Below are 56,753 nucleotides of genomic sequence, written 5' to 3' on the forward strand. Positions count from 1 at the left end.
TGCCCGGGCCATTGAGCGCCACGACGAGGCCACGACCGGGGCCAAGCCTACCGTGGTTGAAATTCCGGTAAGCACTAACCTGGCTGCTCTCGGGGCGGAGCTGCAGCGTACCAGCCAGCGCCTGGAGCAGCTGCGGCAACTGACTGACCTGCTGGCCGAGCGAGCGGCGGCGTCAGCGGCCGGCACTACCCCTACCCCCGCTTCCGAGCAAAAGCTTCAGGCTCTGAGTCAGCAACTCAAGCCCTGACCCATAATTCTGCGCTACCCCTGCCCCGGAAACCGAAGTTCTTCTTAACTTAAGAGAGCTTCGGTTTTCTGCTGTTATGGGGGCACTCAATCAGTTGTGGCATACTTATCCATACCTAATTCCAGATATTATATATTTTGGTTTCGAATTAGTTATAAAAAATTTTGGCTTCAAGCTGTATCGGGCATTGTGTTTGGGCTGGCGGTTTTCTACATTTGATTTCACTGGGTTCTTCACCTCCCCTTCACCTTCTAGGTTTTCACCGGCAACTGCACTCTATGGCCTAAAGCTCTACGTCCCCTAACTCTCGTAGTCTTTATGGAAACCATGCAGCCGAGCGACTCCGCTCTTATTTCGCTCTACATTGCCGGCCAGGAAGAGGCCTTTGCTCAGTTGCTTGAGCGGCATAAAGCCCGTGTATTCACCACTATCATGCTGATTGTGCGCGACGAAGACGTGGCCGAAGACCTTTTACAGGACACGTTCATCAAGGCCATTCACACCATGAAGAGTGGCCGCTATAATGAAGAAGGCAAATTCTCGTCCTGGATTTGCCGGATTGCGCATAATCTGGCCATTGACTGCTTCCGCCGCGAAAAACGCAGTCCTTTATTGAACCTTGATACAACAAGTCATGCGTTCAACTCGTTGTCGTTGGCAGAAGAAGGTGCTGAAGCTGCGCTAACGCGGGAAGAAACCCACGCGCGGCTTCGGGAGCTGATTCAGGAGCTGCCCGCGGCGCAGAAAGAAGTCCTGATCATGCGCCACTACGGCGACATGAGCTTTCAGGAAATTGCCGATGCAACGGGGGTCAGCATTAATACAGCGCTAGGGCGGATGCGCTACGCGTTGATTAACCTGCGGAAAAAGATGGCCGCGCAACCCGTTTTCTATGATCAAAACCTTTACCCACGAGAAACTGCTCCGGTACGTGTACAACGAGTTGCCGGCTGATGAACAGCAGGAAATAGAGCAGGCTCTGGTGCACGACGCCGACCTGGCCGCTACCTGCGCCGATTTGCTCCTGGCCCAGCGGGCCCTCGATGGAGCCCGGCGCACACCCGGTAAGCGTACCACCGATGCTATTCTGCAGTACTCCCGCACCTTTCTCAAGGCCGGGTAAGTAGTTTCCCAGGGGAAAGAAATACGTCCTTGTGCGGGCCAGCTGATAACAGCTTACCCGCGCAAGGACATTTTTTTGCCTGTACTTTGCAGCGCACTTCACCTTTGCCGTATGCGTAAGCCCGAGCGGTTCCGCCTCTTTCTTGACTATTTCACCACCAACTTCCCTGAGCCGAAGACGGAGCTGGTGTATTCCAACCCCTACGAGCTGATTGTGGCCGTGGTGCTCAGCGCCCAGTGCACCGATAAGCGCGTCAACCAGATTATGCCGGCCCTGCTGGAGCAGTTCCCAACTCCCGCGCACTTGGCCGCCGCGTCCGCCGAGGAGATATTCCCCTTCATCCGCAGCGTTTCCTACCCCAACAACAAAGCCAAGCACCTTGCAGGCCTGGGCCGCCTGCTGGTGCAGGAGTTTGGGGGCGAAGTGCCCAGCACCATTGAGGAGTTGCAGCGCCTGCCGGGGGTAGGCCGCAAAACAGCTAACGTGTTAGTATCCGTGATTTATAACCAGCCCGCCATGGCCGTGGATACCCACGTCTTTCGGGTATCGCACCGGCTCGGGCTGGTGCCGCGCACGGCTACTACCCCCCTGGCCGTGGAAAAGGAGCTGGTCCGCTATATCCCGCAGGAACTGGTGCCCAAGGCCCACCACTGGCTGATTTTGCATGGGCGTTACATCTGTGTAGCGCGCCAGCCCAAATGCAGCATTTGCCCCCTGAAAAGCTGGTGCAAGTACTACACTGATGTAGTGGCTAAACAGGCACTTACGCCCGATAAAAAGCCCGTAAAACGCGCAGTACGCCCCAAATCATTCGGCGAAGGCACAACTTAGTATATAAGTGGTACTAGGTAGTTTATAGTAAGACAGAGCTCAGGGCTTTTGCGCGGCCTGCTCCAGAACCTGCAGGATTGTGGCTCCAATTTGCTGCCGGTCGAACTGAGTTCTGGCTACCTGCTGGCCGGCCGCTCCGGCAGCGCGTAGCTGCTCCGGGTTGCTTAGTACATTGGCCAGCAGCTCTGCTAGAGCTTTGGGCTCACCAGCCGGGGTAACCCAGCCACAACGGTGCCTTTCCACTAGCTCTTTGGTCCAGCCTTGGTTGGTAACAATCACCGGGGTTCCTACGGCCAGGCTGTCGTAGAGCTTGGCCGGTGAGTTGGCATCCAGCACCGGCAGCCCCAGAAAGGAAACTACCGCTACGTCGGCCAGCCGGAACCACGCAAACACCGCGTGGCGCGGCTGGGGCGGCACCAGCCGGATGGCCGGACAACGGGCCGCGGCGGCTTGCAGCAGAGGCTCATCGTAGCCGTGGCCCATAAACAGCCAGGTAACGGCGGGGTGCCGCGCAGCCAGCAGCTCGGCGGCAGCTACCAGGGTAGGCATATCATTGGCCCGCCCGAAGGTACCGGCATACAGAATTACCTGGCGGCCTGCCAGGCCCTGCTGCTGGCGGAGGGCCGCCACGGCCGCATCGGTAGCGGCGGCGGCTAAGTCCAGGTCGGTGCCGTTGAGGGAGGTAGTCAGCTTTTCGGGCGGTATGCCCAGGCCCTGTACATAGGCCGTCATATCCGGTGAGAGGGGCAGAATATGGCGGGCCGACTGGTAAAGGTTCTTTTCCAGGGCATACAGCCTGCGTTGCGCCAGTTTGTTGGGCACCGCACCCATGGCAACAGGAAAAGCCGGCCACAAATCCTGCACCTCAAACACCCACGGCACCCGCCGCAGGCGGGCTACCTGGGCCGCTGCCCAGGCGGCCGTGAGGGGCGTGCTGATTCCCCAGATAACATCGGGCTTTTCTATGCGCAAGCCTTCGCGCAGGGCGTAGGCGGCGTATTGCCCAAAGGCGAGGGCCCGGCGGGCTACCCCCATTTTGTTTTCGTAAGGCACTGCCGCCGCGCGCATTTCTACCCCTTCGGGCAGCCACGGAAACGCCTGGGTCAGGCGTTGCGGCTCCCAGGTGCGGGTAGTAAGCAGAGTAACGCGGTGCCGGCGGGCCATCTGCGCCAGCAACGAGTAGTGCCGACTAGTGGCGGGGCAGTCGGGGTTGGTGTGGTACTGGCTGAAGACGGCAATGTGCATGGATGGCTAACTGAGGCGGCCCCGGTTCTGCTTGGGCCGATAGCGCGACTCGTTGAGAATGCGCTGGGCATTTTTCTCGGCCATCAGCTGCTTAAGCGTTACGTTGGGGTGCTCGGCCATGTACTTGCGCACAATCTGCCAGCCAATCCAGGCCCCTACCCTGCCGGGACAGGTCTTGTCAATTTCCGGGATGTTGGGCCGCTCCCCGATGTACTTCTGAATCGTGAAAGGAGCCGTGTTATACAGCAGATTCTTATCGAGGAAGTGGGCCCAGATCTTGCCTTCATTAAAGTTTACTCCGGCCATTTCTTTACTGGTGTAGCCCATTATCAGCGAGTCAGCGGTGCAGGGCAGCACTTTCTCGGCGAAGTACAGCGCCTTGCCAAACTGCACCATCTCGCCCAGCATGGTTTGGTTGGCAAGCTGCTTCTGGTTGTACTTGCTGCTGATGGCCAGCGCCAGGGCGGGCAGCAGATGCTCTTTGGTGTAGCGGCGCTGAATATAGGAGGGCACGTTGGGCAGATAGGCCGCCTTAGGACCCACGAAGAAATCGGTGCTGATGACCAGCAGGCTGTCATTTACGAACAAATCCTGGCTGAGCCCGCTCACGAAAGTTTTTACCGGCGGCACCCGAAAATCGGGGAAGTAGTAGCGGATGTGCTGGAACAGGGGCTGCAGCTGTTGCTTCAGCTGCTCGGCCCGGAAAGTGGTATCGGCCTGGGCACCCAGTTTTTGCAGGCCGGGGTTGGTGGCCAGGCGCGCCAGCGTAGTGCTCAGCACCTCACCCGGATACTGACCGCTCTGTAAAAACTGCCGCGCAAATAAACCGTGCGCCTTTATGAACTGAGCGGCATCAGCGGGGCTCTTGATTTGAAAAAACGGCTTTTCCAGGCGTTCCAGCGCCACCGGCGCCGACACCTTGGCTACCGCCGGGTCTAGTTCACAGCTTTCTTGGCCGCGACTACAGGCGACCAGACCCAGCCCGGCCACCACTACGGCCGCCAGCCAGGCCCGCATACGGGTAGGAATGTGCATCACGCTTCTATCTTTAAGGCGAAATTAGCCAAAACGGAACGGCCAACCGCCGTGGCTTCGTGTTTCCCCTACCTGTTATTCCGTCCTTGCCATGAAAAAAGTTCTGCTTTCCCTGCTGCTCAGCGGCGCTACCCTGGGCGTAGCCTCCGCTCAGGTTGAAATTGGGCTAAAGGTTTCGCCCTCTATTACCCACCTGCGGGCTGGCTCCCTGGAAAACGGGCTGCAAAATGAGAAGGCCAAGCTGGGCATTGGCGGCGGCATCATCGTCGATTACTTCTTCGGTGAAAACTATGCCTTCGGCACGGGCCTGGAGCTTACGGGCAAGGGTGGCACCATCAGCTACTTCGACCCCGCCCTGAATCGGCGTGAGCAGCAGAAAATCGGGTTGCAGTACCTACAGGTTCCCGTCACGGTGAAGCTGTTCACCAACGACATTGCCACCGATACCAAGCTGTACTTCCAGCTGGGCGGCTCGCTGAACGCGGCCATTGCCGGGCGCCTCGGCGGCGAGAAATACTATACGGACCCCGCCACACAGGAAAAAACCAAAGCTGCCAAGCACGTCATCATCCCCGATGTAGGGCTGCGGGCTGGTTTCGGTGTGGAGCGCCAGCTGGGCAAGAGCACCCGCGTGCTGGCCGGCCTGAGCTACCACCGCGGCCTGCTCAACATCGACAATTACTTCGAAGACGAGCGGGGTTTCAGGGAGGTAGAGCTGAAGAACAGTGAGTTTGCTCTCGATTTGGGCATGAAGTTCTAACCCAGTTATTCTGTTAAGCAACAGGGCCCGCGCACCTATGGTGCGCGGGCCCTGTTGCTTAGCTTAACCCCGAATCGGAGGGTAGCTCTCGGGGGAGTTCGTGCAGGGCCTGCCGGAGCTTTGCTGCTACCTGCGCTACGGCAGCCTGGGCCGTAGCACTAGCCGACTCACTGGCTGGCAGTGGCTGCTCCAGTGCCTGCACGGCCGCCCCTACCCCCCGTATGCCCAGCGACTCTACCCCTGGCCTGATATGATGGATGATGGCCGCCACCTGAGCCCAATTCTGGGTAGCTGCGGCCGTTTCCAGCTGAGCCAGACTAGTGGGCATGCTCCCCAAAAACGACCGGATGATCTTGGCTACGAAAGCGTCGCGGCCGTGCGCCAGTCCCCGTAGGCGGGTCAGGTCGTAGCTGGCTTGGGCCGCCGGGGTAGGGGTAGCATCAGGCTGCAGCAAGGCTTCCAGGTTTCGGTACAGGTCAGCCTCCTCAAAGGGCTTGGTCAGGCAGGCATTCATGCCGGCGGCCAGGTAGCGGGCATTATCCGAGCGGAAAGCGTTGGCCGTCAGAGCCAGAATGGGCACGTTGGCGCGGACCGGGTCGGGCAGCTGCCGGATAACTGCCGTAGCTTCCAGCCCACTCATACCAGGCATCTGAATGTCCATCAGTACCGCATCGTAAAGACGGTGCCGGACCATTTCCAGCCCTACCTGCCCGTTTTCGGCCTCATCTACCTCCACGCCCCATTCTTCCAGCAGCATGCGGGCTACGTCGCGGTTTACCTCGTTGTCTTCTACCAGCAACACCCGGCGGCCGCGCAGCAAGCCGGTATCAAAGGCAGAAGGCGTTGGCTCAGGCGCCACGGCCGGAGTGCGCGGCAGCGTCAGGACAAACCGGAACGTGCTACCCTTGCCGACCTCACTTTCTACCGTCAGCACGCCGCCCAGCTGCTCTACGATGGCCCGCGAAATACTCAGGCCCAGCCCAGTACCGCCAAACCGCCGCGTGGTGTCGGCGTAGGCCTGCGTAAAACCCTCGAAAATGCGCTCCTGCTGCTCCGCCGGAACCCCTATGCCCGTATCCGCTACCACAAACTCCACCGTAAGCGTGTCGGCGTCAGAGCTTAGCTGGCGGCTGGCAACGGTAACGTGGCCACCGGGCTCGGTAAACTTGATGGCATTGGCCACCAGATTAATCATCACCTGATTGATGCGGTGCGGGTCGCCGATAACCCAAGGCAGCGGGCAGGAGTCGCGGAGTGGGGTGCCGGCCACGGTCAGGCCCTTCTCTACGGCCTGCAGCACCAGGGGCTGCAGGGCCTCGCTCAGCGAGGTACAGAGGTTAAAGGAAGTTTGCTCGAACTCCAGTTTGCCGGAGGTAATCTTGGCCATGTCCAGCACATCGTTGATGATGCTGAGCAGGTGCTGCCCAGAGCTGCGAATGATGCCCACCAACTCCTGTTGCCGGGCATCGAGGCGGGTTTTGGCGAGCTGCCCGGCCATGCCCAGCACCCCGTTCATGGGCGTCCGGATTTCGTGACTCATATTGGCCAAGAAATTTTCCCGGGCCCGCAGAGCCGCCTCGGCCTCATCCTTCGCCTGGTTCAACTCCTGCTCTACCAGAATGCGCTTGGTGATGTTGATCAGGTAAAGGTTCGCGTATCCCTCCGTGGCAAAGGGCGCCACAAAAGCCGCGTAGAAATTGTCGCCTACCGGAATATCTACCTGCCAGGGCTGGCTATGGGTCAGGGCGGTAGCGGCCAGCCGCTGGGTTTTAGTCAGTAGCCGGCTCTGGTCGGCCTCGGCTAGGGACTGAAACAGGGCGTTAGCGGCCGGGTTGGTATACAGCAGCTGTCCGCTTGCATCCAGCCGGAAAATAGGGTTGGGATTCTGGCCCGGAATACTAGCCACGGCCCTCAGTTGCACTGTGGCCCGGTGGTACTCCGTTATGTCGCGCAGCCGGATCAAAACGTTTACCGCGGTATCATCGTCGCCCTGAATCGGCATAAAATCCCGTTCCAGTACCCGGCCATCCAGCAGTTCCACTGGGTCGTTAAACACTGGCGTCCCCTTCTGGCGCTTGCTACGCACCTGCTGCTCAAAAGCAGCCGGGTCAACAGTCAGCTGCATCAACACGGCCGCCAGCTCCTGCCACGCCCGGCCTACCCAGTATGCGGCCGGCTCCTCTATGTCCCACAGCGCACAGAACCGCTCATTCACCAGGGCGATGCGGCCGGCTGCATCCGTGAGCAGAATTCCTTCCTGCAAATGACTCAACAGCTGATCCAGCCGGCTGGCAACACTACTCGCTCGGCTGCTAACCTCCTGCAGCGCTGCTTCCAGCTCCTGAATGCGCAGGTGGGCCTGCTCCAGACTCAGGGGGGTAGCAGCTGATGCGGAGGGGGAGCTATTCATAGTTGAGGAAACAGGACACTCCCGAAAGTACTAGCATCCTCGCCCAACGGTTCCAAAGTCTGGCTGAATAAAAGGTTTCTCCCAGCCAACCGGGCGTTCGGGCAAGCGAATAGCCAAGCTGCCCCGGCCGCCGCGCTACGCCCGGGCCTACAAAAAAGCCCGTGCTACCAGGGGCAGCACGGGCTTTCCTTCTATCAGGAGGAGTTTTCTCGCAGAAAAAATCCGTTAATCAGTTATTTCCAATTCCCGGTCCTGCAACCGGCTCATGGCCGCCGCGGCCGAGTGCAGCTCGATTTCCTCGCCGTTCTCGTCCTCGATGCGGTACTCGGTGAGGCCCAGACTAGTGTCCTTCATCACCTTTACCCACTTGTAATACTTCAGGTACCACTTCATTTGCCGGCTTACCAACCCTTTGGTATAGTAGGCATGCAGGAAGGGATGCACCGAAAGCGTGATACCCGACTGGTTTTGAGCTACCAGCAGATCGTCAATGCTGTTGTCGATTTCGTCCGTCACGAGGATGGAAGCCGAAATCTTGCCCGTGCCACCGCAGGTAGGGCACACCTCGCCGGTAACAATGGCTTCGGCCGGCCGCACGCGCTGCCGGGTAATCTGAAGCAGGCCAAACTTGGTAATGGGCAGAATGGTGTAGCGGGCCTTGTCCTGCTTCATGATGCTGTGCACCGCGTCTTCCACCTTTTTCCGGCTCTCGCCCGACTTCATATCAATGAAATCGACAACGATGATGCCGCCCATGTCGCGCAGCCGCAGCTGGCGGGCTACCTCTTTGGCGGCCGCGAGGTTCACGTGCAGGGCCGTGGCCTCTTGGTCGCCCTCCTGGTTGCTCTTGTTGCCGGAGTTCACGTCGATGACGTGCAGGGCCTCCGTGTGCTCAATGACGAGGTAGCCGCCCCCGGGCACCGTCACGGTTTTGCCAAACAGCGTTTTCAGCTGCTTTTCAATGCCGTGCTGCTCAAAGATTTTCACTTTGCCGGTGTGCAGCTTCAGCAGGCCCAGCTTATCGGGCGCAATCTGCTGCAGGTAGCTGCGCATCTCCTCGTACATGGTCGGCGAGTCCACGGTAATGGCATCGAACGACTCATTGAGCATGTCGCGCAGCATGGAAGAAGTGCGGCCCAGTTCGCCCAGTACCTTGTCGTTGGGCTTGCCCGTGCGCAGGTTCTGGAAGAGGGTTTCCCACTTGCTTACCATACTTTGCATATCCTTGTCGAGCTCAGCCACCTCGCGGCCTTCGGCTACGGTGCGGATAATCACGCCAAAGTTGTCGGGCTTGATGGATGCAATGAGCCGCTTGAGCCGCTCCCGCTCCGTCTTGCTGACAATCTTCTTGGATACGCTGATGGTATTCGAAAACGGAACCAGCACCAGGTAGCGGCCGGCCATGGAAATATCCGTGGACAGACGCGGGCCTTTGGTGGAAATCGGCTCCTTCACAATCTGAACCAGCAGTTGCTGGCCCTTCTTGAGCGTGTTGTCGATTTTACCGACTTTGTCGAGCGTCCCGTCAAACTGAAAGGTTTTCAGGGGCCCAACGGTAATTTTCTGCGATTGTACGCCTTTGCCCCACTTCACCAAGGAAGGAAAATTCTCCCCTAGGTCGCCGTAGTGCAGAAAAGCGTCTTTTTGGTACCCGATGTCAATGAACGCGGCGTTCAGACCGGGCATAACTTTCTTGACCGTGCCCAGGAAAATGTCACCTACTGAATAAGCGGTGTCGTTGCGGTCGAAATGATATTCGATGAGCCGCTTGTCCTGTAGCAGGGCAATCCGTTCTCCGTCCTGAGTAGAATTAATGATTAATTCGTTACTCAATGGATTAAGCGGTTAGGAAAGGCACTCCGAAACAGGCCTTTGGTGAAGCTGCTACCCCCGAAACCCGCAAAGGGAAGCCAGCGCACGAGGCGCCAGCTTCCCTTTCAAGCCACGGGGAAAGCAAACTTCTGGCCACTCTCAGAGAACCTAAGTGAGAGATAGACGAACGTTATCCGGGCAGGAAAACGCCGCCAGCAAACCCCGGGAGGGCTTACTTCTTCTTGTGACGGTTCTTGCGCAGACGCTTCTTCCGCTTGTGAGTGGCAATCTTATGACGCTTTCTCTTTTTACCGCAGGGCATGAGTTGAAGTGGTTAAGGGTGTAAAAAATACTTAGTTCAGCTTCTGGAGTTGCTCATCTACTGAAGCGGCCAGGGCCGGATCAGTGCTGAGGCTTTTAGCCTTTTCAAAGGCCTTCCGGGCTTCTGCCTTAGCTCCGGTCTGAGCTAAAGCGACGCCAAGATAAAACTGTCCGTTGACGTTTTCGGCGTTGACCTTGATCAATTCCTGGAAACGCTCCACAGCCCGATCGAACTGGCTGCTCTGAATAGCCAGAAAACCAAGGTTATAGAGAGCTTTTTCGTTGCGTGGGTCGGCAGCTAAAACTTCCCGGATCAGCGTGATGCCTTTCACCGGATCGGCGCTGGCCATGTAGGCCATGCCGAGGTTGGTTTTGGCGTCGAGGTTGTCGGGGTTGTTTTTCAACACCTTCTCGTACAGTTCCTGGCACTTAGCGCCCAACAGCTTCTGCCGCTCTTCGGTGGCCGCAAAGCTGTAGGCCTCAAAGTACTCGTCGGCGGCCCGTTTCCAGGCTTGTTCGCCAGGCCGAGCCAGGGCAACCTGCTCGAAATAGTAACCCGCGCTGTCGAACTTCTCAACGGCTTTGTACTTGGCAGCCAGCTCCTGAGCCAGCCGGAGGCGGCCCGTCAGGTCGGCGGAGTTAGTGGCCTTGTACTTCGCCAGCAGACCATTGATTTCGCTGCGCTGGGCAGCTGGAATCGTCATGTGCGGCTGCTCAGCGGTTGCGCCTTCCGGTTTGCCCATGGCATCCATGCCCCCCACCGATGGAGCGGCCGCGCCATTATCGCGGTTAGCGGTGCGGGCACCATCCTGGGCCAGCGTAGCCTTGGCCTCCTTGGGCTTGACGATTACCTTCGGCAGCAAAAACAGCCCGGCTACCAGCGCAACGGCCAGAGCCAGAATCAGAAGTTGGTGCTTGGAAGTAGTAGCCATCAGGACGAGAAAAAAGCAGGCCGCCGGGCCTCCCAAACGGGAATTCCCAGCGGCTCAGCCGGCAATATTACAACAACAGGTGATTAGGCAGCCAGTTCTTTGATCTTCTTGCTGTTCTTGATCTTGCCAATGAAGGTTTTGGACGGCTTGAAGCTCGGGATGAAGTGCTCGTCGATGATAATCGACGTGTTTTTCGAGATGTTGCGGGCTACTTTCTTCGCGCGCTTTTTGTTCACGAAGGAGCCAAAACCACGCACATAGATGTTGTTGCCTTCGGCCATGGAGTCCTTCACCACTTTGAAGAAGGCTTCTACGGTAGCCGAAACGTCTGCTTTCTCGATGCCGGTTTTGTCGGCAATTTCGGCAATTACTTCTGCTTTAGTCACGCTGGTAAGTGTACTAGGGAGTGAAAAATGTTCTGCTGGCAACTTATGCCGTTCCCCAAAACGTAAGCACTTGCCCGGTAAGAGTTTGCCTACGTTTTGAGGGGCACAAAGGTAGCCTGCTTTTTTGGTTTTACAAACGGTTTCGCCGCATTCCACCGGGCTTCCCTGGTTGCATCCAACTTATTCTTTCTCAAAGCCTTGACTTTTCCTCAAACTCCTTCTTCTTACCCTTGGTTTGCAGCAGCGCTGCTGGATTGGTACCCGCGCCACCGCCGCGACCTGCCTTGGCGCCACACGCGCGACCCGTATGCCATCTGGCTGTCGGAGGTAATTCTGCAGCAAACCCGTGTGAAGCAAGGCCTGCCTTATTACCTCGATTTCATTAGCAGCTACCCCACCGTTCATGACTTGGCCGCCGCCCCGCAGGATGAGGTGCTGCGCCATTGGCAGGGCCTGGGCTATTACTCACGGGCCCGCAACATGCACCATACGGCCCAGCAGGTGGTGCAGGAGTTTGGCGGTACGTTCCCTGACTCTTACGATGGGTTGCTGAAGCTGAGGGGGGTAGGACAGTACACGGCCGCCGCCATTGCTTCCTTTGCTTACGATGAGCAGGTGGCTGTGCTCGATGGCAACGTGTACCGGGTGCTGGCGCGCGTGTTCGGCCTGACCCAGGACATTGCCGCCCCGGCCAGCCGCAAAGTGTTTCAGCAGTTGGCCGACACCTTGATTCCGGCGGAGCATCCAGCGGAGTTTAATCAGGCCATTATGGAGTTCGGGGCCATTCAGTGCACGCCCGTAAAACCCGACTGCCTGTTCTGTCCGCTGCAAAGCCAGTGTTATGCGTTTCAGCATGGCTTGGTGCAGGAGCTACCAGTGAAAAGCAAAGCCAAGGCCGCCCGCACGCGCTACTTCCACTACCTCGTGTTGCGCCACGAGGACACCCTATATATGCGTAAGCGTGGCCCCAAGGACATTTGGGAGGGTCTCTACGATTTTGCCCTGCACGAAGCGGAAACCGCTGAGCTGCCGGCCCAGCAGGTGGTTGACGCGGTGGAGCTACTTGGCGGCCGTTTTGCCACCAATCAAGCAGAGGAGCCGGTGCACAGCCTGCGCCACGTACTGAGCCACCAGAAAGTGGAAGCGCGCTTTCACCCGGTGCGGCTGGCTGCCCCCCTACCCCCCGCCGCACTGGCGAAGGCTGGCCTAGTTGCTTACCATGCGGCAGCTATTGAGGAGCTGCCGAAACCCATGCTTATAACTAACTACATTAGCAAAATAAAGATTTAGCCGCCTAATATATTTGGCAACATAAATCTTATTTTGTATATTTATACCAGTAATCAACTCCCTATTTTACATCCTCAAGCAACTAAGAAGCAAGCATATGGCAGGCGTAAACAAAGTCATTCTGGTGGGCAATCTGGGTAAAGATCCGGAAGTACGTCACCTGGAAGGTGGGGCCAGTGTAGCTCATTTCACCCTGGCTACCAACGAATATTACAAAGACAAGCAGGGCAACCGCGTAGAGCGTACTGAGTGGCACAACATTGCGGCTTGGCGTGGCTTGGCGGAGTTGGCTGAGAAGTATCTGCGTAAGGGCCAGCAGGTGTACGTGGAAGGGAAAATCCGGACCCGGCAGTACCAGGACAAGGACAACCAGACCCGCTACATCACTGAAATCATAGCCGACGAAATTTCCATGCTCGGCGGCCGGCCCCAGGGCGCCGAAGGGGCTGCTACTCCCGCAGCGGCCACCGAAGCCCCTACTACCTTCCGGCAGGAACCAGAGCTGGACCAACTGCCGTTTTAAGCAGGTCTGGCACCTGCGCGCAAAAGCCCCGGCAAAACCGGGGCTTTTTGCATTAGTTTGGCTTTTCACAAAGGGTAGCAAGCCACGAATGCGCACCTATTCTTACCTACCTTTGATAGTTCATTTGCTTTTGCATCGCATGGCTGTTTCCCGAATGCTGCGCGCCGGAGGCGCGGTTTTTACTTTATTGGCTTTAGCGGTGGGTTGTACCTCGGCCCCCGATTTTACGCCTAAGCCTAAAGGATACAACCGCATCGATCTGCCGCCCCACGCCTACCAGACGCTGGCACCGGGGCATCCGTACCGGTTTGAGTACTCGCGCTACGCCAAGGTGCTGCGCGACTCTTCCTACCTGGCCCAGCCTCACTGGATCAATATTTACTACCCCACGCTGCAGGCCAATGTACAGATTACGTACGCTGACCTGGCCAAAAAGCCGCAGCTCTACGGCAAGCTGCTGGAAGATGCGCGCAAGCTCACCAGCAAACACGAAATCAAGGCGACGGCCATTGACGAGAACGTGCTGAAAACCCCGAATGGCATGCGCGTTTCGGTTTTTGAGCTACAGGGTGAAGTACCCAGCCAGTTTCAGTTTTATACCACCGACAGCACCAAGCACTTTTTCCGGGGTGCTCTGTATTTCCGCACGGCCACGGCCAACGACTCGCTGGCGCCGGTTATCGAGTACGTGAAGCAGGACATCGTGCGGATGTTGAACACGTTGCAGTATCAGTGAGCCCGGCAGTATAGAGAAGGTGGAGCTGGTACCGCTCAGGCCTGCTTTATTCTGGTTTTGCGAGGCTCATTCCTCATAGCTATATGAGTAACTTTTTTCAGACCAAACTTGAGTATCTGCGCGGGGTAGGGTTACAGCGGGCCCAGCTGCTGCAGAAAGAGCTGAACCTGTTCACCTACGGCGACCTGATTCAGCGCTACCCCTTCCGCTACCTCGACCGCACCCAGTTTTATAACATCTGCGACCTGCACGACGACCTGCCTTACGTGCAGGTAAAGGGCATTCTGCGCAACCGGGAGGTAGTGGGTGAGGGCCCCAAGAAGCGCATGGTAGCCAAGGTAACCGATGCCAGCGGAGAGTTGGAAGTAGTGTGGTTCAAGGGCGTCAACTACCTCGAAAAGGTTATCAGGAACCACCAGGAGTACATAGTTTTTGGCAAACCTACCATGTTCCAGGGCCGGCCCCAGATGGCCCACCCGGAAATGGAAGAAGTAACCGAGCAGAAGCCCGGTCAGAGCTACTTGCAGCCGGTGTATAACACCTCCGAGAAGCTCAAAAACTACCACCGCGTTGACAGCAAGGCCATTGCCCGCATGGTGGCCGACTTGCTTAAGATTGCCCTGCCCCAGGTTCATGAGACGCTGTCGGAAGACCTCATTCGTCAGTACGGCCTGATGAACAAAGCCACCGCGCTTCAGCAAATTCACTTTCCGCAGAGTACTGAACTGCTGCAAGCGGCCCGCTTCCGGCTGAAGTTTGAGGAGCTGTTTTACGTGCAGCTGAAGCTGCTGCGCCAAAAGGATCAGCGCAAAGTCACGCTGGCGGGGCAGATTTTCAAGGAGGTTCCTACCCTGGTGCACTTCTATAAGAACGTGATGCCCTTCGACTTGACAGGGGCGCAGAAACGGGTTATCCACGATATCTATAAGGATTTCTGCTCCGGCCAGCAGATGAACCGCCTGCTGCAGGGGGATGTGGGCTCGGGTAAGACCATTGTGGCCTTCATCAGCATGCTCATGGCTGCCGACAATGGGGCTCAGAGCTGCCTGATGGCGCCCACCGAAATCCTGGCGGATCAGCACTACACCGGCCTCAAGCACTTTGCCGATATGCTGGGGCTGAAAATCGGGAAGCTCACGGGCAGCACGCGCACCGCCGAGCGCCGGGTGCTGCACGAGCAACTGCGCTCCGGCGAGATGCACATGCTGGTGGGTACGCATGCCCTGCTCGAAGACGTGGTGCAGTTTCGCAACCTGGGCCTCACCATCATGGATGAGCAGCACCGGTTTGGGGTAGCCCAACGCTCTAAGCTCTGGCAAAAAAACCCGCACGTCATTCCCCATGTGCTGGTCATGACGGCAACGCCCATCCCGCGGACCCTGGCCATGACGCTTTACGGCGACTTGGATGTATCGGTAATTGATGAGCTGCCGGCCGGCCGCAAACCTATCGTCACGGTGCACCGCTTCGACTCCAACCGGCTAAAAGTATTCGGCTTCCTACGCGACCAGATCAAGCTGGGTCGGCAGGTGTACATCGTGTATCCGCTCATTGAGGAGAGCGAAACGATGAGCGACTACAAAGACCTCATGGACGGCTACGAAAGCGTGGCCCGCGCCTTCCCGGAATTTCAGATCAGTATTGTACACGGCCGCATGAGCGCCGCCGAGAAGGATGCCGAAATGCAGCGCTTCCTCAAAAACGAAACTCAGATTATGGTGGCTACCACCGTTATCGAGGTAGGCGTAAACGTGCCCAATGCTTCTGTAATGGTCATTGAGAGCACCGAGCGGTTTGGCCTCTCGCAGCTTCACCAGCTCCGGGGCCGGGTAGGGCGCGGTGCCGAGCAGAGCTACTGCATTCTGATGAGTGGCTACAAGCTCAGCAAGGACTCCCGGACCCGCATTGAAACTATGGTGCGCACCAACAACGGCTTCGAAATTGCTGATATCGACCTGAAGCTGCGCGGCCCCGGCGACCTGATGGGCACTCAGCAGAGCGGCGTACTTGACCTGCTCATTGCAGACCTAGCCAAGGACGGCCGCATCCTGACTGAAAGCCGCGCCGCCGCCCAGCAGCTCATCAACGACGATCCTGGACTGGCCAAGCCCGAAAACGTGGCTATCCGGCGGCACATTGAGAGCCTGCCCGTCACGGCTGTGAACTGGAGCCGCATCAGCTGATCTGAGCTACCAGCTTCACCTACCAGTGTAAAACAAAAGGCCTACCCTTACACCTGATTAGGATGTGAGGGTAGGCCTTTGGCTTTCGAAGATTTCATAAAAAAAGCGCCTTTACCAAAGACGCTTACCGCGGAACTACTCTAAGCTGGTGGCATGAACCGTGGTAGGAGCTGTAGCCTGCCAGAAATGGCCGCCCCCACCCTGGTTGGTCTTTCGCTTCACGGCGTTCTGGCTTTCAAAGAAAGAAGCGTTCTGAGCCGGAATCTGCCAAACAGTGCGGTCAGCCGATGCGGAAGCTACGTGGCTCTGCTGGGTCAGCTTGCCGGCAACTACCAGCGAGATCATAAGAACAAAACGAAGTAAAGATTTCATAGTAATCTACCTGATGATGACAGTCCCGGTTAGAGGCAAATTTTAAGCCAACCAGCCAGTTATGAGGTCTGAAGCTGGGATAAAGAGAAAAAGGACAAAATTTTATCAGCCCGTAGCTAGCCTACCCATCCGAATCTTCCTGCACGAGGGAGAACCATTTAAAATTCATATTTCAGAATATTACCCTCCCGTGCACTCAGCCTCGATTTTTTGGAGCCGGCTGCCCAATGCGGGGGCAAAGATCGGAATACAACTTCAGAAAAACACCCATTCCGCGTTAAGAATATATGATATCGACCTTTGCCGGAAAGAGCCTGCATAGGTGCTTCACAAATAATCGGAGTACTGCTGAAGTTAGGTACCTTTGGAGAATCCTGTTTTCACCTGGCTTTCTGTTCTACTTAACCGCTTTTCTTCGTGCGCTTTTCTTTTCTGATTGCCGCCGGGCTAACGCTGACTAGCTTTCTGACGGCGCCAGCTCCGGTAGTGGCTCAACGAGTTAAATCGGGGCCGTTTAGCTACCTGCCCGAGCGGGCCGACGACCGTTATAACCAACGCGTAACCCGCAAGACACTGGCCCTACCCAGCGGCGGCTTTGTAATCCTGGCGCATAAGTCGGCCACGGAGTACGCGGTAGAGCGGTACGATGCCGACCTTAAACGGCTATGGGCTACTTCCCTACCCCTGAGCGCCGGCGAAACCATCGACGCCTTTGCGCAAAGTGCCGGCCAGGCGACTGTTGTTGTGCATTCGGTGGGGGCCGCCCAGCAGCTCAGTGCCTACACCATTGACTTGGCTACCGGTCAGAAGTCGGCTGCCAAAAAGCTCCTGGAAACCGGCCCGCGCGACCGGCGCCCGGGTGCGGCCTTCTCGGCTGATGGCACCAAGCTGGTAGTATGGCGCTACCTCACCCGCGAGGAGCAGATCCGGGCCATCAGTGCCGTGGTGTACGATGAGAAGCTGCAGAAGCTAAAGGAGCGTACTTATGACTTCCATGACCAGGGCGGCTTTTTCTCGACTACCGTGCACGTTGGCAACGACGGCTCCCAATTTGTGACCTTGGTGAGCGACGGCATGAAGAAACTGGCCGTGCGCCGCTACCGCAACGATTCGCCGGAAGTGAAAGTCATGTCGGTTTCCGTAGGGGGCACGTTTGGGGGCAAAGAGGTAAACGTGTTCGACTCGCGCTTTGCCCTGCAACCCGACAACACTCTCTACGCGGCGGCCATCTGTAATGAGCGGGAAACCGGCCTGTACTACAGCCTGAAGGTGGTGAAGTTTGATTTCTCAGGCGAAGGTGAAATGAAATTTGCCCCGGAAGTTAAGTTTACGCCGGCCTATCTGCAGGAGGTAAACCAGGCAACGGCTACCACTGCCAAACGCCTGGAAGACGTGTACCTAACGGACCTGCTCATCACTGATGAAAAGCAGCTGGTAGTGGTGGGAGAAAAGAAATACGAAGAAGGCGGCGACGATTCGCCAGGCCATACCCGCGAGTTGCACTTATTCGGGTACAACGAGTTCCAGACGCCTACCTGGCACCGCATTATCGCCAAAGACCAGGTGGCACCCGCCGCCGAGGGCTTCAGCAGCATCAGCTACCGCGCCGCCCTGTTTGGCCCGGAGCTGCAGGTAGTGACCTGGGAGAAAATCAAAAACAAGTCGGACCTGTACCTGCGCCGCATAAACGCCCTCAACGGCACAGTACAGCCCCCAAAAAGCCTCGGCCTGAATGTAGCTTCGGACCAGAACCCGTCCTATGTAAAGGACTTCACCTCTTGGCTGGACCCCAAAACCATCATCGGAGTAAGCCGTCCCAGCAAAAAATCGGCTGCCCTGATGCTGAACAAGATTGTAGTGAAGTGAATCGCGGATTGACGCAGATTCTTTGGGATGCGCGGATTATGGTGACGAGGCTTATCCTGACATAAGCCTAAAAACAAGTAAGGCTTGCCATATGGCAAGCCTTACTTGTTTTTGCTTTTCTGGATACCCGGTGGTGGTCACCGAAACTCGCGTAATCCAGCAAACCTGCGTCAATCCGCGACTTAGAAAGCGTATTCGTTGGCGGCAATCAGCACATCGGCAATGCGACGACGGGCATCTTTGGCGTTGAAGAGGTCGGCTTTGGTGAAGCGCTTCAGGCCCATAGACAGCAAGCGCTGCTCATCGCCTTCGGTCATGGACGCAATAGCGTCTTTACCGAACTTCTGCACCTGATCCACGGTGTCGTAGAGGTACACGCGGGCAATGTCGATTTGGGCGGCCAGAGCCTCCTCACCTTTCACGCCGGCTTCCTTTTCTACGCGCAGCAGCACGCTTTCAGCAGTGTACACCTTGATGGCCATGTCGGCGATGTTCATGAGTACTTCCTGCTCTTTGGCCAGGGAGTTCATGTACTTCTGTACTGCCGTGCCGGCTACCATCAGGATGGCCTTCTTCAGCTTGGCAATGGTCTTTTTCTCGGCGGCGAACAAGCCGGTTTCCTCTTCTACATTGAAGTCAGGAATAGCCATCAGCTCCTGCTGCACGGCCTGGGCGGGGCCCATCAGATCCAACTCGCCTTTCATGGCCTTCTTCAGGATCATGTCAACGGCCAGCATGCGGTTGATTTCGTTGGTGCCCTCGAAGATGCGGTTGATGCGCGAATCCCGATAAGCGCGGTCCATGGGGTAGTCGGCCGAGAAGCCGTAGCCGCCGTACACCTGTACGCCTTCATCCACTACGTAGTCAAGTACCTCCGAGCCTTCTACCTTCAGAATGGCGCACTCCACGGCAAATTCGCGAGCGGCACCCAGCAGGGCTTCGTTGTGGCTTTGACCTTTGGCCAGCAACTCCTGCTCCATACGGGCAATGTCCATACCGGCGCGGTAAATAGCCGATTCTACGGCGTAGATACGCACGGCCTGCTGGGCCAGCTTGTACTTGATAGCACCAAACTTGCTGATGGGCAGCTTGAACTGCACCCGCTCGTTGGCGTATTTCACGCTCAGGGTAGCCGCCATTTTTGTAGCGCCCAGGCAGGCAGCGGCCAGCTTAATGCGGCCGATGTTCAGGATGTTGAAGGCAATCAGGTGGCCTTTGCCAATTTCGCCCAGCACCGCCGATTTCGGCACTTTCACGTCGGAGAGGAATACCTGGCGGGTAGAGGAACCCTTGATACCCATCTTGTGCTCCTCGTTGCCGAGGCTCAGACCGGGAGTGTTTTTCTCCACGATGAAGCCCGTGAACTTGTCGCCGTCCACCTGCGCAAACACGATGAACACGTTGGCAAAGCCACCGTTGGTAATCCACATTTTCTGGCCGTTGAGCACGTAATGCTCGCCGTCTTCGGTCAGGATGGCTTTGGTTTTGGCACCCAGGGCGTCGGAGCCGGAGCCAGGCTCCGTGAGGCAGTAAGCCCCCATCAGCTCACCGCTGGTCAGGCCGGGCAGGTACTTGGCTTTCTGCTCCTCGTTGCCGAAGTACAGAATGGGCAGCATGGCAATACCCGTGTGCGCCGCAAAGGCAACCGGGAACGAGTGGCCACCGCCTACCCCTTCGGTTACGCGCAGGGAGGTAGTGAAGTCCATGTCCAGTCCGCCGTACTGCTCCGGAATGCTTACCCCAAACAGGCCCAGCTCACCGGCCTTTTCCATGAGGTTACGCATCAGGCCTTCCTCATGGTTGTCAAGGCGCTCCAGCAGGGGCTGCACCTCTTTCTCCACGAAGTCCAGAGCCGTCTGGTGCATCATGTTCTGCTCCTCCGAAAAATCGGCGGGGGTAAATACGTCCTGAGCGTCGGTTTCTTTGATGATGAACTCGCCGCCTTTCACAAGCTTGTTGGTTACTTCCATGACCGGGTGAGATGTTGGAATTAAAAAATCGATGTCTAAAAGAGAAAGAAGATGCTCGGCATACCTACTACTTGGCTGCCACTAGCCCCTTCTGTGTGGGATACCGAAAGATAACAAATTATGTTATGCTTGCCGAGTACTTTGTGAAAAAGAAACCCCGAAGGTCGGGGTTCCTAATCTTTAGAAGCAGAACAGCTTACGTAAGTATCTGGTTCTGAAAATGGAGCGTATCCGGCGGTCGGTGTCGTGGGTCGAGTGAGTTTTCCATTTGAAAACGCTGCCACGCTTTCGGAGCGACGCACGCCACCGACGGCCGGATACGCTGCCTGCTTACTTCAGCAATTCGTAGATACCGGCTACGCCCTGGCCGCCACCCACGCAGGCGGTTACCATGCCGTATTTCTTATTGCGTGCACGCAACTCATGGAAGAGCTGGATGCTGAGCTTGGCGCCGGAGCAGCCTAGTGGGTGGCCTAGCGCAATAGCACCGCCGTTCACGTTTAGTTTGCTCTCATCAATGTTCAGCTCGCGTACAATGGCAATTGACTGCGAAGCAAATGCTTCATTCAGTTCAATCAGGTCAATGTCCTCGAGCTTCATGCCGGCCTGCTTTAGCGCCTTCGGAATAGCCTTGATCGGGCCCATACCCATGATGCGCGGATCAATACCTTCGGTGGCGTAGGTAATCATACGCGCAATAGGCTCGAGGTTTAACTCTTTCACCATGCGCTCCGACATCACGATGACAAAAGCTGCTCCGTCGGAAGTCTGGGAAGAGTTACCAGCCGTTACCGAACCGTTAGCGGCAAATACCGGACGCAGCTTAGCCAGTGCCTCAACGGAGGTATCAGCACGTGGGCCTTCGTCGGTGTCTACTACAAACGAGCGGTTTTTCTTTTTGCCAGTGGCCTGGTCGAGGTAGGTTTCCTCTACCGTGATGGGCACAATCTGCTCCTTAAACTTGCCCTCCTGAATGGCTTTGATAGCCTTCTGGTGCGAGTTGTACGCGAACAAGTCCTGGTCCTCGCGCGATACTTTATAGTCCTGCGCTACAGCTTCGGCCGTGAGGCCCATACCGAGGTAATAGTCGGGGTGTTGCTGAGCCAGCTTGTAGTTGGGCACCGTTTTCCAGCCTACGGTTGGCACCATGCTCATGCTCTCGGTGCCACCGGCCACGATGCACTCAGCCATACCAGCGGAAATTTTGCTGGCGGCCATAGCTATAGTTTCCACGCCGGAGCCGCAATAGCGGTTCACGATAAGGCCCGATACGTTTATGGGCAGCGCCAGCAGCGAAATCAAACGGCCCATTTGCAGGCCTTGCTCCGCTTCCGGTACCGCGTTGCCTACCATCACATCGTCGATGCGCGTGGGGTCAAGGGCCGGAACGGAAGCTACCAAGTGCTTGATGACGTCGGCGGCGAGGTCATCGGGGCGGGTGAAGCGGAAACCGCCGCGGGTGGCTTTGCCAACGGCCGTGCGGTAACCAGCTACGATATATGCATTCATTGTAGTGAGTCTTTTAAGAGTGGGATTGCAAAAGCCCGTTCGTCAAGTGGAGTAGCTCAGATTTTCTCGCGCAAATCGACATTGCTCGCATACTCCCTCTTCATCGAGAGCTAGTGGTGGAAACATGTTCTTGATGTTAGAAGAAGCAAACGTTCCATCAGGCATATCTGGATTGTAGCCTTCTGTTTGGCAAAATCTACATTGCTGTATCCACTTGCGCAGCTTTGGATACATAGTTATGTAATCCTTTCCGCCTCTATGTCTATTAGCTCCCATAATCGAACAGGAACTGTTATTTCTAGTTCCGCAGCGGTTTACCAGTGGTCAGAATCGACTGAATTCGCTCTAGCGTTTTCCGCTCGCCGGTCAGCGAGAGGAAGGCTTCACGCTCCAGATCCAGCAGGTACTGCTCCGATACTTCGGTTGGGCTGCTCAGGTCGCCGCCGCACATGATATAGGCCAGTTTGTTGGCAATCTTCACGTCGTGGTCGGAGATATAGCGACCTTCCTTCATGGCGTGCACGCCGGTCAGGAACATACCGAGGGCGCCTTTGCCCTGCACCTTGATGTTGGTTTTCTGCACCGGCTGGGTGTAGCCATCTTCGGCTAGCTCAATGGCAGCGGCCTTGGCTTGCGCGATGACGCGGTTGCTGTTCACCACTACCTCGTCGCCGCGGCGCAGGAAGCCCAGGTCGAAGGCCTCAGCCGCGGAAGTCGAAACTTTGGCGGTGCTGATAGTCATGAAGGTGTTGCGGAGCAGATTGTACTCTGGCTCTCCTTCTTCGTACTTGGCCGCGGTGCGCAGGGTCATTTCCTTGGTACCACCGCCACCGGGAATCAGGCCTACGCCGAATTCCACGAGGCCCATGTAGGTTTCCGCAGCGGCCACTACCCGGTCGCAGTGCAGGTTCAGCTCGCAGCCGCCGCCTAGGGCGAGGCCGTGCGGAGCGCCTACCACCGGAATGCTGCTGTAGCGCATGCGCATCATGGCCTGCTGGAACTGGGCAATCATCAGGTTCAGCTCATCGTACTCCTGGTCCAGCGCGAACATGTACACAAGGCCCAGGTTGGCACCCGCCGAGAAGTTCGGTGCGTCGTTGCCAACTACCAGACCACGGAAGTCCTTTTCGGCAATTTCCACACCTTTCAGCAGGCCCTGAATTACATCGGAGCCCAGCGCGTTCATCTTGCTGTGGAACTCCACGTTCAGGATACCGTCGCCGAGGTCTAGCACCGAAGCACCGGCATTTTTCCACACCACTTTGCCGGTGGCGCGCAGGTTATCGAGGATGATGAAGTTCTCAACTCCCGGAATGGCTTTGTAGGCCTTGCTCTCGATGTCGTAGAACTGCTTCACGCCCTGCTCGCTCACTTTATAGAAGGTAGCATTGCCAGCGGCCATCATCTCCTGAACCCAGGGAGCAACAGTCTTGCCTTCAGCCTGCGCCAACTCCAGGCCTTTCTGTACGCCCAGAGCATCCCAGGTTTCAAACGGACCCATTTCCCAGCCGAAGCCAGCGCGCAGGGCGTCATCAATCTTGAACAGGGAGTCGGTGATTTCCGGAATTCGGTTGCTCACGTAGGCAAACAGCCCCGCGAAGGTCTTGCGATAGAAATCAGCGGCTTTGTCTTTGCCGGCTACCAGCACCTTGAAACGGTCCGCCAGCTTCTCAATCGGCTTAGTGGTTTCCAGGGTGGCGAACTTCACCTTGGCGCTAGGCTTGTACTCCAGCGTAGCGAGGTCGAGAGCCTGAATTTCGGACTTGCCGCCTTCGCCTTTTACCTTTTTATAGAAGCCCTGGCCGGTTTTGTCGCCCAGCCACTTGTTCTCGGCCATCTTCTTGATGAAGTCAGGCAGCTGGAACACGGCTTTGGCTTCGTCGTTCGGCAGGTTTTGGGCGAGGCCGTTGGCCACGTTAATCATCGTATCCAAGCCTACCACGTCGGAAGTCCGGAACGTGGCTGACTTCGCGTGACCGATAACCGGACCGGTGAGCTTGTCCACTTCCTCCACCGACAGGCCTAGCTGGCTCATCACCTGCACCACGTCCATGATGGCGAAAACGCCCACGCGGTTAGCAATGAAAGCGGGCGTGTCTTTGGCCAGTACGGTGGTTTTGCCCAGGTACAGGTCACCGTAATGCATCAGGAAATCCACCACCGACTGGTCCGTGTCCGGAGTCGGGATGATTTCGAGCAGCTTCAGGTAGCGCGGCGGGTTGAAGAAGTGGGTGCCGCAGAAGTACTTCTTGAAGTCGTCGGAGCGGCCCTCCGTCATCATATGAATCGGGATGCCGCTGGTGTTGCTGGTGATGAGCGTGCCGGGCTTGCGGTATTGTTCTACACGCTCAAACAGGCTCTTTTTGATATCGAGGCGCTCTACTACTACCTCAATCGTCCAGTCGCAGCCAGCAATATCCTTGAGGTTGTCGTCGAAGTTGCCGGTCTTGATGCGGCTGGCGTCGGCTTTGCGGTAGAGCGGCGAGGGGTTGGCCGCCACGGCTGCCTGCAAGGAGCTGTTTACAATGCGGTTTTTAACCGCTGGGTTGTCCAGCTTCAGGCCTTTGGCTTCTTCGGCGGGTAGCAGCTCTTTCGGCGCGATGTCGAGCAGCAGCACTTGTACCCCGATGTTGGCGAAGTGGCAGGCAATGCGCGAGCCCATCACACCGGAGCCCAGTACGGCTACTTTTTTGATGGTACGATTCATTCTTGGGGAGGAATGAGTGGGTGAGAGATGAAAGAAACACGGTTGGCTGTCAGCAGATTACCGCCAGCTTACTATCAACTTACTCGTCATGCCGAATTCATGGAAACACGAAGGCTTCTTCCGGCCTGACAAGCAAAACGCTCCAACCCTCCGGCTAGGCCGGCGACTCGGAGCGCAGGGGCTTCAATTTGAAATCGTCGAAGAGCACTTTGCCCTCAATCATGCCCGTAATCTGGCTAACCACCTTAAAGAACACATCGAGCTGAGGCTGCGGGATTTTTTCGCGCACCTTCTGGTTGAAATGGCGCACGGTTTGGCGGGAAATTTCCTTTTTCTGCAGCCCTTCTTCCGTCAGAAAAATGCGCACCGACCGTTTGTCCTGAGTGTCAGCCTGCTTATAGATCAGGCCTTTCTCTTCCATGGACCGCAGAATTCGGGTGAGGGAGCGGGTTTCCAGCCCCAGCAAAGGCGCTATCTTGGTAGCCGGCGTTCCGTTTTCCTGGTCGATGTTCAGCAGCACGAAGCCGATGCTCGTGGTGATGTCGTGCTTGGCCGCCTGCGTGTTGTACATGCGCGAAATGGCGTGCCAGGCAACTTTAATGTTATAATCGACGGTTTCTTCGGGTGTCATGGGTAGGAACTGCAAGTCCGGTAAACATACAGAAATATGTTATGCTTGCATACTAAGTTACGCAAAAAAAGTTTGGCGTTTTCTGCCACGGAGGCGCCCTTCGGGCTGCTACCTTCGACCATGCCAAGTGTAAAACAGCCCCGGCCGCTCTCATGAAGCAACCAGGGCTGATTTTATGGCTTTACCGCAGTACGCTGCCGAAGCTTAGTGCTTTTCGGCGTGCTGGTAGAGGCTCTCAATGAGCTCTTTGTTGTTCTGGGTTATGATTTTGCGCTTCACTTTGAGGGTAGGCGTCATCTCACCGGTTTCCACCGTCCAGAGCTGGGGCAGGAGCCGGATTTTTTTAACCTGTTCCCACTGCGCGAAGCCGCTGTTGTACTTGTGTACAAGGTCCTCGTACATCTTTACCACCTTCTCGTTCTTCACCAGCTCTTCGTTGGAGCAGTTGCAGTCCACGCCGTTGCGCTTGCACCAACCTTTCAGGTCGTCGAAGGAAGGAATGATCAGTGCCGAGGGAAACTTCTGACCGTCGCCGACCACCATGCACTGCTCCACCAGCGGCGACTCTTTCAGCTTGCCTTCAATCACCTGCGGGGCAATGTACTTACCGCCCGAGGTCTTGAACATCTCCTTCTTGCGGTCCGTGATTTTAAGGAAGCGGCCGTCCACTATCTCGCCAATGTCACCGGTGTGGAACCAGCCTTCCTCATCGAACTCCTTGGACGTCAATTCGGGCTTGTTGTAATAGCCTTTCATCACCGATTCTGAGCGAGTCAGAATCTCACCATCGGGAGCAATTTTCACCTCCGTGTTGTCGATGATGGGGCCCACGGTGCCAATCATGTTGTTCTCCCGCTCATAGCCGCCTACGGCAATTACCGGCGAGGTTTCTGTAAGGCCGTAGCCCTCCATTACGGGAATACCCGCCGACCAGAATACGCGGGCCAGCCGGGGCTGCAGGGCGCCGCCCCCACTCACGATGCAACGCAGATTACCACCCAGGGCTTCGCGCCACTTGCTGAAAATAAGCTTGTTGGCCAGGGCCAGCTGGGTGTTGTAGAAGAAGCCGTGGTCTTTCTGGTTGTCGTACTTCAGACCCAGGTTCAGGGCCCAGAAGAACAGCTGCTTTTTCACGCCTTCCAGCTCGTGGCCTTTGGCTACAATCTTATCGTACACCTTCTCCAGCAGGCGCGGCACGGTGGTAAAGATCTGGGGGTGTACCTCGCGCAGGTTGTCGGCAATGGTTTCCATGCTCTCGGCGTAGTAAATGCTCACGCCGTTAATGAGGTAGATGTGGGTTACCATCCGCTCGAAAATGTGGCAAAGCGGCAGGAAGCTCAGGGCCTTGTCGTTCTTTGTGACGGGCACGAAGCGCTGGGCGTTGCGGCAGTTGCTGAGGATGTTGTTGTGCGTCAGCATCACGCCCTTGGGCTGGCCGGTGGTGCCCGAGGTGTAAATGAGCGTCAGCAAATCATCGGGCTGCACAGCGGCTTTCAGGGGCTCCAGGTCGGCGGGGTTGCCCTGCTTGCCCAGCTCCAGCAGCTCGGAGAAATGGCGGGCTCCTTCTACTTTATCGAAGGTGAAGATATTTTCGGCGGGAATATTCAGGTCCTGCGTAGCCTCCCGGACTTTGTCCAGCAGCTTTTTGTCGGACACGAAGATGGCTTTCACACCGGCATCGGTGAAGATGTACTTGTAGTCTTCTACTGTGATGCTGGGGTACATGGGCACGCTGGTAGCGCCGAGCTGGGAGATGCCGAAATCGGCGAACATCCACTCCGGGCGGTTCATCGAAATCAGCGCTACTTTATCGTCTTTCCCCACGCCCAAAGCCCGCAAACCCAAGCTGACCTGGTTGACCTGTTCCACTACGGAATCGGTGCTGATGGGCGCGTACTGGCCGTTTACTTTGGCGGCGAAACAATCGGGCTTGTTATACTTCTGCTGAAGCTGGGGCAGAATATCGAAGGTGCGACGTATATCCATACGGAGAGAGGGCACGGTGGTGGGAATAGCGAACAGAGAGAGGTCTTGGGGCCTGCTGCCCGGCGCCTAAAAGGAAGCTGAGCAGAAAACGCTGCTTAAATAACGTTTTTTTCGCGGGAAAGCTTTCATCCGGGGCAGAAAGCCGGTAGGGCCGTGGCCCGGTTTTGCGTAGCTTTGTCGGAGTCCGCCTCCTTCGCGCACGATGAATCTGGCCATCTTTTTTGATCCGCTTACTGAAGAACTAGTCGGGCCCACCACGGCCCCAACCACGCTGGCTGCCTACGTCTCGCCGTTTCTGGATTCCTTTCCGGACTGGCGGGCCGCTGATCTGGCGCTGATTGGTCTGGACGAGTGGCGGGGAAGCGCGGCGGGTGCCCCTGCTACTCATGGGGCCAATAACGTCCGGCGCCGGTTTTATCAGTTGCAGAAAGGAACCGGGGTGGTGCGGCTGGTTGATTTGGGCAATCTACGGCCGGGCCTAACCCTGGAGGATACCTACCAGCGCCTGCGCGAAATTATTGCGGCCCTACTCGAGCACAACACCGTGCCCATTCTGCTGGGCGGCTCCCACGACCTGGACTACGGGCAGTTTCTGGCTTATGAAACCCTGGACCGGGCCGTGAGCTTTGCCACCGTAGATGCGCGCGTGGACATGGCCGAGCTGGAGGGAGCCTGCCCCGAGGATAGCCACCTGCGGCGCATGCTGCTGCACGAGCCCACGTTCCTGTTCAACTTCGCTCAGCTGGCCCATCAGCAGTATCTGGTAGCCCCCGATGTGTTGGCCGCCTTGGAAAAGCTGCACTTCGAAACCCTGCGCCTGGGGGCTATTCATGCCGATGTGCGCCAGGCCGAGCCCCTGCTGCGCCAAGCCGATTTCGTGAGTGTGGATGTGGCGGCCCTGCGCTGGAACGATGCCCCAGCGTACTGGCCCGCTAACCCCTTCGGGCTTACCAACGAGGAAGCGGCCCAGCTGGCCTGGTATGCCGGCCACAACGACACGCTGACTTCTTTCGGCATCTACGGCTACCGCCCCGACCACGACCCCCACGGGCTGGCGGCCGCTACCCTGGCCACTATGCTCTGGTATTTTGTGGAGGGCTACTACCACCGGCGTCAGGAAACCGATTTCCAGAGCCGCCGTTTTATGCGCTATGCCGTAGGGCTGCCGGGCACTCCAGCCAAACTGGTGTTCTACAAAAGCAAGCGCACCGAGAAATGGTGGCTGGAAGTAGAAAGCCTGGCCGATAGTGACATCAAGCGCATTGTGCCCTGTAGCTACCAGGACTACCTCCGCGCCGCCCAGGGCGACCTGCCCAACCGCTGGATTCTGACGCAGGCGTTGCTGGGCTAAAAGCTACCTCTGGCACAAGCGGCCTACCCCCTTCTTATGAGCCAAGCCCCAGACCCTACCCTCCCTGTTTACACCAAAGCCCAACTGGCCCTGCGCAATGGGCAGGACCGCGACGAAATTTGGGTGGGGTATGACGGGCTGATTTACGACGTGACCCGCTCCCGCCTCTGGAAACGCGGCAACCACTACGAGCACTGGGCCGGCCAAGATCTCACCACGGAGCTTCACCGCGACGCGCCCCACACGCCTAATGTCTTTGATAAGTTCGCCGTTATCGGGCGCCTGGTCTGAGGCCTAGCCAACTTATACCACCACGTTTCTCTAGCTGTTCCCTACCCCCTCCTTTCTCTTTAAACATGAGCTCCACCGAAAGCGCATCCTTATTCAATAACCTCGAAACCCTTTCGACCCAGGAGCTGCTGCAAGGCATGAACAGCGTTGATCAAACGGTTCCGCAGGCCGTAGCCAAGGCTCTGCCGCAGCTGGAAGCGCTGGTGGAAGCTACCGTGGCCCGGCTGCAGGCCGGGGGCCGGCTGTTTTACATTGGCGCCGGCACCAGCGGCCGGCTGGGCATCCTGGATGCCTCGGAGTGCCCGCCCACGTTCGGGGTGCCGCAGGGGGTAGTAATCGGGCTGATTGCCGGTGGCGACACGGCCATCCGGAAGGCTGTGGAAAACGCCGAGGATGATGCGCAACAGGCTTGGCTCGACTTGCAGGCCCACGCTATTAACGCGCAGGATATTGTGGTGGGCATTGCGGCCTCTGGGCGTACGCCCTACGTAATTGGCGGGCTGGAGCAGGCCCGTCAGCACGGAGTAGCTACGGGCTGCATTGTATGCAATGCTGGCTCGGAAGTAGCTGCCGTAGCCGAGTTTCCGGTGGAGATAGTGACAGGCCCGGAGTTTGTAACCGGCAGCACCCGCCTGAAAGCCGGCACGGCCCAGAAACTGGCGCTTAACATGCTTACTACCGCCACCTTCATCCGCCTGGGCCGCGTGAAAGGCAATAAAATGGTGGACATGCAGCTCTCCAACGCCAAGCTGGTGGACCGCGGTGAGCGGATGCTGATGGATGAGCTTGGCATTTCTCAGTCTGAGGCAGCGGCTTTGCTTCAGCAGCACGGCTCGGTGCGGGCGGCCCTGACGGCGCGGTAGCAGGCAGTAAAAATGCCGGCGCGAGTACCCGAGTAGAGGAACTCCTACCCCCTTTGCGGCCGTGAAACCTGCCGCATCGGTTCGGAGTTAAGGCTGAAAGCCGAAAATGGAATCTTCGTCTTCGGCCTTGCACCGGCACAAGCTCCGGCGTGTGCTTCACTCTTACTTTCGCCATGCATACCATTGAGCCGCACTACGCCTGGATGGAGCAATACTCTGCCTCCGAAGATCCTCGCTCCCCTCTTTTTGAGGCTGAAAACAGCCTCGATACCTACACCAACACCGTGTACGGCTACTACATCCACCCGCAGTGGGACAGCTTGGACTCGGAAACGCTGTACTTGAAAATCCTGTTCGTGGATTACGACTTGGGCATCGGCATCATCGAGTTTATCGGGGAATGGAATGACGCCATCGAAAACGATATTATGCAGCTCAAGCGCAACATCATTGACCTGATGACGCACGAGGGCATCCGTAAATTTATCCTTATCGGCGAAAACGTGTTCAACTTCCACGGCTCCGACGACTCCTACTACGAGGAGTGGTTTGAGGATGTGGAGGATGGTTGGATTGCTGGCGTCAACTTCCAGGAGCACGTTATCCGGGAGATGCGCCAGTACAACATTGACAACTACGTCAACTTTGGAGGACAGCTCGATGAGCTACCCTGGCGTACGTATCCGCCCCGCAAGCTGTTTGAGGTGGTAGATGGCCTGTTGCAACGCCGGCTAGGGTAGCCTTGCTGCCGGCTTCGTTGGCGCGGGCTGTTAGCGGGCGCTTACGGAGTCAGGGGGCATTTCCATGGTTTCGGCCTTAACATCGGCTGAGTCCCGAACCGCATCTACCCGGGCCTCCAGCGCATCTTCCTGCCGCGTATCGCAGCTGCTGCCACACAAAGCAGCGGCACCAACCAATATCAAAAACAATGCTTTTCGCATGGCAGAACAAGAGGGTCAGATAAACAAAGCTGGTCGGAGCTTCATCCGGCAAAGAAAAAGGGCTGCCCGATAAGAGCAGCCCTTTTCAAGTTAACTAGCTTAGTCGATTACTTAGCGTCGGTCGAGTCAGCAGCGTTTTCCATTTTGTCAGCCTGGGCTTCAGTAGCATCTTCTACCGAGTCAGCAGCGGCTTCGTTGCCAGCGTTTTCCAGAGCGTCAGCTTTAGCTTCGCCAGCGTCTTCTACTTGCTCAGCGTTAGCCTCTTGAGCGTTTTCGGTTTTGCTGTCGCACGAAGCGAAGGTGAACGAAGCAGCAGCCAGAGCAAGGAACAGAACCTTTTTCATACTAGGGGTTGATAAAAGTGTGGTGAAAGTCGATTTTTAGTTAAACCAGCGTTTTCCGGAGAAAAACCGCTGATTTCGGGGCTTTATACTTCAGGTTAAAGAAGGTAACCCCGACAGTAGAAAAATTTTCTGTTTTTTCTGCGGGCCAAAGAAAAAGCCGGCCGTGCTTCCTGCACGGCCGGCTTTTGAACAGAGAACTGTTCCGGGTTACTTTTTGCGGAACACAATACCGATGGGCACCCCAGTAAAATCGAAGTTCTCGCGCAGGCGGTTTTCGAGGTAGCGGGCGTAGCTTTCCTTCACGTACTGAGGCAGGTTGCAGAAGAAGGCAAACACCGGATTGTGCGTAGGCAGCTGGGTAGCGTACTTGATACGCACCATTTTGCCCTTCTGAATGGGCGGCGGATACTTTTCGATTTCACGGAGCATCACTTCGTTCAGCTCCGAGGTCGGAATTTTGCGGCGCTTGTTCTCGTACACATCAATGGCCGTTTCAATGGCCTTGTGAATGCGCTGCTTGGTAAGCACCGATGTGAAGATGATGGGCGGGTAGCTGATAGGCGCAATCTTTTCCCGAATCTTCTCTTCGAACTCCTTGGCTGTGTTGGTTTCCTTGTTTTCGATCAGGTCCCACTTGTTCACCAGAATCACGATGCCCTTGCGGTTTTTATCGGCCAGCCCGATGATGTTCAGGTCCTGGGCCTCGATGCCGCGGGTAGCGTCGAGAATCACGATGCAGACGTCGGACTCTTCCAAAGCCCGGATGGAGCGCAGCACGGAGTAAAACTCTACGTCTTCGTGCACCTTGGTTTTACGGCGCAAACCAGCCGTATCTACCAGAATAAACTCCTTGCCGAAAGCATTGTAGCGCGCCTGAATCGAGTCGCGGGTGGTGCCGGCAATATCCGTCACGATGCTGCGCTCGGTACCGAGGAGCAGGTTCACGAACGAAGATTTACCGACGTTCGGGCGGCCTACCACGGCAATTTTGGGTACGCCCGCGTCGGGCTCTTCTACGCCTTCTTCCTCGAAGTGGCTCACCACCATATCGAGCAGGTCGCCGGTGCCGGAGCCGCTCTGGGAGCTGATCGGGTAGATTTCGCCATCGCCAACTCCTAGCGCATAGAATTCGCCGGCGGCGTGGGCGCGGGCATTAGTATCGGCCTTGTTGGCCACAATGTAAATGGGCTTTTTGCCCTGGTAACGGCGTAGTACGCTGGCAAACTCCTCGTCGAGGGAGTGCAGGCCGGCGTCCACGTCCACCATAAATAGTACCACGTCGGCTTCCTCAATAGCCAGCTTTACCTGCTTGTTGATTTCGCCCTCGAAGATGTCCTCGGAGTTGTGCACGTAGCCACCCGTGTCAATCACGGTGAAGTACTTGCCGGTCCAGTCGCCGTAGCCGTAGTGCCGGTCACGGGTCACCCCAGATTCGTTGTCCATGATGGCCTTGCGCTGGCCCACCAGACGGTTAAACAAAGTGGATTTGCCCACGTTTGGGCGCCCCACAATGGCAATGGTATTTTTCATTGGGTCTGACTCCAGCCGCCGGCCCGACCAGTTTCGGCAGTGCCCGGAGTAGTTAAGTGAAGGTTGGTCGGAGTTTTATTAGGGCGAAGGGGTAGGCGGGTATGAGGGCTGGAAGTAGGACTTTTCAGAAAATCTTGCCCTCATACCCGCCTACCCCCTTACCCTACTGCTGGTACCCGAAGCGGTTCAGGGCTTTGGGATCGGTGCGCCAGTTTTCGTTGACTTTGACGTGGATTTCGAGGAATACTTTCTTCTGGAAGAACTTCTCCATTTCCTCGCGGGCCCAGGTGCCCACTTTTTTCAGGGCCATGCCCTGCTGCCCGATGATGATGCCTTTCTGGCTGGCGCGCTCCACGAAAATAGTGGCCCGCATCCGGATGATTTCGTCTTCCTCTTTGAACTCTTCAATGGCTACCTCACAACTGTAAGGCACCTCTTTCTTGTAGAGCTTAAAGATTTTCTCCCGGATCATTTCGGCGGCGAAGAACCGCTCCGGCTTATCCGTCAGCTCATCCTTGGGGTAGTAGGGCGGGTGCACCGGCAGGTAGCCCAGAACCAAATCCAGCAGCTCGCCGGTTCCAAATTTCTCCAGAGCGGAAATGGGCAGCACCCGCGCCGCGTTGGGCAGGTGCTCGCGCCAGTACTCTACTTTGGCTTCTACCTCCGCCTGGTCGGCTTGGTCGATTTTGTTGACCAGCAGCAGAATGGGCGTATCCTGCATTTTGCGCAGGCGCTCTACCACCGGCTCCTCATCGTGCTTCTCGTAGATGTCCGTCACGAACAGAATCACGTCGGCATCTTCCAGTGAGGAATACACAAACGACATCATGGCGTTGTGCAGCTCGTATTTGGGCTGAATGATGCCGGGCGTATCGGAATACACCAGCTGAAAATCGTCGCCGTTCAGAATTCCCAGAATGCGGTGGCGCGTGGTCTGGGCCTTGCTGGTTACGATGCTGAGCCGCTCACCCATGAGGGCGTTCATGAGGGTTGACTTACCCACGTTGGGCTTGCCGATAATGCTCACAAAGCCAGCGCGGTGCGGAGTTGGTTCGGTATTCACTTCAGAATCTGAAAATTGGCCTGCAAAGGTACGACTTTTAGACGGCCCGGCCGCCTGACGCTGAAACATCAATAACCGGAAGTTTGTCTGTACCCCAAACCGTAAGAACACGCACCAGAAGTTTCACTTCGCCAAACGATATACGACCTTTGTATCTGCAGGCCAGTGCCCGCCTCAGCCCGGGGTGGTTTTACCACTTGCCACGTACGTAGTAACTTATGCCCTCCACTCCCACTTCTTCGAAAGGCCGCACTGGTGTCCTGCTCGTCAACCTTGGCACGCCGGACTCTCCGCAAACCAGCGACGTGCGCCGCTACCTCAACGAATTCCTGACTGATGCCCGCGTGATTGACATGCCGGCGGCCGTGCGCTACCCCCTGTTCCGCGGCCTAGTGGTGCCTTTGCGCGCGCCTAAATCGGCCAAGATTTACCAGCAGCTCTGGACGGAGCGCGGCTCTCCCCTACTCTACCACGGCCTGGACCTGCAGAAGCTGGTGCAGGAGCAGTTGGGCAAAGACTACCTGGTAGCCTTCGGGATGCGCTACCAGAACCCCAGCATTGAGAGTGCCTTGCAGGAGCTGCGCGACGCGGCTGTGGAGCGCATTATCGTGCTGCCGCTGTTTCCGCAGTACGCGGCGGCCAGCACCGGCTCGGTGCAGGAAAAGGTGATGGAGTTGGTCAGCAAATGGTGGATTGTGCCCAGCATCAGCTTTATCAGCACCTTCGTGGACGACCCGGGCTTTATCAACAGTTTTGCCACGCTGGGCCGGGAGGAAATGGCCAAGCACGACTACGACCACGTGGTATTCAGCTACCACGGTATTCCGGAGCGCCATGTGCTGAAGGGCAGCCACAAGGGCTACTGCAAGCTGGGCAACTGCTGCAACAGCTACAACAAAAACAACCGCTACTGCTACCGCGCCCAGTGCTTCGAAACCTCGCGCCAGCTGGGCAAAGCGCTAGGCCTCAGCCCTGAGCAGTACACCACCTGCTTCCAGAGCCGACTGCAAAGCCGCCTGCGCGACCCCTGGCTGCAACCCTACACTGACGAGGTGCTGAAGGAAATGCCGGCCAAAGGCATCAAAAACGTACTGGCCTTCTCCCCGGCCTTCGTTGCCGACTGCCTGGAAACGACCATTGAGGTAGGCGAGGAATTCAAGGAGATGTTTGAGGAAGCCGGGGGTAGCCACTGGCAGCTGGTGCCTTCTCTGAACTCGCATCCGCAGTGGGTAGAAGCCGTGGTAGATATGATCCGGCGTAACTAAGCCCAGAATCGTTTTCCGAAAAAAGCGGCCGTTCCTCCTCAGGAACGGCCGCTTTTGCTTTCATACAGAGTACTAGCCTACTGCAGACGGCGGCGCTGATAGAACAGCTGGTCATCGTAGCCGGGCTGGTTGTAGAAGTCGGCAGGTGCGGCCGCGGGCAGCGGTAGGTTCAGGGCGCGCAGCATGGCTTCTTCGTACTGCCGGGTAATCTGAATTTCGACATAGGGCGGGTAGTCCAGGGCCCGCTCGGCCGTGAGAGAGGGTACAAACACATTGTCACCGTCCTCATCCAGAGCCGCTACCCCAATGGGCAGCAGAATATGCCGGTCGTGGGGGTTGATGCGCAGGCTGTCGTCCAGCTCCACATCAAGGTAGCGCACCTTCAGCGCATCGATATCCACAATCAGCTCGTGCACCTGCCCGAACTGTCGGCCATCGGCCCCGCGTACGGCCCAGCCGCGTACATCGGGGTTGCCATCGGCCACCTCAAAACTGGTGAGGTCGCGCAGGCGCCGCAGGTGCAAGCCCTGGCCGGAAGGAATTGGGTCGGTAGTAGGTTCCATATGGGAAAGCAAAAACGGGCCGACTTAGCGGGCCGGCGGTTGACTTAGCGCGGTAACAATGGTAGCCGCCCGGGTCAGGTAGTCGCGCAGTTGCTGCTGGTCCTGGGGGGTAGCAGTACGCCCACTCAGGGCCGTAGCCTGGGTAGTCAGCTGGTTGATATCAGCTTCGAGGGCCGGGTAGGCTTTCTGCTGCATGGCCTGCATGAGCGCAGCCGCGGCCACATAGCCTGGGCGCAGGCTGCTACCCTCTTCTGCCAGCCGGGCCGTAGCACTGGTCAGCTCGTCGCGGCGGGTAGCAATGTCCGGCTCGCGTAGGTCGTCCCGATCAGCCAGGCTAACCAAAGCCGAGGTAAGCAGGCGAAGTCCTTCCCGCCCGTACTGGGGCCGGGCCGGGTCACCCTGGGCAAAGGCCGTCAGCACTTCCGGTGTCACCGGGGCGGGCTCGGCGGCCATATCTCCGACCGCATCAGCGGCTGGCGGCCCGGTTTCGGCACCCGTAGTGCTATCCGGGGGGGTCGGCACGCCGGCTCCGGCGGGCACGGGCTCTGGCACTGGCACGTTGGAGTCGGCACGCAGCAGGTAGTACGCCGCGGCACCTATTACTGCCAGCACCAACAGGATCAGCAGCCAGGGGCTGGGAGAAGATTTTTTACGCTGGATATTGATTTCAGCCATCAGACAGAGCGCAAGGTACGGCCCATCCATACGCAGGCCAGCCGCATTCCGATACTTCCACGGCTCAGATTTATGTTCTGTGCCGCCTGTTTGCGCCTCGTCATAGCCTCATGGGCTACTTTACACGTACGCCGGGTTGTTTATTCACTTCTTTCGCATGCACCGAATCCTCACCCTTACCGTGCCGCCCTCGTCCACCGACGAGCTTTGTCAGAAGCTGGCCTCCCTGGAAGAAGTTATCAACCTGACGGTTCAGGCCGGGATTTCGCGCAAGCCGGCCGGCGACGTGCTGACTGTGCACGTCCTGAACCGGGGCGTTGACGCCGTGCTGCGCCAGGCCCGGGCTGCCGTCAGCCACGATACCGACCTGAGCGTGACCACCAGCGAAGCAACCAGCTTTATTGCGCCGGCTCAGCAAGAAGTGGTGGAAAATGACAAAGATGAGGCCCTGTGGGAGGAAATGGAAAGCGGCCTTCGCCACCAAGGCCGCATCACCACCAACTACTTGCTGCTGATGGGTTTGGGCGGTATTATCTGCACGGTAGGTCTAGTAGCCGAGCCCGTACCGCAGGCAGTAGCTTTCGTTTCTTCGGCCATTATTGCGCCGGGCTTCGACCCCATGGCGAAGGTTCCATTGGCCCTGGTGCTCAAGCGCTGGCACGTGGTTCGGCTCGGGGTGGTTTCTACGCTGGTAGGCTATGCCTTTCTGGTGCTGTGCGCCGCCCTGACGATGTATGCCCTGGTAGCTGCCGGCGAATCGTCGGCGACGGCGCTGGCAGGCAACCCCGAGGTGCAGCACATCGCGCATCCTAAGCTCGCGGAGTGGCTGCCCTCGGCCAGCGCCGCCCTGGCCGGTGTGGTAATGCTGGCCGCTTTCCGGCGGAGCTTTCAGGCCGGGCCGCTGGTGGCGCTGTCCATTATTCCGGCGGCGGCCCTCATCGGAGCAAGCTTAGTTACCGGGCAGGCTACTCTGGCCTACGAGGGCCTGGAGCGCTTTATCCTTGACTGGATATTTATCATTGGAGCCGGGGTTATCCTGTTTGGTCTGAAGCAGTGGCTGGTGCATAAGCGCCAGCCGCTGGCTTAGCCACGCATTTTCAGAGGCTCCGGCCGGTACATTCGGGCTAGCTGCTCCACGGCGTAGTCAACTTCCTCGGCCGTGTTGTACTTGCTCATCGAGAAGCGGATGGTCCCACGGTCCGGGTTGGCGCCCAGGGCACTGAGCACGTGGGAGCCAGCGTTGGCCCCGCTGGTGCACGCCGACCCGCCCGATACCGACACTTTGTTGATGTCCAGGTTGAACAGCAGCATCTCATTCAGAGACGAAGGCGGCAAACTCACACTCAGCACCGTGTACAGGCTTTGATCGGCCTCGGCTGAGGTACCGTTAAATTCCACGCCTTCAATTTCGGTCCGCAGCTTCTGAATAAACCGGTCTTTCAGCTCTTGAATGTGGCGTTGGTGGGCAGCCATGTCGCGGCAGGCAATTTCCAGAGCTTTGGCCAGCCCAATAATGCCGTACACATTCTCGGTGCCGGCCCGTTGGTTACGCTCCTGTGAGCCCCCATGAATAAGGGCATCAACCAGTAGTCCTGAGCGGCGGTACAGGAAGCCTACCCCCTTCGGACCGTGAAACTTATGCGCCGAACCTACCAGAAAGTGTGCCTTCAGCTGCTGCACGTCGTGGCGGTAGTGGCCCATAGTCTGCACGGTATCGGTATGAAAAACGGCGTTGTGCCGGGCACAGATGTCCCCGATGGCCTCGATGTCGTTAAGGTTACCGATTTCGTTGTTAGCGTGCATCAGGCTCACAAAGGTGCGCGGATGCGTAGCCAGCAGCTCTTCCAGATGCTCCAGGTCTAATCGGCCCTGGGCATCGTGGCGCAGGTAGCTTAACTGCACGTCGCCGGCTTTTTCGAGGGCCTGCATCGTATGCAGCACCGCATGGTGCTCCAGAGGCGAGGTTATGGCGTGCTTGAGGCCCAGCGTCCGGACGCTGCCAAAGGCCGCGTAGTTATCGGCTTCCGTACCGCAGGAAGTAAACACCACTTCGGCCGGGGCCGCGTTAATCAGGTGCGCAATGGTTTTGCGGGCATTTTCGATGGCGGCGCGCACCTGCCGGCCGTGGCCATGAATGCTGCTGGGGTTGCCAAAATGGTCCCGCATAAAGGGAAGCATGGCATCCAGCACTTCGGGGTCCAGCGGTGTGGTAGCGGCGTTATCGAAATACACATTCATGAGCAGAACCGAAGCGTAATCGTGAGAAACTAAGAAAGGAGGCAGTGCAAAAATACGGATTTCCGGCGGGGTGGCCGGAATTCTGTACGTCGGCCCATGGGTCAGCCACTCGGCTATAAGCGAAAAGCACCCCGCGCAAGCCTCCAAGGGGCTCGGGTCGGGGTGCTTTTCACACAATCGGAGTCAAGGCTATTTGCTGATGATTTCCTTGATGTCGCCGATGATTTTATTGGCCAGGTGGTCGGCCGTGGCGTTGGAGTCCGACTCGGCATAAATGCGGATAATGGGCTCCGTGTTGGATTTGCGCAGGTGTACCCATTCCTTGTCAAACTCAATCTTCACGCCATCAATGCTGTTGATGGGGTGCTTGGCGTAACGCTCCTGCATCCGGACCAGCACCTCATCCGTGTTGATTTCTGGGGTCAGCTCAATCTTATTCTTCGAGATAAAGTAATTCGGATAAGAAGCCCGCAGTCGGGTCATGGTCATCCCTGACTTCGCCAAATGACTCAGAAACAAGGCAATTCCTACCAATGAGTCGCGGCCGTAGTGCAGCTCGGGGTAAATAATACCACCATTGCCTTCACCGCCAATCACGGCGTTGGTTTCCTTCATCTTGTTTACTACGTTCACCTCACCCACGGCGGCGGCGGCGTAGCTGCCGCCCTGCTTCTCAGTTACGTCACGCAGGGCACGGGTGCTGCTCAGGTTACTAACAGTGTTGCCGCCCCCGTTGCGCTGCAGCACGTAATCAGCCACGGCCACCAGAGTATATTCCTCCCCGAACATGGTGCCGTCCTCGTTTACCAGGGCCAGGCGGTCCACATCGGGGTCCACCACAATACCCAGATCAAAGGAGCCCTTTTCCAACACCCGGGCAATATCGCGTAGGTTTTCAGGCAGAGGCTCAGGGTTGTGAGCAAAGTCGCCGGTAGGCTCACAAAACAGCTTCTCGATAATCTCCACGCCCAATTGCTCTAACAGCATAGGCACTGCGAAACCACCCGTTGAGTTCACGGCATCCACCACTACCCGAAAGTTTTTGGCTTTGATGGCTTCCTTGTCAACCAGCGGCAGGGCCAGAATGGCGCTGATGTGCTCCTGCAGGAAAGTGTCGTCGGTGGAGTATTTGCCCAGCTTCGTGACGGGGGCAAAGTCGAACGCCTCGGAGTCGCCGAGAGCCAGCACCTGCTTGCCATCCTCGTCCGAGATAAACTCGCCAGTAGCATTCAGTAGCTTAAGGGCATTCCACTGCTTGGGGTTGTGCGAGGCCGTAAGAATGATGCCACCACCGGCTTGCTTAGCTGGCACGGCCATTTCCACGGTGGGGGTAGTACTTAATCCCAGATCAATTACGTTAATGCCCAGCCCCTGCAGCGTCGCGGACACCAACCGGCTTACCATATCCCCCGACAGCCGGGCATCGCGCCCGATTACGATGGTATTGTTTTGTGTTTTTTGCAGCACCCACGTGCCAAAAGCGGCGGCGTATTTAACCACGTCAATGGGGGTAAGGCCGTTGCCGGCTGCTCCCCCAATGGTTCCTCGTATGCCCGAAATGGATTTAATCAGTGCCACTGTGCTGTCTGTATGATGAAGTACTCGGTAAGCGTAGTAAGAGAAGGCAAAAGTAGGCAACTACCCCTGCTTTCCCTACGTGGAATTCAGCAGGGTGGGTAACTGGCCTCCAACTAAGGCCCCAAGATTGGCCTCATCAGGACGGGTGTTGTATATTTGGTTTAATGGAAAATACCTCTTCTGCCCGTCGGCCGGCTCAGCTGGAAGCTTTCGGCCGCCTGCTCGACGTACTGGACCGCCTGCGAACTGAGTGCCCCTGGGACAAAAAGCAGACTCTGGAAAGCCTGCGACATCTTACCATTGAGGAAACATACGAACTCAGCGACGCCATCATTCGCGGCGACTTAACCGACCTGAAAAAGGAGTTAGGCGACGTAATGCTTCACCTGACTTTTTACGCGAAAATTGCCAGTGAACAAGGCGCATTCGATATTGCTGATGTGCTTAACGCGCAGTGCGAGAAGCTTATATTCCGGCATCCTCACATTTACGGCAACACTACTGCCGACACTGAGGAGGACGTGAAGCGCAACTGGGAGCAACTAAAATTGCAGGAGAAAGGGAACTCCTCGGTCCTGGGCGGCGTACCAAGCTCGTTGCCCGCCTTGGTAAAAGCCATGCGCATCCAGGAAAAAGCCAGAGGCGCTGGTTTCGACTGGGAGCGGCCGGAGAAGGTGTGGGAGAAAGTACAGGAAGAGCTACAGGAGTTTCAGGCTGAGTTTGTAACTCCCTACCCTTCGGAGGCTAACCAAGCGTCAGCTGCCGCCGAATTTGGCGATTTGCTCTTCTCTCTAATCAATTTTGCCCGTCACGCCGGAATCAACCCTGAAGAGGCCTTGGAGCGCACCAATCGTAAGTTTATTCAGCGTTTTCAGTATCTAGAGTCGGCAGCAGCTGAGGATGGTCACCAGCTCCGCGACCTTACGCTGGCTCAGATGGATACATACTGGGAACAGGCGAAAAAGCTACCCCCCGTAACGCCTCCAACCCCGGGTCTGAAATAGCCTTTTAGAAAGAAGTGTATTGCCTTATCGTCGTTAAACCCATTTTTCATTTGGCGGCACACAGGTTTTTAATTAGGTTTGCCAAGGCTAGATCTATTTTCGAACCGGGCCCCGCGCACGAGCAGACCCACGCTATCCAGGCTTTTAGAAGCTATGCGTGCGGGTGAGCGGGGTTTCTCCGTCTATAGCCTAGCCACTCGTTTTCCATTTTTTTTAATCGTACTTCAACCTTTCACCAACAACCCCCTAATTCTCCGGAACAATGGAACAAAAGAATGCCATGAACAAGCCCGCGGCTCGGCCCGCCGCTGCTGCGCCGAAAGGCGAAGCCAAGGGCGGTGGTTCTTCGATGTTTGCCATTCTCGCCATCGTATTGGCGTTTATCGTAAGCGTAGTAGTCTACAAATTTGTATTAGGTGATGGCAGCCACTTCCAAGGCGGCAACAACGAAAACAACCCCCTCCCCGGCGACTACTTCGGTGTAGTTTACAAAGGTGGTCCGGTAGTACCCGTACTGATTACCATGTTCCTGTGCGTAATCATCTTCTCGATTGAGCGCGCTCTGACCATCAGCCGTGCAAAAGGCAGCAAGAGCATTGAGTCCTTCGTGCGCACCATCCGTCAGAAACTGAACGTGAACGACATCACGGGCGCTATTGCCGCCTGCGACCAGCAGAAAGGCTCGGTTGCCAACGTGGTAAAAGCTGGCCTGGGCAAATACCAGGAAATGGCTCGTGAGCGTGGCATGGAGAAAGATCAGAAGATCCTGGCCATCCAGAAAGAGATTGAAGAATCGACCGCTCTGGAACTGCCTATGCTGGAGAAAAACCTCGTTATCATCTCGACCCTGGCTTCTATCGCTACCCTGGTAGGTCTGATCGGTACGGTACTGGGTATGATCAAGGCCTTCTCGGCTCTGGCCCAAGGTGGTGCTCCTGACGCAGTAGGTCTGGCTAACGGTATCTCGGAAGCACTGATCAACACGGCTCTGGGTATCAGCACCTCGGCTCTGGCTATCGTAGCCTACAACTTCTTCACCAGCAAAATTGACGAGCTGACCTACAGCATCGACGAAGCTGGCTTCAGCATCATTCAGACCTTCGCTGCTCAACACGGCGAAACCGAGCACCACACTGCTTAATTTTAGTGCCGCAACGCACTAAAGCACAGGTTACTTCGTTTCTGAATTACGCTAACTAACTACACCAGCAATGCCCAAAGTAAAGCCTCATAGAACGTCACCGTCGTTGGATATGACCCCGATGGTGGACTTGGCCTTCCTGCTGGTGACTTTCTTCATGCTCACCACCAAGTTTGCCCCGGAAGAGGCTGTGGTGGTCGATACGCCTTCTTCTACTTCTGAAATTCGCTTGCCTGAGTCGCACGTAATTACCATTGCGGTTGACAAAGAGAAGCGGGTATTCTTCGGAGTGGATGATGACGCTATCAAGTCGGATTTGCTGACCCAGGTAGGAGCTAAGTATGGAGTGAGCTTCACTCCCGCTCAGATCCAGGCCTTTAGAGGCGTCGCTTCGAGCTTTGGTACTCCCATCGAAAAACTGCCCGCGCTTCTGAGCCTGGACAGTGAACAGCGGAAGAACGTGAAACAGGAGGGTATTCCTGCTGACTCCGTTAACAACCAGTTCATCGAGTGGGTACAAACTGCTCAGGCCCTGAGCCGTAAATCGCCCTACGGTAAGCCTGCCTATGTGGCTATCAAGGGTGACGGTAGTGCCGACGTGCCGACTGTGATGAAAGTCATTAGACTGATGCAGGATAAGAACATCAACCGGTTCAACCTGATTACTGACCTGGAAACCAAACCCACGGCCAGTAACTAACCCGCACAGACATGGCAGAAATACAACAACAAGCCTCCGGCGGAGGGAAAGGCGGAAAGAAGCGGGCCAAGAAAATGTCGACCAAAATCGACATGACCCCGATGGTGGACTTGGCCTTCCTGCTGCTTACCTTCTTTATGCTTACGACCACCTTTAGCAAGCCTACCGTAATGGAGGTAGCTATGCCGGTGAAGCCGAAGCCCGATGATCCTGAGCCCCCAGCTATCAAAGCATCCAACGCTTTGACGCTGCTCTTAGGCGAAAACAACAAATTGTATTACTACGATGGGTTGTTGAGCAGCACTGAGAAGCCTGAACTGAAGCTTACCAACTACGGAGCCGATGGAGTTCGCAAAGTGCTGCTTCAGCACAAGAGCAATCCGGACCTCGTAGTTCTGATTAAGCCCGAAGAGAAGGCCGCTTATAAGAACATGGTGGACATTCTGGACGAGATGAACATCACCGAAACGAAGAAATACGCGTTGGTGACCATCACGAAGAATGACACGGAATTGATTAAATCTTCTGGATTATGATGGACAACGCACAGTTGGCCAATGCCTCCCTCGATGACATCGTCTTCGAGGGGCGCAATAAGGCCTATGGAGCCTACGTAATCCGGCGGGTGTATGGCAAGCACGTAACCCGGGCAGTTCTTCTCTCCGTTGCGCTCTTCGCTCTCATGATTGCTTTCCCTCTGGTGGCACGCATGCTGAAGAAAGAAGAGGTAGTAGCCGATGAGAAGATGCTAAAGGTGAACGTACTAGAGGCCCCACCCCTGGATGCCACTAAGCCGCCACCCCCACCGCCGCCGCCACCAGACGCGCCGCCACCGCCGCCGCCAAAGCTCTCCACGATTAAGTTTGTGCCGCCTGTTGTGAAGAAAGACAACGAGGTGCAGAAGCAGGAAGAAATTCCGGATCAGGAAGAGCTGAAGGATAAGGTGGTTGCCAACGAGACCGTAAAGGGCAACACCGACAATCCTGCCGACCTGGCTGGTTTGGAACCCGGTGAAGGCACCAAAGCGGTAGAGGAGGTAGTGGAAACTAAGCCCTATACCTACGTTGAGCAGATGCCGGTTTTCCCAGGCGGACAAGAGGCCCTGCTCCAGTACATTGCTAAGAACATTAAGTATCCGGCAATGGCACTGCGCAACCAAGTTGAAGGCCGCGTTTTCATTAAGTTCGTAGTAGGCCCCGACGGGTCGGTTACGAATGCCGAGGTGCAGAAAGGTATCGGTGCCGGTTGCGACGAAGAGTCGCTGCGGGTTATCAAAAACCTGCCTCGCTTCACTCCTGGTAAGCAGAACGGTCGGGCTGTTTCGGTGTACTACACTGTTCCGGTAACCTTCGCTATCAAGTAGATTTCGCTTTTTGGTTCACCAGGAACGCAGCTTAGAACCCGAATCAGGCTTTGGCCTGGTTCGGGTTCTATTTTTTTATAGAGAATAATAAATATAGTAGGCTCGCATACTATACGCGTTAGTTGTGGCGTTTAGTAAGGTGAAAGCCAGAGAGTAGCGGTAAAAGAGCAGAGGTTAGGGCTTGAGAAATTAGCAGCGTTTAATTCCTTGTTCACTTCATAATCTATACCTCATGACCACATCCGCGCACACCTCTCTCCCATCTCTGGACGATATCGTATTTGAAGGGCGCAACAAAGCCTATGGAGCTTATGTACTCCGGAAAGCTTATGGTCGTCATGTTATCACAGCCATAGGTATGGCTACTGCTTTAGCCGCTTTACTGATTGCTACCCCCCTGGTGATTCAGCGTTTCTGGCCCTCAGAAACGATAACGCCGGAAGTTCCGGTTGACCCTCTTAAGCCAATTACACTGATTGACCCTGTTTTCGCGACTCCCAAACCCGCAGAGCCTGCCGCCACTGCTACAGTAGTAGTAAGGCCACCTAGTGCTACTGCTACCCGGGTTGTGCCTGATGAGCAGGTGCAGTCCGTCCCAGATGAGCAGATTACGGCTCCGGTAGCCGATGGCCCGGTAGTGGTAGGTGATGTGCCTCAGGAGGGGACTGGAGGCAGTTTGGTAGCTACCGGCCCGGTAGGCGGCAGTGACTCCGCTTCCAAGCCCGCGGCTCCGCCTGTTACCAAGCCCTTCGTGCACGTAGAGAACATGCCGGAGTTCATGGGTGGTAGCGCAGCCCTTACCAAGTACCTGCAGCGGCACCTGCGCTACCCCTCCCAAGCACTCCGGGCCGGAGTAGAGGGGAAAGTATATATTTCCTTTACCGTCAACTCTGATGGCAGCATTATGGACATCGAAGTTTTGAAGGGCCTGGGCTACGGTACGGATGAAGAGGCCTCGCGCGTAATCCGGCAGATGCCGGCCTGGAAGCCTGGCTACCAAAACCAGCACGCCGTACCGGTACGCTACACGCTGCCTATTACGTTTAAATACGAATAGCCTACTCTGCGCTATATATTCGTTTTTAGATTGATCTTTAAGCGTCCGAAAGCGGCTGGTTACCTTTGTAACATCCGTTTTTGGACGCTTTTTATCGTCAGCTCAGATGCTGGATAATAGGCCATACGCATAAAAACGAACAAACCCTGCCTGCTCTGACGTTTAGACCATACACACCGATTTCTGCTTTGTATGCTTGATTTGCCTCACACCGAAGAAAGACTAGGCAACCATAAACAACAATCCCTGGTACGCTATTTCACCTTGCTCATGTCGGTGATCTACGTAGGGCTGGGTTTGTACTTGTGGTTTGCCCCAGCCGGTGCCCTAACACTTGGTGATACGGTTCGTCGTTTGCTGGCCGCAGTCTTTGTATTTTACGGAATTATTAGATTTGTCCGCACCTACCGGCAACATTTCAAAAAAAACAGGGATGACGCACGCTAAATTTTGGGGTTTCGGACTTATAGTGGCTAGTCTGGGGCTAGGTAGCTGTGGAGATAATTCCGGCTCCGCAGCTCAAGCCACCGATACTCCGACCAGTGGATCCATCCGTATTGGAGTTGACGAAACGTTTGAGCCCATCCTGACTTCGCAGGTAGATACTTTTCAGAAACTGTACACCAGTGCCAAAATTCAGGCAGAGTACCAGCCGGAAGGAAAAGTAATGGAAGCTTTTCTGGCTGATAGCATCCGGCTGGCAGTTGTATCCCGTGACCTTACCACGGACGAACGCACCCGGTTGGAACGCTTGAAGATAGTTCCGCGTTCTATCCGTATTGGGGTTGATGGAGTAGCTATTGTGGTGCACCCCAGTAACCCCGATTCGTTGCTTACCATGGCGCAGCTGCGCGGCATTTTTACCGGGCAGCAGCAGCAATGGTCGCAGCTCAGCCCAACTAACAAGCTGGGTGACATTACCGTTGTATTTGACAACAACAGCTCTAGCACTGCTCGGTTTGTGCAAGACTCCGTAACGCACGGCGCCGCACTTACCAAAACAGCTTACGCTTCCAAATCAAACCCGGCCCTGTTGGATTACGTTGCCAGTCATCCGAACGCTATTGGCGTAATTGGGGTAAACTGGATTAGTGACCGGGACGATGCAGCGGTTCAGAAGTTCTTGAAGCGTGTCCGGGTGGTAGGGGTTAGCGCCAAAACTACTGGTTCTACCCCTTCAGACTACATCCAGCCTTATCAGGGTTATCTAGCCCAGAAAGTGTATCCCCTGCGGCGTGAGTTGTACGTAATCAGCCGGGAAGCAAGGGCCGGACTTGGCACCGGTTTTGCATCTTTTGTTGCGGGCAACAAGGGTCAGCTGATCATATTGAAATCTGGCCTGATGCCTGCGACCGGACAGGTTCGTCTTATCGACGTAAAGCCCCAGTAGATTCGCTTCTTCTTTTTCCTTTCCCTCCGCATTTTCACTAAACCTTTTGCTCATGAATCTCAAGCCCTGGAAGCTCACGCTCCTCGCTGCTTTGTCTGTTTCGGGCTCTGCTGCCCTGGCCCAATCATCGGGCGCCCAAAAAGCCATTGAGTTGGAGCGTTATGGCGAGGCCCGCGCTGCGTTGCTGCGGCAAGGACAATCGAACGAAACTTCGTTCGAGCTGGGTCGCCTGTACCAAATGCGCGACATGCCTGATTCGGCCGCGTATTATTTCAACCGTGTTTCTCTGAACCCGAAGGATGCCTTCACGCAGGTAGCCGCCGGCCGCGCCGCGCTGGCCCAGGGCAAAACGGCTGAGGCCGAAATTCAGTTTGACAACGCCGTTAAGACGTCCAAAGGCAAGGACCAGAAGGTGTACACCATGATTGCTCAGGCGTACGCTGAATCTGATGTAAAAGACGTAACCAAAGCCCTTTCCTACGTTAGCGCCGGCGAGAAACTGAATAAAGGCAAGGATGATGCGGCCTTGATGATTGCTCGCGGTGACTTGTACCTGAAGACGGAGCAAGGCGGTGGCGAGGCCATGAACAGCTACGAGCGTGCTACCCTGGCCGACCCCAATAACGTGCAGGCTTATGTGCGCAAGGGCCAGCTGAACATGCGCGCCCGCACTTACAACGAGGCCAAAACTAACTTCGACAAGGCTATCAGCCTTGACCCGAACTATGCACCGGCTTACAACGCCTTGGCCGAAACGTATTACTTCGCCGGTCGCTACGATGACGCTTTGGCGCAATTCCAGAAGTACTCCTCTCTGGCAGAGAAGACCTCTAGCACGGATGCTAAATCGGCTTCCTTTCTGTACCTGACCAAAAAGTACCCTGAGGCACTAGTGGAAGTAGATAAGGTCCTAGCCAAAGAGCCTAACAACCTCACCATGAACCGCTTGCGCGCTTACTCGCTCTATGAGACGGGCAAGAATGATGAGGCTCTGGCTGCTATGCAGAAATATATGCAGCTTGCTACTGCCAGCAACAAGCTCATTACCGAAGACAATGTGTACTACGGTAAGATGTTGATTAAGGGCGGCAAGACGACTGAAGGAGCAGCTATCATCAAGAAAGCCATTGATGCTGATCCGAAGAAAGCAGCCGAACTGCAGAACGAGTTGGCCCAGGCTTACCTGGCCGCGAAGGACTACCCCAATGCTATTGCCACTCTCAAGGCCCGCATGGCTGCTACCAAGGGCGGTGAGCTGACTGACAAGGTGTATCTGGGTCGCGCTTACGAGCTGAACGGCCAGTACGCTCAGGCTGACAGCCTATACGGTGTGGTTCTAACCGAGCGTCCGAACTACGTGCCCGGCTACCAGATGCGTGCCCGGGCCAATGCTAACATCGACAAAGACTCGAAGCAGGGCTTGGCTAAGCCTTACTACGAGAAATACATCGAGGTAGCAGGTTCTTCGGCTGATGCTGCTAAGTACAAGACTGGCCTGATCGAGGCCAACAAGTACCTTGGTTACTACTACTATCAGAAGGGTGACAAGACGGCTGCTCTGCCCTACTGGCAGCAGGCTCTGGCTCTGGACCCCAACGACCAGCAGGCCAAGACCGCAATAGCTGAAATCAATAAGCCTAAGACCGCCGCTAAAGCGCCGGTAAAGCGTAAGTAAGCTAACCACCAGCCTGAATAACAGAAAAGGCCTGCTACAGAGTAGCAGGCCTTTTCTGTTATTCAGGCTGGCAACCTACGCCCCGTTTTGCGCAAACTCACTCCATTTGGATAACAGAAACTCGAAATCAGCTGGCAGCTCCGCTTCAAACTGCATCTGCGTGTGGGTTACTGGGTGCTCGAAGCCCAGTGATTTGGCGTGCAGGGCCTGTCGTGGCATAGCACCCAGCATTTTCTCGGCAAACGTCTTGTAGGCACCCGTTCGCTGCCCATATACGATCTTGTCGCCTCCGTACGTGGCATCGCCAAACAAGGGATGCCCAATGTGTTTCATATGCGCCCGAATCTGGTGTGTACGACCGGTTTCGAGGTTGCACTGGAGCAGGGCTACCTTACCAGCAAATGATTGCAGCACTTTATAGTGCGTGACGGCATGCTTGCCATAATCACCGTCAGGAAATACGGCCTGCACCTTTCGGTCTTTCAGGCTGCGCCCAATGTGTCCCTGGATGGTGCCTTGCTCCTCCTTTGGCACCCCCCACACCAAGGCCAAGTAGGTGCGCTCGATGGTATGATGAAAGAACTGGTTGGAAAGATGAGTCATAGCAAATTCAGTTTTACCAATCACCAGCAGCCCGGAAGTGTCTTTGTCGATGCGATGTACCAGCCCGGGCCTTATTTCACCGTTACGGCCCGTAGGAAGGTTCTGCAGGTGATAAGCCAGCCCATTTACCAGCGTCCCGTTCCAGTTGCCATACGCCGGATGTACCACCAGCCCAGCGGGCTTGTTTACGATCAACAACTCTGCATCTTCGTAGCGAATATCGAGGTCCATGGGCTCCGGCACTACCTTGAACTCACGGGGCGGCTCCGGCAGCGTAATCGTAATAACATCCAGGGGTTTTACCCGATAGTTCGACTTTACGGGTCGGTCGTTCACCTGCACTGCCTCTGCCCTAATAGCATTCTGGATGCGTGTGCGGGAGGTACTGGGCAGGCGGTTCAGCAGAAACTTATCCAGGCGCAGCAATTCCTGCCGCCGGTCGGCCCGAATCCGGTGGTGCTCATATAACTCGTCTCCGTCCTCATCATCCTGCGCTTCGTTTGCTCCAGAGGGGTAGCCGGAGTTATTCGCATCAGCAATGGGGTCAGGAAATTCTTCTGGATCGTGGTACATGAAACGTAGTCGGGCAGTGAGCAGACAGCCCCGTTCGGCTGGGTGTCTATATAAACAACACAGCCGAAGCATTGCTTCGGCTGTGTTGTTTCAGGAAGAATAAGCGGCGGCGGCCGTACTATTTCTTCGTCTTGGTTTTGGTTTTTGTGGCGGAGTTAGCCGTGGGGGTAGCGGCGGCTGGGCTAGCAGCCGGGGTAGCTACCTTCGAGGCAGCGGCAGCAGCGCCGGGCGTAATGCCCATTTTCTTCAGAATCAGGTCCGAAACGTCGCCATCCTTGGGGCCGTGCAGCAGCAGAGGACTGTCACCATCCGAGTTCAGGATGTAGGTATAGCCGTTCTCATCCGCTACAGCATCAATGTTTTTCTGCAGCTTATCCAGGGCCGGCTTCAGCAGGGTCTGCTGCTTCTGCTGCAGCGAAACCTCAGCGTTCTGCTGAAACTCCTGAATCGACTGCTGCAGGTTTTGCAACTCCTTTTCCTTGTCGGCGCGTACCACTTCCGTCATGGTGGTAGCACCTTTCTGGTAGGCTTCCGCTTTGGTGCGGAATTCGTTGCCTTTAGCATCAAGCTGAGTTTTGAGCTGGGTGCTGTAGTCCTTCAGCTGCGACTCAATTTGCTTGCTCTCGGGCATCTGGCTCAGCACGTACTGTACGCTGGTATAGCCAATTTTCAGCGGAGCAGCCGTCTGTGCCATCGAAACCGTAGCCGTAGAGAAGGTAAGAGCGGCAGCAGCCAGCGCAACGCGGAATTTGTTCATGGTGGTCATCAAAAGGAAAAATGTCAGAGAGTTAGATGCGCAAAGTTAGTTTTTTCGGGTTGCCGGCCGCGGAGTCGTGCGGGTGGGCTGCTTGGTGCGGGTAGGTGCTGGTTCATCTTCCGTTGCCGTTTCCCCGCCGGGAGCCTGAGGAGTAGCCACCGCCCGAACGGTGCCTTTCTGGGCGGGCTGGTTGCGTTCTTCCGAGGCCAGCCCCAGTTCTTCCAGCACAAACTCCGTGTAGTCGTGCACAGGGTTGGTATAGAGCATGGTCAGGTCGCCGGACTTATCGAATACTATAGCCAACTGTTTTTTCTTGGCTACTTTTTCAATGGCCTCAAACACCTGATCCTGCACCGGCTTAGTCAGTTCCTGCCGCTTCTTGAAGAGTTGGCCCTCAAAACCGAAGATCTTGTTGGAGTAAGCTTTAATATCCTGCTCCTTCTTCAGAATCTCATCTTGCCGCTTCTTCTTCATCGGCTCTGTAAGAACCACTTCTTCAGCCTGATAATTCCGATACAGCTTATCCAAGTCTTTTTTTTGCGCCTCAATGTCTTTCTGCCAGTTACCGGAAAGAGTATTGAGTTCCTGCTGGGCCTGGGCATAGGCCGGCATTTTGCCCATAATAAATTCGGAATCGACGTAGCCGAACTTCTGAGCATCGGCCGCCTGAGGGGCTGCTACCAGCAGGAACAGCACTGCGGCTGCTACCCACGAAAACATCTTGTTCATACGGTAAAAAAAGATGAAGTGTCGCTGGCCGCACCGCCGGGCTTAGCGGATCTGCTGACCAATAATGAAGTGGAACATGCCCTTGTCTTGCTTCTGACCGCTGGTGTAGATCGGCACTTTGTCGAAACCCCAGCCATAATCGAAGCCTAGCAAACCAAATGCCGACATGAAAATGCGGGCTCCTACCCCGGCCGAACGGTACAACTTGTAAGGGTTATAGTCGGTGTAACGTTCAAAGGAGTTACCAGCTTCCGCGAAGCTCAGCACGTACACTGTGGCTGCCGGATTCAGGCTGACGGGGTAGCGCATTTCCAGCACAAACTTGTTGTACACTACGCCCCCGTTCGAGTCGCGGCGGGAGGCCGGCAATGAGCCGCCCGTATCGTCATTGGGGTCGGCGTAGCCGCGCAAGCCTACGTATTCCGTACCTACCAGGAAGTTGGAAGACCCACCGTATCCAAGGCCGGAGCCCCCTAGCTTAAACCGCTCAAACGGCCCTATTTCGCGGCTGGAGTTGTAGCTACCAATGAAACCGAAGTGGGCCCGGGTGTTAAGCACCAGCTTACCTATCACGGGGCTAAACCACGAAGCATCGAACATCCACTTATGGAACTCTACCCACTCGTTTACATTCGGGTGCGAGCCGGGGAAAACGGAGTAAGGCGGTGTCAGGCTTACGCTCAGCGCCAGCGAGGAGCCCCGCCGCGTAAACGTCGGGTTGTCGATGCTATTGCGGGAAAGCGTGGTATTAAGCGTGATGTTGTTGGCGTTACCGTTCTGGAAGTTCTGGAAGAACGTATAGTTCTGCAGCTTGTACTGGCTTATGGAAAGCGAGTTGCTCAGCGTGAAGTAGTCATCAGGCCAGCGCAAACGGCGGCCCAGGCTCACGGAAGCACTGTTTACCTTGATAAAGCTGCCTGTTTCAGCGTTGAAATTGGTGCCCAAGCGCTGAATGCTCTTGTTCAGGCTTACTGATAGAGAGTTGGGCTTGCGGCCACCTAGCCAGGGCTCCGTGAAGGAGAAAGAATAAGCCTGATACTGAAGACCGTTGGCCTGTACGTTCAAAGCCAGACGCTGTCCGTCGCCGGCCGGTACGGGCGTCCAGTTACGCAGGGAGCCGGCCTTACGCAGCGAAAAGTTATTAAATACCAGCCCGACTGTGCCGATAAATCCCGCGTAGCCGCCCCAGCCACCAGACAACGTAATCTGGTCGGAAGGTTTCTCTTCCACCGTATAGTTGATGTTCACGGTGCCGTCGGCCTGGTTAGGCACTGGGTTCAATCCGATTTTTTCCGGGTCAAAATAACCGAGTGTGGCGATTTCGCGCTGGCTGCGAATCAGCTGCTCCCGGCTGAAGTTGTCGCCGGGCAGGGTGTAGAGCGCCCGGCGCACTACGTGGTCGGAAGTTTTGGTATTGCCGGCAATGTTCACATCCTTGATGCGCGCCTGCACCCCTTCCGTGATGCGCATCTCAATATCGATGGAGTCGCCCTCAACCTTGGTTTCTACCGGTTCAATCTGGAAGAACAGGTAGCCATCGTTCATGTAGAGCGAGGTCACGTCCTGGCCCGTGGGGTTATAGTTCAGGCGCTTGTCCAGCGTTTCCTTGCTGTACACGCTACCCTCCTTGATGCCCAGAACGGAGGCCAGCGTTTTATCGTCGTAGAGGTAGTTGCCCTTCCACGAAATGTTGCGGAAATAGTACTTGGGGCCCTCATCTACCCGAATAGTCAGGCGCAACCCGTCCCCAACGCGCTCCAGCGTATCCGACAGCACCACGGCGTCGCGGTAGCCTTCCCCATTGTAAAACTCAATGAGCTTCTGCTTATCATCGGCAAATTCCTTTGTCTGAAATTTGCCCGAGTTAAAGAACTTTGGAAACTTCTTTTCCTTGGTTTTCTTGAGTTTGCCCTTCAGTTTGCTATCCGAGTAGGCCGTGTTGCCCTCGAAAGCAATTTCCTTGATTTTGACTTTAGCCCCTTTATCAACCTTGATGTTAAGGGTCACACTGTTTGACAACGAAGAGTCGGGCACTTGGGTGATAGTGACCTTGCTGTCGAGGTAGCCTTTGTTGGTGTAGAATTTCCGGACCTGGGCACGGGTGTTACTGAGCAGGGCATCGGTTACTACCTTGCCCCGTATCAGCTTGATCTTGTTTTTCAGGTCATCAGCCTGTCCTTTGCCTATGCCCGAGAACTCGAACTTAGACAGCCGGGGGCGCTCCTTTAGGTTGAAATCCAGAAAAACGCGGGAACCTTCGGTACGCGCGATGCTTACACTTACATCACCAAGAATACCCTGGTCCCAGAGCCGGCGGATAGCTTTGCCTATTTCCTCGCCCGGAATGGTAATCGGGTCACCTATTTTCAACCCGGTCAGGCCAATCAGCGTATTGGCATCAAGGTAACGGGCACCGCTAATCGAAATCCCTCCCAAGGTATAGCGCTGAGGTTGCTCACCGGCTGCAGCAGGAGCCTGCACCTGCCCAAGGGCACTGGTGGCGGGCGCAGCGCCTAACGTTAGCGCAAGGGCGGCTACCGGAATAATCTTATGATAGGAAGAACTCATGTTCTGTGATTACGAAATGGTTAGCTGCTCACTGGTTTTCCCGAACCGGCGCTCCCGCTGCTGGTAGGCTCGCAGGGCGTCGTAGAAATGCTCACGCCGGAAATCAGGCCACAGCAAATCGGTAATAAACAGTTCCGTGTAAGCCAGCTGCCACAACAGGAAATTACTAATGCGCTGCTCGCCACTAGTGCGGATCAGCAGTTCAGGGTCCGGAATTCCGGCCGTCGAGAGAAAGCCGGCCAAGGTCTGTTCCGTTATCTGGGCGGGCAGTAGCCGGCCAGCCGCTACCTCAGCAGCCATGCGCTGGGCCGCCTGGGTTAAATCCCAGCGGCCACTGTAGCTGAGAGCCAGCAGCAAGGTAGTGCGGGTGCCTCCTTTCGTGAGCTCTATTGCCTCAGCCAGCTCCTTCTGGCAGGAGGCAGGCAGATTCTCAATCTGACCAATAGCCTGCAAACGGATGCTGTTTTTCAGCAGAGTAGGTGTTTCCTGCCGGATAGTATGTACCAGCAACTGCATAAGCGCCATCACCTCGTGAGCCGGCCTCGACCAGTTTTCGGTTGAGAAGGCATACAGCGTCAGGTAGCGGACCCCTACTTCGGCAGCAGCTTCCACGGTTTCGCGCACGGCCGTGATGGCACTTTGGTGCCCGAAAATGCGTAAGCCACCCTTTTGCTTGGCCCAGCGGCCATTGCCATCCATGATGACAGCTACGTGAGCGGGAATATTCTGGGAATCGATTTCGGACCGGACGGCCATCAGGACTTTTAGTGTAAAGAGGCCGCAAGTTACGTAAATGGTTGCATTCAAGCCTGCCCAATAACGAGTTACTGCAACGGGCCATAATACGAACAGCCCCCGGCACTTAGTATGTCGGGGGCTATGCTATTTATGTTGCCTGGTAGGCCGCTGCAGCCGCAGGAAAGGTTAATCTTTCCTACCGGTGGCCTGCCCCGTCTCCGGGCAACGGATTTTGTAGAAAGTATAGGAAATGCTCAACCCGTTGTAGAAGTACCAGTCCTGGTCATTCGGGTTACCCAGCAGGTCGTTCTGGCTCCGCGACTTGCCATCTATGTGGTCCAGAGCATCCGTGAATGTTTTGCGGGCACCTGCTTCCAGCCCCAGGTTCCAATGCTCCGATAAGGCGTATTTGAACCCTAACCCAGCTGGTATAGAAAGGCTGATGAGTCCGGCCTTCCGGTCCAGCTGCGGATTAGCACTGCTGGTCGTTTGGGTATTGGCATAAAACCCGGCCAGCCCTACGAATACATAAGGGGTAAAATGGACTTTATCCCGGCGGTTGTGGTAGTCAAAAAAGTTATACTCTACTACCCCGGATGCCTCCAGCAGGCTTCCTTTCATGTTAGCTTGGCGGTAGGAGGCTAGTGGGGGGTTACGCTTGTTTATATCCCTTACGTTGCCATCGTCGGCACGCAATAAACCAGCAGTGAAACTAGCTCGGAGCGTTATCGGCGCCGACACATCTTTTCGGTAGAAAGCAGCAAGGGCAGGGCGGTTATTCCGGAACTGGTAGTGAGGCGAGAGTTCCCCTTTATAGGTCAGCCCTCCTAGGCCGATTCCTAATTCGCTGGTGTTTTGAGCCGCTGCGGTGCAGGCAAAAAAAACACTCCCCACCGGCAGCAGGCCAGTAAGGAGTGTTTTGAAGCGCTTCGAATACGTCATTAGACTGGCTGTTGATGAAAACTGACAGCCAGTTTACTGGCTATCGGAACTTGGGGCTTCTTACTCGCGGAGCGAGAATATAGTTTACTGATATACCCAGGGTGGTGTACCAGTCTTTTTCGTTGCTCTTACCACGCATCTCACCGGTCTGAAACGACTCATCGTAAGTGCCGGGGTAGCCAGTAGTGTTGCCGCCCGTAATGTAGTGACCAAAGTATTTGGCTGCATCCGACTGCAGGGCAGTAAGGGGAGCGTAGTTGCCGCTTACGTCGTCAAGATAGTCAGTAAACGTTTTGCGGAAGCCAAGCTCCAGACCGATGTCAAACTGCTTGTTCAGCTTGTAACGGGCGCCGGCGCCGAAAGGAATGACAAACTGAGTTTGGGAGTACGCCTCCGACTGTCCTTCGGTTCTTAACGGTTGCAGGGCTACATAATTGCCATTTGCATCCAAACCTTTAGGGTTGTGGTGAATTACGCCAACGCCAGCGAATACGTAAGGAACGAAGTCAGGACGGCGAATGTAGTTATTGCGGTTTTCGATCAGATCGAACACACCCGTAGCGGACAGTTCCAAGATGTCGTTACGGAAGTTCATGTTCCGGTTGTAACGAAATTTTGCGTCTGGGTCGTTCTGATCAGCTGCTTTCGCGTCATCGCCGGTGATACGGCCATAGGAAAGAGCGGCACGGCCCGAAATGCGGGGAGCAAAGCGGCGCGTAAACGTCAGACCCAGGTTGGGGCGGGTTGCACCAGCCCGGAAGCTAGGAATGCTGGGCTTGGGGGTAATGTCCCCGAAGTAGTTCATCGCATTCAGGCTCACGCCAACGGAATTGTACTGCTTCCGCTTGCTGAATTGCTGTGCACTCGCTTCCGTTGCTACCAGTGCGAGGACTAGCAGCAAGGCCGTAGTGTAGGTGAAGAGTTGCTTCATATTAAGCGAAGGTTAGAAATATTCTGGTTGAAGAATGCGCGAATTGTACGGGCACGGTCGCAGTCAGCAGCAAAAGTAGAAGATGACTTCAACTTAAAAAACTATTAATGGAAATTCTCTATGCTTATATAGGTATGCCAGCGGGGTTTCGGCGGTCCAGACCCCAGTTTAACTTACTGCGCAAAGTACTCAGGAAGTTAACGTGATTCAGCTTTACCAGACGAGCATTGAAATTTTCCCGGCGAACGGCAATCTGAATTCCGGCTTCCACGGTTTGGGAACGGGAGTCAAGCGAGAGCAGAAAGTTATTGCTCCGACCTTCTATTTCGAAGGAGATGACACTCCGATCCGACACAATGAGAGGGCGTACGTTCAGATTGTGGGGACATACGGGAGCAATAATAAAATTGTTTGTCTGGGGTAGCATAACCGGCCCGCCGCAGCTCAGGGAATAGCCCGTGGAGCCGGTTGGTGTTGCTACAATTAAGCCATCGGCCCAGTAGGAATTCAGGTACTCGCCATCAATGTAGGTGTGCACCACAATCATGGAGGAAGTATCGCGCTTCAGGATACTGAACTCATTGAGTCCGAAGTTGATACTACCAAACGTATCCGGATCCGTATCGACCCGGATGAGGCTCCGGTCTTCCAGCACGAAGTGACCTTTGAATAGAGAATCCAGGGCGGGCAGAATCTTATCGGGCGAAATGGTTGCCAGAAAGCCGAGCCGACCGGTATTAATACCCAGGATTGGGATTTGCAAAGCCCCGACGTACGTAACGGTGTCCAGCAGCGTACCATCGCCGCCGATGCTAAGCACGAAGCGAGTTCCTTGCAGGGAGTTACTACGGTTGAAGGTAGTAATGCCGGCCGGCAGCTCCATCCGCTCGCTCAGATAGGCATGAAACGAGTCCAGAATGCTGACTTCGGCCTGACGCCGTACCAGTTCATTGATCATCTCCCGCATTGCCGGCGTCAGATCATCGCTGAACGGCTTACCCAGTA

Annotated in this window: 53 protein-coding genes (2 of these 53 only partly in view); 25 read left to right on the top strand and 28 right to left on the bottom strand. The window is 56.1% G+C overall.

The window, feature by feature from the left end; translation table 11 throughout:
- The 4 genes from FGZ14_RS13130 to nth form a co-directional block, all read left to right on the top strand.
- Window positions 1-247, top strand: the 3' portion of a protein-coding gene (locus FGZ14_RS13130) for a DUF6799 domain-containing protein (protein ID WP_139924694.1). It extends 335 nt beyond the left edge of the window; 247 of the gene's 582 nt are visible here — the last part of the coding sequence; its start codon lies off the left edge, out of view; the stop codon is at window positions 245-247.
- Between the two features lie 318 nt (window positions 248-565).
- Window positions 566-1,201: an RNA polymerase sigma factor gene (locus FGZ14_RS13135; RefSeq protein ID WP_139924695.1), complete on the top strand. Its 636-nt coding sequence runs from the start codon at window positions 566-568 to the stop codon at window positions 1,199-1,201.
- Window positions 1,140-1,370: a hypothetical protein gene (locus FGZ14_RS13140; RefSeq protein WP_139924696.1), complete on the top strand. Its 231-nt coding sequence runs from the start codon at window positions 1,140-1,142 to the stop codon at window positions 1,368-1,370. Before FGZ14_RS13135 ends, FGZ14_RS13140 begins: the two co-directional genes overlap by 62 nt.
- 111 nt (window positions 1,371-1,481) lie before the next feature.
- Complete coding sequence (gene nth / locus FGZ14_RS13145) at window positions 1,482-2,201, top strand: endonuclease III (protein ID WP_139924697.1); 720 nt, start codon at window positions 1,482-1,484, stop codon at window positions 2,199-2,201.
- Window positions 2,202-2,240: 39 nt separating this feature from the next.
- Here nth and FGZ14_RS13150 read toward each other — a convergent pair whose 3' ends face one another.
- Window positions 2,241-3,446, bottom strand: coding sequence for a glycosyltransferase family 4 protein (locus FGZ14_RS13150; RefSeq protein ID WP_139924698.1), 1,206 nt, complete (start codon window positions 3,444-3,446; stop codon window positions 2,241-2,243).
- A gap of 6 nt (window positions 3,447-3,452) precedes the next feature.
- A complete protein-coding gene (locus FGZ14_RS13155) occupies window positions 3,453-4,481 on the bottom strand; it encodes a gliding motility lipoprotein GldB (protein ID WP_219601024.1) in 1,029 nt (342 codons plus the stop codon).
- Between the two features lie 91 nt (window positions 4,482-4,572).
- Here FGZ14_RS13155 and FGZ14_RS13160 point away from each other — a divergent pair, with 91 nt between their 5' ends.
- Entirely contained in the window at window positions 4,573-5,241 is a 669-nt protein-coding gene (locus tag FGZ14_RS13160; protein ID WP_139924700.1) for a porin family protein, read from the top strand.
- A 58-nt stretch (window positions 5,242-5,299) separates the two neighbouring features.
- Here FGZ14_RS13160 and FGZ14_RS13165 read toward each other — a convergent pair whose 3' ends face one another.
- The 4 genes from FGZ14_RS13165 to FGZ14_RS13180 form a co-directional block, all read right to left on the bottom strand.
- Entirely contained in the window at window positions 5,300-7,651 is a 2,352-nt protein-coding gene (locus tag FGZ14_RS13165) for an ATP-binding protein (RefSeq protein WP_139924701.1), read from the bottom strand.
- 225 nt (window positions 7,652-7,876) lie between these two features.
- Complete coding sequence (locus tag FGZ14_RS13170; protein ID WP_139924702.1) at window positions 7,877-9,484, bottom strand: Rne/Rng family ribonuclease; 1,608 nt, start codon at window positions 9,482-9,484, stop codon at window positions 7,877-7,879.
- Between the two features lie 332 nt (window positions 9,485-9,816).
- On the bottom strand, window positions 9,817-10,716 hold the full coding sequence (locus FGZ14_RS13175; RefSeq protein ID WP_257883223.1) for a tetratricopeptide repeat protein: 900 nt from the start codon (window positions 10,714-10,716) through the stop codon (window positions 9,817-9,819).
- Between the two features lie 83 nt (window positions 10,717-10,799).
- Window positions 10,800-11,102 (bottom strand): HU family DNA-binding protein, encoded by a 303-nt coding sequence (locus FGZ14_RS13180; RefSeq protein ID WP_110979047.1) that lies wholly within the window; start codon window positions 11,100-11,102, stop codon window positions 10,800-10,802.
- Between the two features lie 198 nt (window positions 11,103-11,300).
- Between FGZ14_RS13180 and mutY the strand changes: the two genes are divergently transcribed.
- The 4 genes from mutY (at window position 11,301) to recG (ending at window position 15,834) form a co-directional block, all read left to right on the top strand.
- On the top strand, window positions 11,301-12,392 hold the full coding sequence (gene mutY / locus FGZ14_RS13185) for an A/G-specific adenine glycosylase (protein WP_139924703.1): 1,092 nt from the start codon (window positions 11,301-11,303) through the stop codon (window positions 12,390-12,392).
- A gap of 97 nt (window positions 12,393-12,489) precedes the next feature.
- Window positions 12,490-12,915 (top strand): single-stranded DNA-binding protein, encoded by a 426-nt coding sequence (locus tag FGZ14_RS13190; RefSeq protein WP_139924704.1) that lies wholly within the window; start codon window positions 12,490-12,492, stop codon window positions 12,913-12,915.
- Between the two features lie 139 nt (window positions 12,916-13,054).
- Window positions 13,055-13,651 carry a gliding motility lipoprotein GldD gene (gldD, locus tag FGZ14_RS13195; protein WP_139924705.1) on the top strand — a complete coding sequence of 199 codons (597 nt, stop codon included), beginning with the start codon at window positions 13,055-13,057 and terminating at the stop codon, window positions 13,649-13,651.
- 83 nt (window positions 13,652-13,734) lie between these two features.
- Window positions 13,735-15,834, top strand: a complete 2,100-nt coding sequence (gene recG, locus FGZ14_RS13200; RefSeq protein ID WP_139924706.1) for an ATP-dependent DNA helicase RecG — start codon at window positions 13,735-13,737, stop codon at window positions 15,832-15,834.
- Between the two features lie 135 nt (window positions 15,835-15,969).
- On the opposite strand, the gene FGZ14_RS13205 is transcribed toward recG, so the two are convergent.
- Window positions 15,970-16,179, bottom strand: a complete 210-nt coding sequence (locus FGZ14_RS13205) for a hypothetical protein (RefSeq protein ID WP_139924707.1) — start codon at window positions 16,177-16,179, stop codon at window positions 15,970-15,972.
- Between the two features lie 444 nt (window positions 16,180-16,623).
- On the opposite strand from FGZ14_RS13205, the gene FGZ14_RS13210 reads away from it, so the two are divergent.
- Window positions 16,624-18,072 (top strand): hypothetical protein, encoded by a 1,449-nt coding sequence (locus tag FGZ14_RS13210; protein WP_139924708.1) that lies wholly within the window; start codon window positions 16,624-16,626, stop codon window positions 18,070-18,072.
- Window positions 18,073-18,254: 182 nt separating this feature from the next.
- On the opposite strand, the gene FGZ14_RS13215 is transcribed toward FGZ14_RS13210, so the two are convergent.
- From FGZ14_RS13215 to FGZ14_RS13235, 5 genes are all read right to left on the bottom strand, one after another.
- Window positions 18,255-20,042 (bottom strand): acyl-CoA dehydrogenase family protein, encoded by a 1,788-nt coding sequence (locus tag FGZ14_RS13215; protein ID WP_139924709.1) that lies wholly within the window; start codon window positions 20,040-20,042, stop codon window positions 18,255-18,257.
- A gap of 330 nt (window positions 20,043-20,372) precedes the next feature.
- Window positions 20,373-21,551 (bottom strand): acetyl-CoA C-acyltransferase, encoded by a 1,179-nt coding sequence (locus tag FGZ14_RS13220; protein WP_139924710.1) that lies wholly within the window; start codon window positions 21,549-21,551, stop codon window positions 20,373-20,375.
- Window positions 21,552-21,849: 298 nt separating this feature from the next.
- On the bottom strand, window positions 21,850-24,258 hold the full coding sequence (locus FGZ14_RS13225; RefSeq protein ID WP_139924711.1) for a 3-hydroxyacyl-CoA dehydrogenase/enoyl-CoA hydratase family protein: 2,409 nt from the start codon (window positions 24,256-24,258) through the stop codon (window positions 21,850-21,852).
- Window positions 24,259-24,412: 154 nt separating this feature from the next.
- Window positions 24,413-24,889: a MarR family winged helix-turn-helix transcriptional regulator gene (locus FGZ14_RS13230; protein WP_139924712.1), complete on the bottom strand. Its 477-nt coding sequence runs from the start codon at window positions 24,887-24,889 to the stop codon at window positions 24,413-24,415.
- Window positions 24,890-25,093: 204 nt separating this feature from the next.
- Entirely contained in the window at window positions 25,094-26,875 is a 1,782-nt protein-coding gene (locus FGZ14_RS13235) for a long-chain fatty acid--CoA ligase (RefSeq protein WP_139924713.1), read from the bottom strand.
- Window positions 26,876-27,077: 202 nt separating this feature from the next.
- Here FGZ14_RS13235 and FGZ14_RS13240 point away from each other — a divergent pair, with 202 nt between their 5' ends.
- The 4 genes from FGZ14_RS13240 to FGZ14_RS13255 all read left to right on the top strand — a co-directional run bounded on the left by FGZ14_RS13240 (window position 27,078) and on the right by FGZ14_RS13255 (window position 30,120).
- Window positions 27,078-28,226, top strand: a complete 1,149-nt coding sequence (locus FGZ14_RS13240) for a formimidoylglutamase (RefSeq protein ID WP_139924714.1) — start codon at window positions 27,078-27,080, stop codon at window positions 28,224-28,226.
- 36 nt (window positions 28,227-28,262) lie between these two features.
- Window positions 28,263-28,517 (top strand): cytochrome b5 domain-containing protein, encoded by a 255-nt coding sequence (locus FGZ14_RS13245; protein ID WP_139924715.1) that lies wholly within the window; start codon window positions 28,263-28,265, stop codon window positions 28,515-28,517.
- 65 nt (window positions 28,518-28,582) lie between these two features.
- Window positions 28,583-29,380 (top strand): N-acetylmuramic acid 6-phosphate etherase, encoded by a 798-nt coding sequence (gene murQ / locus FGZ14_RS13250; RefSeq protein ID WP_139924716.1) that lies wholly within the window; start codon window positions 28,583-28,585, stop codon window positions 29,378-29,380.
- 173 nt (window positions 29,381-29,553) lie between these two features.
- Window positions 29,554-30,120, top strand: a complete 567-nt coding sequence (locus tag FGZ14_RS13255) for a hypothetical protein (RefSeq protein ID WP_139924717.1) — start codon at window positions 29,554-29,556, stop codon at window positions 30,118-30,120.
- A gap of 30 nt (window positions 30,121-30,150) precedes the next feature.
- Here FGZ14_RS13255 and FGZ14_RS21765 read toward each other — a convergent pair whose 3' ends face one another.
- The 4 genes from FGZ14_RS21765 to era form a co-directional block, all read right to left on the bottom strand.
- Window positions 30,151-30,321, bottom strand: a complete 171-nt coding sequence (locus FGZ14_RS21765) for a hypothetical protein (RefSeq protein ID WP_180754351.1) — start codon at window positions 30,319-30,321, stop codon at window positions 30,151-30,153.
- A 107-nt stretch (window positions 30,322-30,428) separates the two neighbouring features.
- Window positions 30,429-30,665, bottom strand: coding sequence for a hypothetical protein (locus tag FGZ14_RS13260; RefSeq protein ID WP_139924718.1), 237 nt, complete (start codon window positions 30,663-30,665; stop codon window positions 30,429-30,431).
- 207 nt (window positions 30,666-30,872) lie between these two features.
- The gene (der, locus tag FGZ14_RS13265) at window positions 30,873-32,195 is read right to left on the bottom strand and encodes a ribosome biogenesis GTPase Der (protein WP_139924719.1); all 1,323 of its coding nucleotides are present in this window, start codon (window positions 32,193-32,195) and stop codon (window positions 30,873-30,875) included.
- A 163-nt stretch (window positions 32,196-32,358) separates the two neighbouring features.
- Complete coding sequence (gene era, locus FGZ14_RS13270; RefSeq protein ID WP_139924720.1) at window positions 32,359-33,258, bottom strand: GTPase Era; 900 nt, start codon at window positions 33,256-33,258, stop codon at window positions 32,359-32,361.
- 218 nt (window positions 33,259-33,476) lie between these two features.
- Between era and hemH the strand changes: the two genes are divergently transcribed.
- Entirely contained in the window at window positions 33,477-34,523 is a 1,047-nt protein-coding gene (hemH, locus tag FGZ14_RS13275; RefSeq protein ID WP_139924721.1) for a ferrochelatase, read from the top strand.
- A gap of 77 nt (window positions 34,524-34,600) precedes the next feature.
- Here the strand turns inward: hemH and FGZ14_RS13280 are convergent, their stop codons facing one another.
- Both FGZ14_RS13280 and FGZ14_RS13285 read right to left on the bottom strand, forming a co-directional pair.
- On the bottom strand, window positions 34,601-35,086 hold the full coding sequence (locus tag FGZ14_RS13280) for a PRC-barrel domain-containing protein (RefSeq protein ID WP_139924722.1): 486 nt from the start codon (window positions 35,084-35,086) through the stop codon (window positions 34,601-34,603).
- Window positions 35,087-35,110: 24 nt separating this feature from the next.
- Window positions 35,111-35,761 (bottom strand): hypothetical protein, encoded by a 651-nt coding sequence (locus FGZ14_RS13285; protein ID WP_139924723.1) that lies wholly within the window; start codon window positions 35,759-35,761, stop codon window positions 35,111-35,113.
- 157 nt (window positions 35,762-35,918) lie between these two features.
- On the opposite strand from FGZ14_RS13285, the gene FGZ14_RS13290 reads away from it, so the two are divergent.
- Window positions 35,919-36,848, top strand: a complete 930-nt coding sequence (locus tag FGZ14_RS13290) for a DUF389 domain-containing protein (protein ID WP_139924724.1) — start codon at window positions 35,919-35,921, stop codon at window positions 36,846-36,848.
- On the opposite strand, the gene FGZ14_RS13295 is transcribed toward FGZ14_RS13290, so the two are convergent.
- Both FGZ14_RS13295 and glmM read right to left on the bottom strand, forming a co-directional pair.
- Window positions 36,845-37,999: a cysteine desulfurase family protein gene (locus FGZ14_RS13295; RefSeq protein WP_139924725.1), complete on the bottom strand. Its 1,155-nt coding sequence runs from the start codon at window positions 37,997-37,999 to the stop codon at window positions 36,845-36,847. The two genes, FGZ14_RS13290 and FGZ14_RS13295, sit on opposite strands and share 4 nt — an antisense overlap.
- A gap of 189 nt (window positions 38,000-38,188) precedes the next feature.
- Window positions 38,189-39,577 (bottom strand): phosphoglucosamine mutase, encoded by a 1,389-nt coding sequence (gene glmM, locus FGZ14_RS13300; RefSeq protein WP_139924726.1) that lies wholly within the window; start codon window positions 39,575-39,577, stop codon window positions 38,189-38,191.
- 164 nt (window positions 39,578-39,741) lie between these two features.
- On the opposite strand from glmM, the gene mazG reads away from it, so the two are divergent.
- From mazG to FGZ14_RS13340, 9 genes are all read left to right on the top strand, one after another.
- Window positions 39,742-40,581 (top strand): nucleoside triphosphate pyrophosphohydrolase, encoded by an 840-nt coding sequence (gene mazG / locus FGZ14_RS13305; protein WP_139924727.1) that lies wholly within the window; start codon window positions 39,742-39,744, stop codon window positions 40,579-40,581.
- Window positions 40,582-40,843: 262 nt separating this feature from the next.
- On the top strand, window positions 40,844-41,722 hold the full coding sequence (locus FGZ14_RS13310) for a MotA/TolQ/ExbB proton channel family protein (RefSeq protein WP_139924728.1): 879 nt from the start codon (window positions 40,844-40,846) through the stop codon (window positions 41,720-41,722).
- Between the two features lie 70 nt (window positions 41,723-41,792).
- Window positions 41,793-42,422: a biopolymer transporter ExbD gene (locus FGZ14_RS13315; protein WP_139924729.1), complete on the top strand. Its 630-nt coding sequence runs from the start codon at window positions 41,793-41,795 to the stop codon at window positions 42,420-42,422.
- Window positions 42,423-42,433: 11 nt separating this feature from the next.
- Window positions 42,434-42,958 carry a biopolymer transporter ExbD gene (locus FGZ14_RS13320; RefSeq protein ID WP_139924730.1) on the top strand — a complete coding sequence of 175 codons (525 nt, stop codon included), beginning with the start codon at window positions 42,434-42,436 and terminating at the stop codon, window positions 42,956-42,958.
- Complete coding sequence (locus tag FGZ14_RS13325; RefSeq protein WP_257883224.1) at window positions 42,955-43,785, top strand: energy transducer TonB; 831 nt, start codon at window positions 42,955-42,957, stop codon at window positions 43,783-43,785. Before FGZ14_RS13320 ends, FGZ14_RS13325 begins: the two co-directional genes overlap by 4 nt.
- Window positions 43,786-44,143: 358 nt before the next feature.
- On the top strand, window positions 44,144-44,842 hold the full coding sequence (locus FGZ14_RS13330; protein WP_180754352.1) for an energy transducer TonB: 699 nt from the start codon (window positions 44,144-44,146) through the stop codon (window positions 44,840-44,842).
- Window positions 44,843-45,034: 192 nt separating this feature from the next.
- Window positions 45,035-45,289 carry a hypothetical protein gene (locus tag FGZ14_RS21925; protein ID WP_184094058.1) on the top strand — a complete coding sequence of 85 codons (255 nt, stop codon included), beginning with the start codon at window positions 45,035-45,037 and terminating at the stop codon, window positions 45,287-45,289.
- Window positions 45,237-46,232 carry a PstS family phosphate ABC transporter substrate-binding protein gene (locus FGZ14_RS13335; RefSeq protein ID WP_257883225.1) on the top strand — a complete coding sequence of 332 codons (996 nt, stop codon included), beginning with the start codon at window positions 45,237-45,239 and terminating at the stop codon, window positions 46,230-46,232. The genes FGZ14_RS21925 and FGZ14_RS13335 overlap by 53 nt, the downstream gene beginning before the upstream one ends.
- Before the next feature lie 52 nt (window positions 46,233-46,284).
- Window positions 46,285-47,907, top strand: a complete 1,623-nt coding sequence (locus FGZ14_RS13340; RefSeq protein ID WP_139924732.1) for a tetratricopeptide repeat protein — start codon at window positions 46,285-46,287, stop codon at window positions 47,905-47,907.
- A 75-nt stretch (window positions 47,908-47,982) separates the two neighbouring features.
- On the opposite strand, the gene FGZ14_RS13345 is transcribed toward FGZ14_RS13340, so the two are convergent.
- From FGZ14_RS13345 to FGZ14_RS13380, 8 genes are all read right to left on the bottom strand, one after another.
- Complete coding sequence (locus tag FGZ14_RS13345) at window positions 47,983-49,083, bottom strand: RluA family pseudouridine synthase (protein WP_139924733.1); 1,101 nt, start codon at window positions 49,081-49,083, stop codon at window positions 47,983-47,985.
- Between the two features lie 118 nt (window positions 49,084-49,201).
- Window positions 49,202-49,840, bottom strand: a complete 639-nt coding sequence (locus tag FGZ14_RS13350; RefSeq protein WP_257883226.1) for an OmpH family outer membrane protein — start codon at window positions 49,838-49,840, stop codon at window positions 49,202-49,204.
- A gap of 45 nt (window positions 49,841-49,885) precedes the next feature.
- Complete coding sequence (locus FGZ14_RS13355) at window positions 49,886-50,569, bottom strand: OmpH family outer membrane protein (RefSeq protein ID WP_139924735.1); 684 nt, start codon at window positions 50,567-50,569, stop codon at window positions 49,886-49,888.
- Window positions 50,570-50,611: 42 nt separating this feature from the next.
- Window positions 50,612-53,137: an outer membrane protein assembly factor BamA gene (bamA, locus tag FGZ14_RS13360; RefSeq protein ID WP_139924736.1), complete on the bottom strand. Its 2,526-nt coding sequence runs from the start codon at window positions 53,135-53,137 to the stop codon at window positions 50,612-50,614.
- Window positions 53,138-53,146: 9 nt separating this feature from the next.
- Entirely contained in the window at window positions 53,147-53,893 is a 747-nt protein-coding gene (locus tag FGZ14_RS13365) for an isoprenyl transferase (protein WP_139924737.1), read from the bottom strand.
- Window positions 53,894-54,061: 168 nt separating this feature from the next.
- On the bottom strand, window positions 54,062-54,817 hold the full coding sequence (locus FGZ14_RS13370; RefSeq protein ID WP_139924738.1) for a DUF6089 family protein: 756 nt from the start codon (window positions 54,815-54,817) through the stop codon (window positions 54,062-54,064).
- A 40-nt stretch (window positions 54,818-54,857) separates the two neighbouring features.
- Entirely contained in the window at window positions 54,858-55,748 is an 891-nt protein-coding gene (locus FGZ14_RS13375) for a DUF6089 family protein (RefSeq protein ID WP_139924739.1), read from the bottom strand.
- A 124-nt stretch (window positions 55,749-55,872) separates the two neighbouring features.
- Window positions 55,873-56,753: the 3' portion of an NAD kinase gene (locus FGZ14_RS13380; RefSeq protein WP_139924740.1), read on the bottom strand. 13 nt of this gene lie beyond the right edge of the window; the window shows 881 of its 894 coding nt (coding positions 14-894); the start codon falls outside the window, past its right edge — the gene reads right to left on this strand; its stop codon occupies window positions 55,873-55,875.

The organism is Hymenobacter sp. DG01 (assembly GCF_006352025.1).
Taxonomy (GTDB): domain Bacteria; phylum Bacteroidota; class Bacteroidia; order Cytophagales; family Hymenobacteraceae; genus Hymenobacter.

Bases quoted from the DNA above. Each gene is read 5' to 3' on its own strand.
- FGZ14_RS21765 (WP_180754351.1), bottom strand. From the start codon at position 30,321: ATGCGAAAAGCATTGTTTTTGATATTGGTTGGTGCCGCTGCTTTGTGT.
- FGZ14_RS13290 (WP_139924724.1), top strand. From the start codon at position 35,919: ATGCACCGAATCCTCACCCTTACCGTGCCGCCCTCGTCCACCGACGAG.
- FGZ14_RS13255 (WP_139924717.1), top strand. From the start codon at position 29,554: ATGCATACCATTGAGCCGCACTACGCCTGGATGGAGCAATACTCTGCC.
- recG (WP_139924706.1), top strand. From the start codon at position 13,735: ATGAGTAACTTTTTTCAGACCAAACTTGAGTATCTGCGCGGGGTAGGG.
- FGZ14_RS13340 (WP_139924732.1), top strand. From the start codon at position 46,285: ATGAATCTCAAGCCCTGGAAGCTCACGCTCCTCGCTGCTTTGTCTGTT.
- FGZ14_RS13220 (WP_139924710.1), bottom strand. From the start codon at position 21,551: ATGAATGCATATATCGTAGCTGGTTACCGCACGGCCGTTGGCAAAGCC.
- FGZ14_RS13345 (WP_139924733.1), bottom strand. From the start codon at position 49,083: ATGTACCACGATCCAGAAGAATTTCCTGACCCCATTGCTGATGCGAAT.
- FGZ14_RS13310 (WP_139924728.1), top strand. From the start codon at position 40,844: ATGGAACAAAAGAATGCCATGAACAAGCCCGCGGCTCGGCCCGCCGCT.
- FGZ14_RS13225 (WP_139924711.1), bottom strand. From the start codon at position 24,258: ATGAATCGTACCATCAAAAAAGTAGCCGTACTGGGCTCCGGTGTGATG.
- FGZ14_RS13215 (WP_139924709.1), bottom strand. From the start codon at position 20,042: ATGGAAGTAACCAACAAGCTTGTGAAAGGCGGCGAGTTCATCATCAAA.
- FGZ14_RS13150 (WP_139924698.1), bottom strand. From the start codon at position 3,446: ATGCACATTGCCGTCTTCAGCCAGTACCACACCAACCCCGACTGCCCC.
- murQ (WP_139924716.1), top strand. From the start codon at position 28,583: ATGAGCTCCACCGAAAGCGCATCCTTATTCAATAACCTCGAAACCCTT.
- FGZ14_RS13190 (WP_139924704.1), top strand. From the start codon at position 12,490: ATGGCAGGCGTAAACAAAGTCATTCTGGTGGGCAATCTGGGTAAAGAT.
- hemH (WP_139924721.1), top strand. From the start codon at position 33,477: ATGCCCTCCACTCCCACTTCTTCGAAAGGCCGCACTGGTGTCCTGCTC.
- FGZ14_RS13315 (WP_139924729.1), top strand. From the start codon at position 41,793: ATGCCCAAAGTAAAGCCTCATAGAACGTCACCGTCGTTGGATATGACC.
- FGZ14_RS13155 (WP_219601024.1), bottom strand. From the start codon at position 4,481: ATGCACATTCCTACCCGTATGCGGGCCTGGCTGGCGGCCGTAGTGGTG.
- FGZ14_RS13230 (WP_139924712.1), bottom strand. From the start codon at position 24,889: ATGACACCCGAAGAAACCGTCGATTATAACATTAAAGTTGCCTGGCAC.
- FGZ14_RS13140 (WP_139924696.1), top strand. From the start codon at position 1,140: ATGATCAAAACCTTTACCCACGAGAAACTGCTCCGGTACGTGTACAAC.
- FGZ14_RS13280 (WP_139924722.1), bottom strand. From the start codon at position 35,086: ATGGAACCTACTACCGACCCAATTCCTTCCGGCCAGGGCTTGCACCTG.
- FGZ14_RS13365 (WP_139924737.1), bottom strand. From the start codon at position 53,893: ATGGCCGTCCGGTCCGAAATCGATTCCCAGAATATTCCCGCTCACGTA.
- bamA (WP_139924736.1), bottom strand. From the start codon at position 53,137: ATGAGTTCTTCCTATCATAAGATTATTCCGGTAGCCGCCCTTGCGCTA.
- FGZ14_RS13260 (WP_139924718.1), bottom strand. From the start codon at position 30,665: ATGAAAAAGGTTCTGTTCCTTGCTCTGGCTGCTGCTTCGTTCACCTTC.
- FGZ14_RS13160 (WP_139924700.1), top strand. From the start codon at position 4,573: ATGAAAAAAGTTCTGCTTTCCCTGCTGCTCAGCGGCGCTACCCTGGGC.
- FGZ14_RS13285 (WP_139924723.1), bottom strand. From the start codon at position 35,761: ATGGCTGAAATCAATATCCAGCGTAAAAAATCTTCTCCCAGCCCCTGG.
- FGZ14_RS13330 (WP_180754352.1), top strand. From the start codon at position 44,144: ATGGCTACTGCTTTAGCCGCTTTACTGATTGCTACCCCCCTGGTGATT.
- FGZ14_RS13370 (WP_139924738.1), bottom strand. From the start codon at position 54,817: ATGACGTATTCGAAGCGCTTCAAAACACTCCTTACTGGCCTGCTGCCG.
- FGZ14_RS13295 (WP_139924725.1), bottom strand. From the start codon at position 37,999: ATGAATGTGTATTTCGATAACGCCGCTACCACACCGCTGGACCCCGAA.
- FGZ14_RS13375 (WP_139924739.1), bottom strand. From the start codon at position 55,748: ATGAAGCAACTCTTCACCTACACTACGGCCTTGCTGCTAGTCCTCGCA.
- FGZ14_RS13350 (WP_257883226.1), bottom strand. From the start codon at position 49,840: ATGAACAAATTCCGCGTTGCGCTGGCTGCTGCCGCTCTTACCTTCTCT.
- mazG (WP_139924727.1), top strand. From the start codon at position 39,742: ATGGAAAATACCTCTTCTGCCCGTCGGCCGGCTCAGCTGGAAGCTTTC.
- FGZ14_RS13235 (WP_139924713.1), bottom strand. From the start codon at position 26,875: ATGGATATACGTCGCACCTTCGATATTCTGCCCCAGCTTCAGCAGAAG.
- FGZ14_RS13165 (WP_139924701.1), bottom strand. From the start codon at position 7,651: ATGAATAGCTCCCCCTCCGCATCAGCTGCTACCCCCCTGAGTCTGGAG.
- FGZ14_RS13320 (WP_139924730.1), top strand. From the start codon at position 42,434: ATGGCAGAAATACAACAACAAGCCTCCGGCGGAGGGAAAGGCGGAAAG.
- der (WP_139924719.1), bottom strand. From the start codon at position 32,195: ATGAAAAATACCATTGCCATTGTGGGGCGCCCAAACGTGGGCAAATCC.
- FGZ14_RS13355 (WP_139924735.1), bottom strand. From the start codon at position 50,569: ATGAACAAGATGTTTTCGTGGGTAGCAGCCGCAGTGCTGTTCCTGCTG.
- nth (WP_139924697.1), top strand. From the start codon at position 1,482: ATGCGTAAGCCCGAGCGGTTCCGCCTCTTTCTTGACTATTTCACCACC.
- FGZ14_RS13240 (WP_139924714.1), top strand. From the start codon at position 27,078: ATGAATCTGGCCATCTTTTTTGATCCGCTTACTGAAGAACTAGTCGGG.
- FGZ14_RS13325 (WP_257883224.1), top strand. From the start codon at position 42,955: ATGATGGACAACGCACAGTTGGCCAATGCCTCCCTCGATGACATCGTC.
- FGZ14_RS13175 (WP_257883223.1), bottom strand. From the start codon at position 10,716: ATGGCTACTACTTCCAAGCACCAACTTCTGATTCTGGCTCTGGCCGTT.
- FGZ14_RS13205 (WP_139924707.1), bottom strand. From the start codon at position 16,179: ATGATCTCGCTGGTAGTTGCCGGCAAGCTGACCCAGCAGAGCCACGTA.
- FGZ14_RS13245 (WP_139924715.1), top strand. From the start codon at position 28,263: ATGAGCCAAGCCCCAGACCCTACCCTCCCTGTTTACACCAAAGCCCAA.
- FGZ14_RS13135 (WP_139924695.1), top strand. From the start codon at position 566: ATGGAAACCATGCAGCCGAGCGACTCCGCTCTTATTTCGCTCTACATT.
- FGZ14_RS21925 (WP_184094058.1), top strand. From the start codon at position 45,035: ATGCTTGATTTGCCTCACACCGAAGAAAGACTAGGCAACCATAAACAA.
- gldD (WP_139924705.1), top strand. From the start codon at position 13,055: ATGGCTGTTTCCCGAATGCTGCGCGCCGGAGGCGCGGTTTTTACTTTA.